Genomic DNA, 56289 nt, shown 5'->3' on the forward strand with positions numbered 1-56289 from the left:
GGGGTCGGCCGGGTCGGAGGCGGAGGCGATGTCGCCGTAGGCCGGTTCGTGGGTGGCGATGGCCTCGGCCTCGACCAGGCCGGCGTCCTCCTCGGGGTGGGCGGCGACGGCACCGAGCGGGACGCGGGCGGCGAGCGCGGCGGTGCGCTGCCAGGCGCCGTAGGTGAGCAGCCCGCCGACCAGGGCGAGGCCCGTGCCGAGGATCGAGGTGAGCAGGGTCGGGGTGAGGTCGCGGCCGTCGAACCAGTCGGGCAGCGAGCGGTAGGCGAGCCCGCCGAAGGCGAGGGAGGGGACCGCCAGGACCCAGAGCACCACGGTCATGGTCAGCGGCTGGCGGCCGTGGTCGGGGGCCTCGGCGCCCCGGCCGCGGAAGGCCAGCAGCCACAGCCGGGCGGCGTACGCGGCGGTGAGCAGGGCGGTGACCAGACCGGCGACGAGGACGATCCAGCCGGCGGCGCCGGGGGCGTGCCCGGTGTGGCCGGAGGTCACGTGCTCGGCGGCGCCGAGGACGGACTCCTTGGAGAAGAAGCCGCTGAAGGGCGGGATCGCGGCGAGCGCGAGCAGCGCCACGGTCATCGTCCAGTAGGCGTCCGGGACGCGGTCGCGCAGGCCGTGCATGCGGGACATGGCGGCCAGCGAGTTGGTGCCGGCGGCGTGGATGATCGCGCCGGCCGCGAGGAACAGCAGCGCCTTGAAGGCGCCGTGCGACAGGAGGTGGAAGACGGCGGCAGCGCGGTCGCCGACGGCGAGGGCGCCGGTCATGTAGCCGAGCTGGCCGATCGTCGAGTAGGCGAGGACGCGCTTGATGTCGTCCTGGGCGAGCGCGGCCAGACCCGAGCCGGTCATGGTCACGGCGGCCATGACGGCGAGGACCACCATCGCGGCCTGGGAGGCCTCGAAGAGCGGGAGGAGACGGGCGGTGAAGTAGACACCGGCGGCGACCATCGTCGCGGCGTGGATCAGCGCCGAGACGGGCGTCGGGCCCGCCATCGCGTCCGGGAGCCAGGTGTGCAGCGGGAACTGCGCCGACTTGCCCGCGACGCCCGCGAGCAGCAGCAGGGCGATCACGGTGGGGTGGCCGATGCCACCGCTCGCGACGGCGGCCAGGACGCGGGTGATGCGGAACGACCCGGCGTCGGCGGCCAGCGCGAACAGGCCGATGAGGAACGGCACGTCACCGAGCTTGGTGACCAGGAAGGCCTTCAGGGAGGCGGCGCGGGCCTCGGGGGTCTCCCAGTAGTGGCCGACCAGGAAGTAGGAGCAGATGCCCATGACTTCCCAGCCGACCAGCAGCACGATCAGGTCGCCGGAGTAGACGACCAGGAGCATCGCGGAGGTGAACAGGGAGACGAGGGCGGCGTACGAGGGGTAGCGGGGATCGTCCCGCAGGTAGCCGGTGGAGTAGATCTGCACGCAGGCCGCGACGAACGCCACCAGGACGGCGACGAGCGCGGCGAAGCCGTCGATGTGCAGGGCCAGCTCGATCGGCACCGACCCGGTGGGCGTCAGCTCGGTGTGGGCGTCGACGGCCGTGCCGCCGCCCTGCCGTACGGCGACCAGCGCGGCCAGCACCAGCGAGGCCAGCGGCGGCAGCACGGCGAGCGGGCGGACGAACCCGGGGGCGGTGCGGCCGAGCAGCAGTCCGGCCGCGGCGCCGAAAAACGGCAGGAGGGGGACGAGGACGGCGAGGGTGGTCGTGGTCACGCGGTGGCCTCAGCCTTCTCGGCCGCGGGGGTGTCGGGGCCTTCGGTCTCGGGGCCCTCGGCGGTGTCGCGGAGCTTGTCGATGTCGGAGGTGCCGCGGTTGCGGTAGACGGCGAGCACGATCGCGAGGCCGATGCCGATCTCGGCGGCGGCGATGGCGATGGTGAACAGGGTCAGGGCCTGGCCGGAGTGCAGGGTCTCCTTCGCGGTACGGCTGAGCCAGACGTCGAAGGCGACCAGGTTGAGGTTGACGGCGTTGAGCATCAGCTCGACCGACATCAGGACCAGGATGGCGTTGCGGCGGGCGAGGACGCCGTACAGGCCGGTGCAGAACAGGAGGGCGGAGAGTACGGCGGGGTAGGCGAGGTGCATCAGCGGGCGCCTTCCTTCCCGGGAACCGCGGGGGCGGCGTCGGCCTTGGCCTTGCGGGACAGGACGATCGCGCCGACCAGGGCGGCGAGGAGCAGCACGGACAGCGCCTCGAAGGGCAGCACCCAGTGCCGGAACAGGCTGGTGCCGGTGACCTCGGTGGTGCCGGCGGCCGGGCCGTCCAGGTCGATCCAGGTGGTCCGGAAGGCGTCGACGACCACCCACACCAGGGCGACCGCGGCGGCGACGGCCACGGCCAGGGCGGCCCGGCGGTTGCCGGAGTCGGCGTCCGGGGAGCGGCCGATGGGGGCCCGGGTGAGCATCAGACCGAACAGCAGGAGGACGACGACGGAACCGACGTAGATCAGGACCTGCACCCAGGCGATGAACTCGGCCGTGAGCAGCAGGTACTCCACGGCGAGGCCGCCGAGCGCGACCACCAGCCACAGGGCGGCGTGCACCAGCTGCCGGGTGGTGACGGTGACGAGGGCGGCGCCGAGGGTGACCAGGCCGACGAGCAGGAAGGCGATCTCGACGCCGGTCGGGGAGAGGAAGCCGTGCGGGTCGGCGGCGGCCACGGTGGCCGTTGCTGCGGTGAGGGTCACGACGCACCCTCCTGCGGATCGGCCGGCTCGGCCTCGGCCGCGGCCAGCTTCTCGGCGGTCTTGCGGGCGGCGGCGATCTCCTTGGGCTCCTCCGCGCCGGGGTCCAGGGCGGGCGGTGCCGGCACGGTCCACATCCACTCGCGGAGCTTGTCCCGCTCGTGGGTGAGGTCGCGGATGTCGGTCTCGGCGTACTCGAATTCCGGGGACCAGAACAGGGCGTCGAAAGGACAGACCTCGATGCAGATACCGCAGTACATGCACAGCGAGAAGTCGATCGCGAACCGGTCGAGGACGTTGCGGCTGCGCTCGCGGCCGCCGGGGGCGGCGGGCGGGACCGTTTCCTTGTGGGAGTCGATGTAGATGCACCAGTCGGGGCACTCACGGGCGCACAGCATGCAGACCGTGCAGTTCTCCTCGAACAGGCCGATCACGCCGCGGGTGCGGGGCGGCAGTTCGGGCAGGACGTCGGGGTACTGCTCGGTGACGTGCTTCCTCGTCATCGTGCGCAGGGTGACGGCCAGGCCCTTGGCGAGGCCACTGCCAGGGAAGGGGGCCATGGTTAGCTGATCACCACCTTGACGATGCCGGTGAGGGCGATCTGGGCGAGGGAGAGGGGGACGAGGAGGGTCCAGGACAGCTTCTGGAGCTGGTCCTCGCGCAGCCGCGGGTAGGTCACGCGGAGCCAGATGACCAGGAACGCGAGGAGCGCGGTCTTCAGCAGGGTCCAGACCCAGCCGAGGCCGTCGGCGCCCCACGGGCCGTGCCAGCCGCCCAGGAACAGGACGGTGGTCAGGCCGCACAGGACGACGATGCCGGCGTACTCCGCCAGCAGGAAGAGGGCGAAGCGCAGGCCGGTGTACTCGGTGTACGCGCCGAAGATGATCTCCGAGTCGGCGACCGGCATGTCGAACGGCGGCCGTTGCAGCTCGGCTAGTCCGGCGACGAAGAAGACGACCGCGCCGACGATCTGCCAGGGCAGCCACCACCAGTGGAAGGCGTGCACGATGCCGGGCAGGGAGACCGTGCCGGCCGCCATCGCGACCGAGGCCGCCGCCAGCAGCATCGGCAGTTCGTAGGCGAGCAGCTGGGCGGCCGTGCGCAGGCCGCCGAGCAGGGAGAACTTGTTGGCGCTGGCCCAGCCGGCCATCAGCGAGCCGAGCACGCCGACGCCCATCACCGCGAGCACGAAGAACACGCCGGCGTCCAGCACCTGGCCGACGGCGCCCTCGCTCGGGCCGATGGGGACGGCGAGCAGGACGAGGAGGTAGGGCAGCAGGGCCACGGCGGGGGCGAGCTGGAAGACGCGGCGGTCGGCGCCCGCCGGGACCACGTCCTCCTTCTGCGCGAACTTCACACCGTCCGCGATGAGCTGGGCCCAGCCGTGGAAGCCACCGGCGTACATCGGGCCGAGGCGGCCCTGCATGTGGGCCATCACCTTGTGCTCGGTCTGGCCCACGATCAGCGGGAAGGTGAGGAAGACGACGAAGACGACCAGGAGTCGCAGGGCGACGTCCAGCGCGCCGTTCACTGCGGGCCTCCTGCGGGGTCGTCGGCGGTGCCCGGGTCTTCGGGGGTGCCGGGGGGCGGCTCGGTGGCGGGTGTCTGTTCCGGTTCCGGCGCCGGCTCCTCGTCCGGCTGCGGCTCCGGCTCCGGCTCGGTGAACGCCGGGCGGGCGTGGTGCCACGGGGCGTCGGAGCTGCGCGGGGCGGGGCTCCGCCGGGCAGGGCGGCCGGCGCCGTCCGCCCCCGCCGACCCCGCAGGCTCCGTCAGCTCCGTCGCCTCCGTCGGGGTCGGTTCCGGCGCCGCCTGCGTCCGCTGGGTGGCCGAGCCCTCCGAGGCGCTGCGGGCGCGGCGCGGCCGGGCGGGTGAGGGCGCCGGACCGGGCTCGTGCGCCACCGAGGCCTCGGCGGCCGGCCCTTCCGTCGGACCCTCCGCTGCCGCCCGGGTGGCCTCACCCTCGGCCGCGGCCTGCTTGCGGACCGCCGCGTCCTCGTCTCGGGCGGCCGCCTGGCTCACCGAACCCTCGCTCGCACTCCGCGCCCGACGCGGCCGACCGGGAGCACCGGCACCGGCACCAGCACCAGCACCAGCACCAGCAGCCTCCCCCGCCTGCGGGGCAGCCTGGCTGGCCGAGCCCTCCGAGGCCGTGCGGGTGCGTCGTACCGGGCGGTCGCCCGCCGTGCGGCCCGCTGCCCTGGCCGGGCGGGCCGGGGCAGGGGGGAGCTGGCCCTTCAGGGGGCCCCACTCGTTGGGGTCCGGTACGCCCGGGGGGAGCATCTGGCGGCGCTTCGGGCCGCCGTGCGCCGCACCCGCCGCAGGCTCCCCGGGTTCCTTGGCGCCCGGCCAGGCCTTGGCGACGCGGGCGGCGAGGACGAAGTCCTTGCGCAGCGGGTGGCCCTCGAAGTTCTCGGGGAGCAGGAGGTGCTCCAGGCCCGGGTGGCCCTCGAAATCGACGCCGAACATCTCGTGGGTCTCGCGCTCGTGCCAGGCGGCGCCCGCGTAGACGCCGACGGCGGAGGGCAGGGAGGGGGCGTCGTGCGGGACCGTCGTACGCACGAGGAGGCGGCGGACCGGGTTCAGGGCGACGACGTGCGCGGCGACCCGGAAGCCGGTGCCCGGTTCGTCGACCGCGCTCAGCCAGTCGAAGTAGGTGCAGGACAGGGTCGTACGGGCCGTCTCCAGGGCGGTGAGCCAGGCGGACGGCGGTACGTCCACGGTCAGCACCTCGTACGACTCCTCGGCCACCGCCTGCGGACCGAAGAGCTCCTCGGCGGGGGCGGGCAGCCAGCCGGCGGCCGTGCTCATCGCGTGCCTCCCTCACCGGCCGGGGCCGGCGGCTGCACCAGTCCGCTCTGCAGCGCGGCGGCGGACGGCCGGGCGGACCCGTTGTCGTACCGCTCCCCCAGCGACTCGCGGGCGATCTTCTCCTGGAGCTTGAGGATGCCCTGGAGCAGCGCCTCGGGGCGGGGCGGGCAGCCGGGGACGTAGACGTCCACCGGGATGATCTGGTCGACGCCCTTGGTGACGGAGTAGGAGTCCCAGTAGGGGCCGCCGCAGTTGGAGCAGGCGCCGAAGGAGATGACGTACTTCGGCTCGGGCATCTGCTCGTACAGGCGCTTGACGGCCGGGGCCATCTTGTCCGTGACCGTGCCCGAGACCACCATCAGGTCGGCCTGGCGGGGGCCCGGTGCGAACGGGATCACGCCGAGCCGGATGAAGTCGTGGCGGGCCATCGACGCGGCGATGAACTCGATCGCGCAGCAGGCGAGGCCGAAGTTGAACACCCAGAGCGAGTAGCGGCGGCCCCAGTTGAGGACCACCTTCATCGGCTCGGGTGCCAGCCGGGCGAGGGCGCCCAGCCTCTTCGGCTCCGGCAGCAGGACGGGCTCGGACACCGGCTCGGGCATCGACTCGGGCACTGAGGGGTTCACGTCCATGCCAGGACGCCCTTCTTGTATGCGTACAGCAGGCCTACGGCGAGGAAGCCGAGGAAGATGAACATCTCCACGAGCGTCGTCGCGCCGTAGCCGGGGGCGGCGAAGACCGTCGCCCAGGGGAACAGGAAGATCGAGTCGACCGCGAAGATCACGTACAGGAAGGCGTAGACGTAGTAGCGGACCTGGGTGTGGGCCCAGCCCTCGCCGACGGGGTCGACACCGCACTCGTAGGTCAGCAGTTTCTCCGGCGTCGGCACGACCGGGCGCAGCAGCCGGCCCGCGCCGAAGGCGACCGCGACGAACAGCACGCCGATGAGGGCGAGCAGCCCGACCACCGAGTAGGACCGGAAGTAGCCGGCCGCAACGACGTTCGCCGCGGCGAACGACGAGTCCCCCAACGTCTCCCGCACGGTCCGTCCCTCGCTCCCTGACCTCGTGACCTCAGTGAATAAGTGAACTCTGTGTCGCAACGCGATTCGAGGATCTGTACGCACCGGAGTCTAGGCCCTCATAAAGAGCGGGTAAGCAGCCCGTCACGCCGTGAGACAGCCGGACCCGCTCGGGGTGGGGTTTTCCCCCGGCAGCGGAGGCAGGCGTACCGCATGGCGTCAGGGGCGCCGCGCACGGCACGCTGATCAGCATGACCGCTCCCCGCCCCGCCGCCGGCCGGCCCGACGGCACCGACGCACGCGACGGATCCGACGGCCCGCACCGGCTGCCTCCGCCCCGGCCCGCCTACGAAGCGCACACCTGGAAGGAGATCGCGCATCTCCTGCTGAACCTGCCGGCGGCGGTGTTCGGGTTCACGTACGCGCTGACCGTGCTGGTGACCGGCGGCGCCCTCACCCTCACCGCGATCGGGCTCCCGCTGCTCGCCCTCAGCCTGCTGGGCGCCCGGCAGCTGGGCAAGCTGGAGCGGGCCCGGGCCCGGAAGCTGCTCGGGGTGCGGGTGGCGGAGCCGTCGCCGCTGCCGATCGCCAAGGGCGGGGGCGCGATGCAGCGGCTGTGGATGGCGCTGAAGGACCCGGTGGGCTGGCGGACCCTGCTGTACGACGCGATCCGGCTGCCCTGGGGCATCCTCACCTTCTGCACCGTGCTGGTCTCGCTGTTCGTGCTGTGGCCGGTGCTGCCGTACCTCGCGCGGGCCTTGGCGAACCTGGACCGGGCGATGGTGCGCGGGCTGCTGTCGCCCTCGGACGAGCTGGAACGCCGTATCGCCGAGCTGGAGTCCGACCGCGGGATCGTGGTCGACACGGCGGCGGCCGACCTGCGCCGGATCGAACGCGACCTGCACGACGGCGCGCAGGCGCGGCTGGTCAACCTGGCCATGGGGCTCGGCCTGGCCAAGGAGAAGCTGCTGGAGGACCCGGACACGGCGGCGGCGATGGTCGAGGAGGCGCACGGCGAGGTGAAGCTGGCCCTCCAGGAGCTGCGCGACCTCGCCCGGGGCATCCACCCGGCCGTGCTGACCGACCGCGGCCTGGACGCGGCTCTGTCGGCCGTCGCCTCCCGCTGCACGGTGCCGGTGAAGGTGACCGTGGACCTGCCGGCCCGGCCCGCCGAGGCCATCGAGGGCATCGCCTACTTCACCGTCTCCGAACTGCTGCAGAACGTCAGCAAGCACAGCGGGGCCCGGACCGCCGCGGTCGACGTGTGGCGGACCGCGGACCGGCTGATCCTCCAGGTCCGGGACGACGGCCGCGGCGGCGCCCGGCTGGACGGGGGCAGCGGCATGCGGGGCCTGGCGGAGCGGCTGGGCGCGGTGGACGGCCTGTTCGTGGTCGACTCCCCGGCCGGCGGCCCGACGGTGGTCACGGCGGAACTGCCGTGGCGGGACCGTACGGCCTGACCCCCGCCAGGACGCGCCGGCCCACCCGGGACGGCGGGGGTGGGGAAAACCCCCCGCTCGAGACGCCGACGGACTCCATGTCGCGCGGACGCGCGGCGGACGACCCTGGAGGTACGGCTGAACCGCCGCCAGGACGACGAGAACGGGACGACACCGATGGCCACGGAGTACGGACAGGGGTACGGACAGGGGTACGCCCACCGGAGCGAGCCGCCCCACCGGCTGCCCGCCGCGCTGCGGGCGCCCGTCGAGGGGCGCAGCCTGCGCGAGTTCGCGTACGTGCTGCTGGGCCTGCCGATCGCGATCGTGCTGTTCACGTGGACCGTGACGATGGTCGCGCTCGGCGCGGGCCTGCTGGTGACCTTCCTCGGCATCCCGGTGCTGGCGGCGGCGCTGGCCGGCTGCCGGGGCTTCGGCGTGCTGGAGCGGGCTCGTGCGCGCGGGCTGCTCGGCCTGGAGGTGGCCGACCCGGAGCCGCTGCGGCCGCGCGCGCCGGGCCCGGCGGCCTGGACGGTCGCGCTGCTCAAGAGCGGCGCCTCCTGGCGGCACGCGCTCTACGCGCTGGTGCAGTTCCCGTGGGCGGTGTTCTCCTTCTCGGTCGCGCTGGCCTTCTGGACCTCCGGCTGGACGCTGCTGACCTATCCGCTGTGGTTCTGGGTGTTCCCGGCGTACGCCGGCGAGGGCGGTCTGCAGCTGTACGGCGACGCCCATCACAGCGTCTATCTCGACAACCCCTTCGAGATCACCGTGACCGCGCTGATCGGGCTGGTGTTCACGCTGGTCACGCCGTGGCTCGTCCGGGCCCTGACCACCGTGGACGGGCTGCTGGTGCGCGGGCTGCTCGGCCCGTCGCCGCTGTCGGCGCGGGTGGTGGAGCTGGAGTCGGACCGCGGGGCCGTGGTCGACACGGCCGCCGCGGATCTGCGGCGCATCGAGCGGGACCTGCACGACGGGGCGCAGGCCCGGCTGGTCGGCCTGGCGATGGACCTGGGGCTGGCCAAGGAGAAGCTGCGGGAGGACCCGGACGCGGCGGCGCGGATGGTGGAGGAGGCGCACGGCGAGGTGAAGACGGCCCTGCAGGAGCTGCGCGACCTCGCCCGGGGCATCCACCCGGCCGTGCTGACCGACCGCGGCCTGGACGCGGCCCTGTCGGCCGTCGCCTCCCGCTGCCCGGTCCCGGTGCGGGTGGAGGTCGACCTGCCGGCCCGGCCGGCGCCGGCCATCGAGGGCATCGCCTACTTCACCGTCTCCGAACTGCTGCAGAACGTCGGCAAGCACAGCCGCGCCCGGTCCGCCGCGGTCGACGTCTGGCGCTCGGCCGACCGGCTGATGCTCCAGGTGACCGACGACGGTGTGGGCGGCGCGGACGTCTCCCAGGGCTCCGGGCTGGCCGGGCTGACCGCGCGCCTGGACGCGGTGGACGGCGTCCTGCTGGTGGACTCCCCGGTGGGCGGCCCCACCCGGGTGATCGCGGAACTGCCCTGGCGCGGCTGAGGGCACCCGCGCTCTGCCCCGGTACGGCGGCGGCCCGGCACGAATCCTGGAATGCTGGTCCTCCGCGGGACGGCACGGACGGATGCCGTCGCGGAGACCGGGGCGCAGGGCAGTGGGGGGCCGGAAGATCGTGGAGGACAGGGTGCGGGTGGTCATCGCCGAGGATTCCGTGCTGCTCAGGGAGGGCCTGACCCGGCTGCTGACCGACCGGGGGCACGAGGTCGTGGCCGGCGTCGGCGACGCGGACGCGCTGGTGAAGACCATTTCGGAGCTGGCCGAGCAGGGCGAGCTGCCCGACGTGGTGGTGGCGGACGTACGGATGCCGCCGACCCACACCGACGAGGGGGTCCGGGCGGCCGTCCTGCTGCGCCGGCTGCACCCGGGGCTCGGGGTGCTGGTGCTGTCGCAGTACGTGGAGGAGCGTTACGCCACCGAACTGCTGGCCGGATCCAGCCGGGGCGTCGGCTATCTGCTCAAGGACCGGGTCGCGGACGTACGGGAGTTCGTGGACGCGGTGGTGCGGGTCGCCGAGGGCGGTACGGCGCTGGACCCGGAGGTGGTCGCGCAACTGCTCGGCCGCAGCCGCAAGCAGGACGTGCTGACGGGGCTGACGCCCCGGGAGCGCGAGGTGCTCGGGCTGATGGCGGAGGGGCGGACCAACTCGGCGATCGCGCGGCAGCTGGTGGTCAGCGACGGTGCCGTGGAGAAGCACGTCAGCAACATCTTCCTGAAGCTGGGCCTGGCCCCGAGCGACGGGGACCACCGGCGGGTTCTGGCCGTTCTCACCTACCTGAACTCCTGAGGCGGGGGTCCGTCCGGGAGCGCGGAGGGATCCGCAGGAGTGGCTCCCGGATGGCGGCCGGAGAAGGGAACCTGCAAACGCGCGGGGAGCGCCTTGACCGGCGCCTCGGCGATGCGGGACATCATGTGAACGCAGCGCGACAGGCCGTCTCGAATTCGTCCAATCCATGGATGACCTCGGGAAGGCGACCCTAACCGACGTAGGGTTGATCCTGGGATGGTCCGTGGGACGACCAGGCCCCGGACAGCCGCCTCGAAGGAGGTCCAGTTCAGTGACCAGCCAGGTCAGCAGCCCAGCGGAGCAGACCGACGGAACCGTCGTGGGAGAGCAGCGCAAACCGGGCGGCGCGAAGGACGTGCGGCGCCTGGACCGGGTGATCATCCGGTTCGCGGGGGACTCGGGTGACGGCATGCAGCTCACCGGGGACCGGTTCACCTCGGAGACCGCTTCGTTCGGCAACGACCTCTCCACCCTGCCGAACTTCCCCGCCGAGATCCGCGCCCCCGCCGGCACCCTGCCGGGTGTCTCGTCCTTCCAGCTCCACTTCGCCGACCACGACATCCTCACCCCGGGTGACGCGCCGAACGTCCTGGTCGCGATGAACCCGGCCGCCCTGAAGGCCAACATCGGCGACCTCCCGCGCGGCGCCGAGATCATCGTGAACACCGACGAGTTCACCAAGCGCGCCCTGCAGAAGGTCGGCTACGCCAGCGACCCGCTCCAGGACGGCTCGCTCGACGGCTACAGCCTCCACCCGGTGCCGCTGACCACGCTGACCGTGGAGGCGCTGAAGGAGTTCGACCTCTCCCGCAAGGAGGCCGAGCGCAGCAAGAACATGTTCGCGCTGGGCCTGCTGAGCTGGATGTACCACCGGCCCACCGAGGGCACCGAGAAGTTTTTGAAGTCGAAGTTCGCCAAGAAGCCGGAGATCGCCGAGGCCAACGTCGCCGCGTTCCGCGCGGGCTGGAACTTCGGCGAGACGACGGAGGACTTCGCGGTCTCCTACGAGGTCGCGCCGGCCGCCAAGGCCTTCCCCGTCGGCACCTACCGGAACATCTCCGGCAACCTCGCCCTGGCCTACGGCCTGATCACGGCGTCCCGGCAGGCGGATCTGCCGCTGTTCCTGGGGTCGTACCCGATCACGCCGGCCTCGGACATCCTGCACGAGCTGAGCCGGCACAAGAACTTCGGCGTGCGCACTTTCCAGGCCGAGGACGAGATCGCGGGCATCGGCGCGGCCTTGGGCGCGGCGTTCGGCGGTTCGCTGGCGGTGACGACGACCTCCGGGCCGGGCGTGGCGCTGAAGTCGGAGACGATCGGTCTCGCGGTGTCGCTGGAGCTGCCCCTGCTGGTGGTGGACATCCAGCGCGGCGGCCCGTCGACGGGTCTGCCGACCAAGACCGAGCAGGCCGACCTGTTGCAGGCGATGTACGGCCGCAACGGCGAGGCACCGGTGCCGGTGGTCGCGCCGAAGACCCCGGCCGACTGCTTCGACGCGGCTCTGGAGGCGGCCCGGATCGCGCTGACGTACCGTACGCCGGTGATGCTGCTGTCGGACGGCTATCTGGCCAACGGCTCCGAGCCGTGGCGGATCCCCGACCTGGACGAGCTGCCCGACCTGCGGGTGCAGTTCGCCTCCGGCCCGAACCACACGCTGGAGGACGGCACCGAGGTCTTCTGGCCGTACAAGCGGGACCCGCAGACGCTGGCCCGGCCGTGGGCGGTCCCGGGCACCCCGGGCCTGGAGCACCGCATCGGCGGCATCGAGAAGCAGGACGGCACGGGCAACATCTCCTACGACCCGGCCAACCACGACTTCATGGTCCGCACCCGGCAGGCCAAGGTCGACGGCATCGACGTCCCCGACGTGGAGGTCGACGACCCGCACGGCGCGAAGACGCTGGTCCTCGGCTGGGGTTCGACCTACGGCCCGATCACGGCGGCGGTACGGCGGCTGCGCGCGGCCGGCGAGTCGATCGCCCAGGCCCACCTGCGCCACCTCAACCCCTTCCCGCGCAACCTCGGCACGGTCCTGAAGGGCTACGAGAAGGTGGTGATCCCCGAGATGAACCTCGGGCAGCTCGCCACCCTCATCCGAGCGAAGTACCTGGTCGACGCCCACTCCTACAACCAGGTCAACGGCATGCCGTTCAAGGCGGAACAGCTCGCCGCGGCGCTGAAGGAGGCCATCGATGACTGACGCCACCAACGGGCTGCTGCAGCTGGTCCCCAAGGCCGAGGCCAAGCAGTCGATGAAGGACTTCAAGTCGGACCAGGAGGTGCGCTGGTGCCCGGGCTGCGGTGACTACGCGATCCTCGCGGCCGTGCAGGGCTTCATGCCGGACCTGGGCCTCGCGCGGGAGAACATCGTCTTCGTCTCCGGCATCGGCTGTTCCTCCCGCTTCCCGTACTACATGAACACCTACGGGATGCACTCCATCCACGGCCGCGCCCCCGCCATCGCGACGGGTCTGGCCTCCTCCCGCCGGGACCTGAGCGTGTGGGTCGTCACCGGTGACGGCGACGCGCTGTCCATCGGCGGTAACCACCTGATCCACGCCCTGCGCCGCAACGTCAACCTGAAGATCCTGCTGTTCAACAACCGGATCTACGGTCTGACCAAGGGCCAGTACTCCCCCACCTCCGAGGTCGGCAAGATCACCAAGTCGACGCCGATGGGCTCGCTGGACGCGCCGTTCAACCCGGTGTCGCTGGCGATCGGCGCGGAGGCGTCCTTCGTGGCGCGCACGATCGACTCCGACCGCAAGCACCTGACCGAGGTGCTGCGCGCCGCCGCCGACCACCCGGGCACGGCGCTGATCGAGATCTACCAGAACTGCAACATCTTCAACGACGGCGCGTTCGACGCCCTGAAGGACAAGCAGCGGTCCGAGGAGGCGCTGATCCGGCTGGAGCACGGGCAGCCGATCCGCTTCGGGGCGGACGGGGCGAGAGGCGTCGTCCGCGACCGGCAGACCGGCGACCTGAAGGTGGTGACCGTGACCCCGGAGAACGAGGCGGACGTCCTGGTGCACGACGCCCACTCCGCGTCCCCGACCACGGCCTTCGCCCTGTCCCGGCTGGCCGACCCGGACACCCTGCACCACACCCCGATCGGGGTGTTCCGTTCGGTCGAGCGGCCGGTGTACGACGCCCAGATGGCCGAGCAGCTCGACACCGCGATCGAGCAGAAGGGCAAGGGCGACCTGGCCGCGCTGCTGGCGGGCGGGGACACCTGGACGGTCGTCGGCTAGCCCGTCCGGCCGCCTGTGATCACGAGGCCCGGGACCGCGCGTCCCGGGCCTCGTCGTATGCCCGGCGGGCACCGAGTACGTCGTCCATGCGCTGCTCGGTCCACCGCGCCAGCGCCCGCACCTGCTCCGCCGCCTCACGGCCCAGCTCGGTCAGGGAGTAGTCGACGCGCGGCGGGATGACGGGCTTGGCGTCCCGGTGGACGAGACCGTCGCGCTCCAGCGTCTGGAGGGTCTGCGTGAGCATCTTCTCGCTGACGCGGCCGATGGCCCGGCGCAGTTCGCTGAAGCGATACGGGCGGTCGAGAAGCTGGATCAGCACCAGCACGCCCCAGCGGCTGGTGACGTGCTCCAGGACCAGGCGGTGGGGGCACATGGCCTCGGCGTCGCCCTTCCATTCACTTACCGACATGCACGTACCTTACTTCAAAGTGGGTACTTACCAGCAGTTAGCGCTCCCCATAGGGTTAGTGGCAGACACGCCCGAGAAGGAGATCGCATCATGAGCATCGTCGTCACCGGAGCCACCGGACACCTCGGCCGCCACGTGGTGGAGCAGCTGCTGGAGAAGGTCCCGGCCGAGCAGATCACCGCCGTCGTGCGCGACGAGGCGAAGGCCGCCGATCTCGCCGCCCGCGGGGTGAGGCTGGCCGTCGCCGACTACAACGCGCCCGAGACCTTCGACGGCGTGTTCGCCGCCGGCGACAAGGTGCTGCTGATCTCCGGCAACGAGTTCGACAAGGGCCGGGTGGGCCAGCACACCGTCGTCATCGAGGCGGCCAAGGCGGCCGGCGTGGCGCTGCTCGCCTACACCAGCGCCCCGGGCAGCCTGACGGCCGCGCTGGCGGACGACCACCGGGCGACCGAGAAGATGCTGCTCGCCTCCGGCCTGCCCTACAGCCTGCTGCGCAACGGCTGGTACCACGAGAACTACACGGAGAACCTGGCGCCGGTGCTGCAGCACAACGCGGTCGTCCAGGCCGCCGGCGACGGCCGGGTCTCCTCGGCCTCCCGCGCCGACTACGCCGCCGCCGCGGTCGCGGTGCTGACCGGCGAGGGCCACGAGAACACCACGTACGAGCTGGGCGGCGACGAAGCGTGGAGCTTCGCCGAGTACGCGGCCGAGCTGAGCCGGCAGACCGGCAGGGAGATCGCCTACAACGCGGTCTCGGTGGAGGCCCTCACCGGCATCCTGACCGGCGCCGGGCTGCCCGCGCCGCTGGCCGGGATCCTGGCCGGCGTGGACGCCTCGATCGCGCGGGGCGAGCTGGTCGTCTCCTCCGGCGACCTGTCCCGGCTGACCGGCCGCCCGACCACGCCGCTGGCGCAGGCCGTCACGGCCGCACTGAAGGGCTGACGCCCGCTCGCGCCCCCGGCTGTCATGACCGTATGGCGATACGGGCATGACGGCCGGCGGCCGGCGGCGCTACCTTCGTTCTCGTGCGTCCAGGGAGGACGCGCGCGCGAAGGAGGGTCCGTGGCCGGGACGTCCGATGGTGAGCACCGCATAGGCCTGCTGAACGGCTTCGCCGCCTACGGGATGTGGGGGCTGGTCCCCCTGTTCTGGCCGCTGCTCAAGCCCGCCGGCGCCCTGGAGATCCTGGCCCACCGCATGATGTGGTCCCTGGTGTTCGTCGCCGTCGCGCTGCTCTTCGTACGGCGCTGGGCCTGGGCCGGAGAGCTGCTGCGCCGGCCCCGGCGGCTCGGCCTCGTCACCGTGGCGGCCGCCGTCATCACCATGAACTGGGGCGTCTACATCTGGGCGGTGAACGCCGGGCACGTCGTCGAGGCCTCGCTCGGCTACTTCATCAACCCGCTGGTCACCATCGCGATGGGCGTGCTGCTCCTGAAGGAGCGGCTGCGGCCCGTGCAGTGGGCGGCGGTCGGGGTCGGCCTCGCCGCCGTCCTGGTGCTGACCGTCGGCTACGGCCACCCGCCGTGGATCTCCCTCTGCCTCGCCTTCTCCTTCGCCGTCTACGGGCTGGTCAAGAAGAAGATCGGCCTCGGCGGCGTCGAGTCGCTGGCCGCCGAGACCGCGATCCAGTTCCTGCCGGCGCTCGCCTATCTGCTGTGGCTGACCGCGCACGGCGAGGCCAGCTTCGTGAACGACGGCACCGGACACGCCGCCCTGCTCGCCTCCACCGGCATCGTCACCGCCCTGCCCCTGGTCTGCTTCGGCGCCGCGGCGATCCGCGTGCCGCTGTCCACGCTGGGCCTGCTGCAGTACCTGGCCCCGCTCTTCCAGTTCGTGCTCGGCGTCTTCTACTTCCACGAGGCCATGCCGCCCGAGCGGTGGGCCGGGTTCGCGCTGGTCTGGCTGGCGCTGATCCTGCTCACGTGCGACGCACTGCGCGCCGCACGACGACCGGCACCGCTCGCGGTACCGGCGGCCCGGGCTGTCGAGACACCCGCGTCGACGCGGGCGGACGTCTGACGGGGCGGAGCGGCCGGAATGGGCCCTTCCGCCGGGGATCCGGCTATAAGTGGGACGCATGACCACACAGGCACCCGCCCCGCTGCACTGGAAGCTCGTCATCGACGCCGCCGACCCGCACGCACAGGCCGACTTCTGGGCCGCGGCGCTGCACTACACGGCCGAGGACAACAGCGCCCTCGTCGAACGGCTGCTGTCCGTCGGCGCGCTGTCCGGGGAGGCCACCGTCGAGTACCACGGGCGGGCCGCCTTCCGTGACCTGATCGCCGTACGGCACCCCGACGACCCGTACGACCCCGAGACCGGCACCGGACTCGGACGGCGGCTGCTGTTCCAGCGGGTGCCGGAGCCGAAGACCGGGAAGAACCGGCTCCACCTCGACCTCCATGCCGGCCCGGAGCGGCGCGCGGACGAGGTGACGCGCCTTCAGGCGCTGGGCGCGCGGGTGCTGCGCGAAGTGAAGGAGCCCGCGGGTCAGTGGGTGCTGATGGCCGACCCGGAGGACAACGAGTTCTGCGTGCAGTAGGCCCGCCTCCCGCGCGCGGGGACGGTCACGCCTGCGCCGCCGCCTTGGCCGCGCGGTCGGTCAGGCGGACCATGCGGGCACGGGCGGACTCCAGCGGGCGCGGGTCGTCCGCGGCGGGGCCCGGCTCGGCGCTCAGGTCCGTCCACAGGTCGATCAGGTCGCGGCCGAGCCGCAGGCCCTCCTCGGGGTCGCGCACCGCACGCCACGCGGTGGCCGCGCTCTGCACGTTGCCGTAGGCGGCCTCCCCGTCCCTGGCCTGGCGGCGCAGCCGGGCGAGGTCCAGGGACAGCCGGAAGGCGCGGACCGGCTCACCGGCCAGGTAGGCGATGTAGGCGGACAGTTCCCGCAGGTGGAGCACCTCCGCGTGGCCCGGGCCGAACACGGCGGACGCCTCGGCGAGGGTCCGGTCGGCCAGTTCCGCCGCCGCGTCGATACGGCCCGCCCGCACGGCCTCGTTGATACGGCCCATCGGCTCGCTCAGCAGCTCCGCACCCTCGGCGGTCTCGGTCAGCGGCCCGTCCCCGAGCACCTCCTCGGCGACCGCGTCGAACCCGCGGGCGGGGGTGGGGCTGGCGGTGGTGACGGGGGCGGCCAGGTCCGCCGGTACGGCGGTGAGCGGCGCCGGCGGTACGGCCGTGGCCGGGGCGGGAGCCGGGGTGGCGGGAGCCTGCTCGGCGGGGGCCTGCGTGCTCGTGGCGGGCTCGGTCATCACGGGCGCCGGTCCGAACTGCCCGGTCGGGGCCTGCACGGTGCCCGGCGGGACGGCCCCCGGCCGCTGGTCCGGCGCGGCCAGCCGCACCGGCTCCCCCGTCATCCGGCTGGAGCCGTCCGCCGCGACCTCCAGGGGGACGACCCAGCCCGCGCGGTCGTCGTGGATGGTCGCTCGTATGGGCGTACCGAGACTGATGGCCAGGCGCTGGAGGTGGTTCAGCACGGCCTGCTGGATCTCCTCGCCCTGCGCCGCCACGACCGGCGTCCCGCCCACCGACGCGGAGCCCGCGCCGAACACCCGGACGGGCACCGCCGTCGGGTGCTCCACGGGCTGCGGTGCCCGCTTCTTCTCGAAGCTGAGTCCAGCCATCGGTGTCCCTCACTCCCCCGGCGTCGCGATCCGGTCGTACGCGTCCTGCCCACCAGTGTGTCGCCTCGCCCACGGCTTCCGCGTCACCGCGACGTCACAGCCTCGCACCAGCCGTACCCTGAACCCCCTGGCGCAATTTGCTTGCGCATGCATAAAATGCATGCGCCTTTAGTGGTCGACAACACGCACCTGGGGGACCCATGAACCGCCGCTTCCTCTTCGTCCTGGGCAGCGCCCGCCCGGACGGCAACACCGAGCTGCTGGCCCGCGCGGCCGCCGAGCAGCTGCCCGCGGAGGCCGAGCAGCAGTGGATCCGCCTCGCCGACCACCCACTGCCCGATTTCGTGGACCTGCGCCACGACAGGCAGCACGTACGGCCGCCGTCGGACACGACCACCGGCCTGCTGCTGGACGCCACGCTCGCGGCGACGGACATCGTGATCGCCTCGCCGCTGTACTGGTACTCGGTGTCCAGCCTCACCAAGCGCTACCTGGACTACTGGTCGGCCTGGCTGCGCACCCCGGGCATCGACTTCAAGGCGACGATGGCCGGCCGCACCCTGTGGGGCGTCGCCGCGCTGGCGGACCACGAGCCGTCCGTCGCCGATCCGTACGCGGGCACCCTCAACAACTCGGCCGCCTACCTGAAGATGCGCTTCGGCGGGGTCCTGCTGGGCAACGGCAGCGGGCCCGGCGACGTACGCGAGGACACCGAGGCGCTGACCCGCGCGAAGACGTTCTTCGCCCGGGAGGCGCCACTCGCGCGCTTCCCGCACCAGACCGCGTAGGCAGGTCTAGGCGCTGATGTCCTTCGCCGTGAACCGCGCCCAGGCCGCCGAGCCGAACACGGCCGCGTACAGCGCCTGGAGGCCGAGGTTCTTCACCAGGTCGTCCCAGTAGACGGGGTCGCGCATCAGGTCGGCGAAGGACAGCCAGTAGTGCGGGAACAGGTAGGGCTGCACCGCGTGCAACTGGGGTATCTGGTCGACGATCTGCACCGTGATGAGCAGCCCGACCGTGGTCGCCATCGCCGCGATGCCGCTGTTGGTGAGGGTCGACACGAACAGGCCGAGGGCCGCCACACCGACCAGTGAGGCCGCGACGACCAGGGCGATCAGCAGGGCGCGGCCGAGTCCCTCGGCGAAACCGATCCGGGTGCCGGAGATCGTCGTCAGCTCCCCCATGGGGAAGAGGAGGGCGCCGACGAGCAGCGCCGAGACCGTGACGACCAGGGTGGCCAGCAGACAGAAGGCCAGCACGGTCGCGTACTTGGTGAGCAGCAGCCGGGTGCGGCCTGCCGGAGCGACCAGCAGATAGCGCAGGGTGCCCGCGCCCGCCTCCCCGGCGATCGCGTCTCCCGCGACGACCCCGACCGCCATCGGCAGGAAGAACGGCAGGGTCGCGGCGAGCGCGGTGAACACCAGGAACAGCCCGTTGTTGGTGATCTGCGTGATGAACGCCGGCCCCTCGCCGTTCCCGCCGCCGACCGTCCCGCCGCCCCGCGTCTCGATTCGCACCGCGACCCCGACGAGCACCGGCACCGCGGCGAGCACCCCGAGCAGGGCGAGCGTGCGCCAGCGGCGGACGGTGGTGACCAGCTCGCTGCGCAGCAGTCCGAGGCTCCACAGGGGGTTCGGCCGGCGCACGGCACCCGGCTGGAGCACGTCAGCCCGCGACATCGAAGCCCTCCCCCGTCAGTGCTACGAACGCGTCTTCCAGCGAGGCCCGTTCGAGTGTCAGGCCGCGGACGCGTACGCCCGCGGCGACCAGGGCCGCGGTCAACTCGGCGAGGTCCCGCTCGGGTGGTTCGCCGGTGACACGGTCGCCGCCGGCGGTCACGTCCCCGACTCCCAGTTCCTTCAGCACGCGGGCCGCTTCGGCCCCGTCCGGGGTGGTGACCACCAGCCGGCCGCGCGCCCCGGCCGCAAGCTCGGCCACCGCGCCCTGGACGACGAGCCGGCCCTGTGCCATGACCGCCGCATGGGTGCAGACCTGCTCGATCTCGTCCAGGAGGTGGGAGGAGAGGAAGACGGTCGTACCGTCCGCGGCCAGCTCCCTGATCAGGGTGCGGATCTCCCGCATGCCCTGCGGGTCGAGGCCGTTGGTGGGCTCGTCCAGGACGAGCAGTCTGCGCGGCTGGAGCAGCGCGGCGGCCAGCCCCAGACGCTGCTTCATGCCGAGCGAGTACGCCCTCGCCTTCTTGCCCGCGGCGGCCGCGAGGCCGACCCGGTCCAGTGCCGTGGCGACCCGGGCCGGCCGGGTGCGCGGGTCGGCGGTCGGGTCGGCGGCGTCGTAGCGCAGCAGGTTGTCCCGGCCGGAGAGGAAGCCGTACAGGGCGGGGCCCTCGATGAGCGCGCCGACCTGTGGAAGGACCGTACGGGCCGCCCGGGGCATGGGCCGGCCGAGCACCCGGGCCGTGCCCGCGGTCGGCTCGATCAGGCCCATCAGCATGCGGATCGTGGTGGTCTTGCCCGAGCCGTTCGGGCCGAGGAAGCCGAAGACGCTGCCCGCCGGGACGGTCAGGTCGAGACCGTCCACGGCGAGCTGTCCGCCGCGGTAGCGCTTGGTGAGTCCGCGCGTGTCGATCACGGGCACTTCGTCCATCGGCTCCCCCTCGATTCGAGCTCCCGTGAAGGGTCAACGTACGGTCACGCTGCGTAGTGCCCGGAAGCGGTCACTTCTCCGCGTCGGCCGCCTTCACCAGGGCATCCTTGGTCACCGCACCGGCGTACACCTTGCCGTCGTCGGTGATCAGCGCGTTGACCAGGCGGGTGGAGAAGACCGTTCCCTTGCCGAACTTCCCGGAGACCTTCTCGCCGAGCGAGCCGAGGAAGCCGCCGAGGTCGCCGCCGCGGGAGCCGGTGGGCAGGCCGCCCTCGGCGCCGGTGTCGAAGGTGGCGACAGACGTCCAGCCCTTGCCGAGGACCTTCGGCCCGTCCTTGCCCTCCAGGCCCCCGGCGAGGCCCTCGCCGTGCTTCGGGGCGTGCTCGGGGGCCTTCGCCCCGTCCTTCTCCTCGGTGACCTTCGCGCCCTTGGGCGGGGTGAAGTCGAAGGTGGAGGCGGCCGGCTTGGCGAAGGAGACCTGGGTGAAGCCGGCGTCGAGCACGGCGGCGCCGCCGCTCTTCGGGGTCAGCGTGAACTTCAGCGGCAGGCCCGTCTTCGCGTCGACGGCGATGCTGATCGCGCCGACCGTGGTGCCGGACTGCCTGGGCTGGATGAGCAGCTTGTAGGCGTCGCGCCCGGCCACCTGCGCGGTGCCGTCGACGGTGACGGACGTGGTGTCGTCCACCGACTTCAAGGCCTCGTCGGCGAAGTCCTTGGGGGTGGCCGGCGGCTCGGCCCGGCGGTCCTTGCCGGAGCCGGCCGCGGTGGAGTGGTGGACCTGGTTGCTCTTGCTGTCGTAGCCCCAGACGTCCTTGCCGTCGTGGATCAGGCTGTATTCGGCGCCGCTCTCCAGGAGGGACAGTTTCTGCCGGTCGGGGCCGTCGGCGGCGACGCGCAGGGTGTGCGTGCCGGAGACCAGCTCGGTCAGCTTGGCCTGCGGGTCGGCGGCGGAGTCGTCACCGGAGCCGCCCCGGCCCGCGCCGGAGAGCAGGCTGTCCTCGAAGCCGCCGAGGTCGGGCAGGCCGAGGTCGGTGCTGACCTTCACGGTGCCGGACAACTGCTGCACGTCCGACTTGGCGATCTTGTTGATGAGCTGCTGTGCGCTGATCTTCGGCAGGTCGGGGTCGCCGGAGTCGGCGAGCGCCGGGACCAGCCCGATCGTGGCCGCCGCCACCCCCACCACCGCGACCGGGACGGCGTACCGGGCGGCCTTGCGGCGGCCGGAACGCGGGTTCTCGTCCCGCGCGGCGCCCACTGCGTCGTCGGATTCGTACGGTGCCATGTGTGCCTTACCTCCGTCGTCGGCGGCGGCTGTCCTCACGCTGGTCCGCTGGTCCACCTGAGCCGCCATTCTCACCCGAATCGGTGAGGAGTGGTGATTTCCGTGGTTACCATCTGACCAAATCGGCCGTGAGGAAGCGTCAGACCTCGGAGCCAACTCCGTGTACGCCTGCGGTATGACACGCGACGGCGGTGTCTCCACCCGACCCCTAGGGGTCGCGCAGGGCGCCGTCGGCCGTACGGGTTCCGGCCGGGTCAGCCGGCGCGGTGCACGACCGCGTCGCACAGCTCCATCAGCGCCGCCTTGGCGTCGCACTCGCGCAGCGGGGCCAGCGCGGCCCGCGCCTCCTCCGCGTACCGCACGGTGTCCCGGCGGGCCTGCTCCAGTGCGGGGTGCGCGCGCAGTGCGGCCAGCGCCTCGGCGTGCCGGGCGTCGTCGCTGAGGTCGGAGTCGAGCAGCTCGCACAGCGCGATGTCCTCGGGCCGGCCCAGCCGGGCGGCGCGCTCGCGCAGCCGGAGCACCGGCAGGGTGGCGATGCCCTCGCGCAGGTCGGTGCCCGGGGTCTTGCCGGACTCGTGGGAGTCGGAGGCGATGTCCAGGACGTCGTCCGCGAGCTGGAAGGCGACCCCGAGCCGTTCGCCGTACTGGGTGAGCACGTCGACGACCGTCTCGTCCGCGCCGGACATCATCGCGCCGAACCGGCACGACACGGCCACCAGGGAGCCCGTCTTGCCGCCGAGCACGTCCAGGTAGTGCTCGACCGGGTCGCGCCCGTCCGAGGGACCCGCGGTCTCCAGGATCTGACCGGTGACCAGCCGCTCGAACGCCAGGGCCTGCACCCGGACCGCCTCGGGGCCGAGGTCGGCGAGGATCTGGGAGGCACGGGCGAACAGGAAGTCGCCGGTGAGGACCGCGACGGAGTTGCCCCAGCGGGTGTTGGCGCTGTCCACACCCCGCCGTACGGCCGCCTCGTCCATGACGTCGTCGTGGTACAGCGTGGCCAGGTGGGTCAGCTCCACGACCACGGCCGACGGCACGATGCCGGGCGCGTACGGGTCGCCGAACTGGGCCGCGAGCATCACGAGGAGTGGCCGGAAACGCTTCCCTCCGGCGCGGACGAGGTGCTGCGCGGCCTCCGTGATGAACGGGACCTCGCTCTTGGTGGCCTCGAGCAAGCCTTCCTCGACAGCCGCCAATCCGGCCTGGACATCGGCTTCCAGAGCCTGGTCCCGCACGCTCAGCCCGAACGGCCCGACGACGGTCACGAGGGGTCTCCTGTCTGCTGGTGTCTGCTGGCGATTACACGGTTTGTCGATAGGTCGCTGCCATCACTCAAGTCAGCGTATCCGGTCCCTGTTCGATCACCGATAGCGCCCACCGGTCCACCCTGGGCGGTATCGGATCATGACAGACATAGCGGCGATCACATGATAAGAACGGACATTCATTGACTTAATAGCAATCCGGGCACTCTGCCGCGACCTCTCCATCCCTTTTTCGCCACCCCCTACCGCGTCGGCCACTACGACAACGACGCGCACCGCACCCCGGGTTCCACCACCACCCCGACTTCCCGCCTTAATCCCCCTAATCCCCCATGTCTGATTTGAAGCAGTTTGCTATTTCGTGAATTGGCTCACGCTCCCCGTCTGCCCGACCCACCCTCAGAAACCCTGCAAGCCCTTGCCCTGTCGGCGAGTTGAGGGTTGGCAACCGCAAAGGATCAAGCACCCCATACGGCGTCGATCAAGGTCAAAACGCACGTTGTGTGAATCCAGTACTTGTTCCCGACATGTGCTCTCGCATACGTTCCGGGCCGTCGGGCGGACGCCTAATCCTGCCGCCGCCCGCATAACCCATCGACGAACTCATTCGTACGGCAGGAGCGGGGGACCCAGGTAAGCCGCCAGGCCGGACGGCACACGCCGCACCGGCACGGCTCGGGGTGAAGCCGTGCCTCTTCCAGGGCACGGCCGGGCACCTCCCCGCCCGAACCCGACAGCTCACCTCGCAGGCGACGGAGAGGAACACCCCCATGCTCGCTGCCGCTCAGCCCCGCCACACCCGCCTCGTCCGCGCCCTCGCCGCCGTCGGCACCGGCGTCGCCGTCCTCGCCCTGCCGCTCATCGGCGCGACCAGCGCCTCCGCGGCCACCAGCACCACCACGACGGCCTCCACCACCACCGCCGGATACCCGAACAACCTGGACGGCTGGATCCGCGAGTCGCTCGCGATCATGGCCGAGAAGCACATTCCGGGCACCTACAACGGCATCTACCGCAACATCATCCGCGAGTCCTCGGGCAACCCGAACGCCATCAACCTCTGGGACTCCAACGCCGCCAAGGGCATCCCGTCCAAGGGCCTGCTCCAGGTGATCGACCCGACGTTCAACGCGTACCACGTCGCCGGAACGTCGTTCAACATCTACGACCCGGTCGCGAACATCACCGCCGCCTGCAACTACGCGGCCGCCCGGTACGGGTCGATCGACAACGTGTTCGGCGCGTACTGACCGGCTCCGGGCCACGTCCGGCGCTACTGATATCCCGGTCAGTCGGTCGGGAAGAGTCTTTCGAGGACGACGGCGACGCCGTCGTCCTCGTTCGACAAGGTGATCTCGTCGGCCACCGCCTTCAGTTCGGGGTGCGCGTCGGCCATGGCGACACCGCGCGCGGCCCAGTCGAACATCGGGATGTCGTTGGGCATGTCGCCGAAGGCGAGGGCCCGGTCGGCGCAGATGCCCAGCCTCTCGGCTGCCAGCGCCAGCCCGGTCGCCTTCGTCACCCCGCTCGGCTGGAGCTCCACGGTGCCCGGCCCGGACATGGTGACCGTCGCCAGCGAGCCCACCGCCGCGCGCGCCACCGCCGCCAACTCGTCGTCGGAGAGCGTGGCGTGCCGCAGCAGCACCTTGCTGATGGGCTCCGTCCACAGGTCGTCGCGCCGGCCGACGCGCACCGCGGGCAGCGTCGGGTGGGGCATCCGGTAGCCGGGCTCGATGAGCGTGAGTCCGTCGACGCCGTCCTGGTCGACCGCCGCGTAGACCTGCCCCACCTCCGCCTCGATCTTGCCGAGCGCGGTCTCGGCCAGCTCCCGGTCCAGCCGGACCGACCACAGCAGACGGTCGGTGCCGGCGTCGTAGACCTGTGCCCCCTGCCCGCACACCGCGAGGCCCGCGCAGCCGAGGTCCGCGAGCAGCGGCCGTACCCGCGGGGCCGGGCGGCCCGTCACCACCAGGTGCCGGGCACCGGCCTTCGCCACCCGCGCGAGCGCGGCGAGCGACCGGTCGGAGACGGTGTCGTCGCCGCGCAGCAGCGTCCCGTCCAGGTCGGTGGCGATCAGTGCATATGCCGGGGTGGGTGCCATGATCAGAGAATACGGACACCGCGCCCCGCCGACTCACCCCTCGATCCGCGCACTTACGTGCTGCTGCGCCCCAAGTCGCGCGCGCCGACGCCCTGATGGTGGTCCCGTCGCGGCTCCCCGGCTCAACCGTGGGCCGCGGCCAGGTGCTTCGCCAGGCGCGGGGAGGCGAACTCCGTACCGCACACGAAGCGCATCACCGGGCCGTACGACGCCGCCGCCGGCAGACCGGTGAAGTACAGGCCGGGCACGGAGGAGACGTAGCCGGGGCCGAGCCTCGGGGTGCCGCGGCTCACCGCGAGCCCGGTGCGCAGCTCGTGGCCGAGGAAGTCCATCGCCGCGATGTCGACGCGGTAGCCGGTGGCGGCGATGACGTGGTCGGCAGTGAGCTGCTCGGTGCGGCCGCCATGGGTGCGGACGGTGAGCACGGGACTGCCGTCCTGCGCCTCGGCGCCCACCACCCACGCGACCTCCCGCACCTGCACGGCGCTCTCGAAGCGTTCGCGCAGCCACCAGGCGCCGAGCGGGCCGAGGACCCGGCGGACCAGGTGGTGCCGCGTGGCCTCGGGCAGGAACCGGTAGGGGTGCGGGTAGTAGGTGAGCGCCCACAGCGACCAGGCCCGGCCGAACGGGGACTCGGGGCGGAACCTCGGCTGCGCCCAGGGCGGGGCGCCGAAGGCGACCCGGCCGCGTCCGCGCGCGACCACGCGCACCCGTGCACCCGCCTCCGCCGCGAGGGCCGCCGTCTCCAGCGCGGACTGGCCGGCGCCGATCACGATCAGCTCCTTGCCGGCGAACCGGCCGAGGTCGTGGTGCTGGGCGCTGTGCGAGACCGGGCCGGTGGGGGCGGGGCCGTCGGCTGCCGCCCCCGCCAGCTCGGCCGGCAGGTGGGCGAGCCCGGACAGGCCGGTGGCCACGACGACCGCGCGCGCGGTGAACAGTTCTCCGGAGTCCAGTTTGAGTTCGAAGCCGCCCCCGCTGCCGCGGTCGACGGAGACGACCCGCACCTGCTCCAGGTCGGGGACCAGCTTGCGCTGGAACCACTCCCCGTAGGCGATGAAGGTCTCCACCGGGATGATGTCCTCGTCGGTCACCAGGGGGCGGATGCCGGCCGCTTCGCAGTAGTCGGCGAGGGTGTGGCCGGGCTGGGGGCAGTCGAGGTTCGAGGCGGCGGGCGTCGACTTCAGGAGCATGCCCTCGGGCATGTGGTCGCGCCAGCTCACCATGGGGTCGCCGAAGACCCGCACAGGGATGCCGCGCGCCCGCAGGTGGGCGGCGGTGGACAGGCCGAACGGCCCGGCCCCGATGACTGCAACCGGTCGGATCACGAAGTCCCTCCCCAGGACGCGGTGCGCCACGCTGTCGTGGCCTTGCCTACTTCGTGGATGTGCTGCCGCGGCGGCTGGTCCGCCACAGCTGATACAGGTGCTTCGCGCCCGGGCGCACGAACCGGGCGAGCATCGTGAGGAACGGCAGCGGGTCGTCACCCGCGAACCAGGCCAGCTCCGTCCCGCTCGCCCGGGCCGGCGCATGCGGTGTCGTGTAGCCGCTGCGTCGGTAGGCGAGGAGGGCGGGCAGGTCGATGTTCTCCACGATGTAGCGATGGCCTGCGCGCTGTTCCCCCTCCGGTACAGGGCGGCCGGTCAGGTGCAGGTGCAGCGCACGGACGACGTCCACGCCCGACTCGCTCTCGAAGAGGCGGAACTGGGCTCCCACGCGCGGGTTGAAGTCGAGGAGCTTGTACCGTCCGTCGCGCCGGTCGAAGCGCAGGTCGAGGTCGATGATGCCGCTGAAGCCGATCTGCTTGATGAAACGGGCGGCGAGGTCGGCGAGTTCCGGGTTGTCGACGACGTACGCGTTCGCCGTCATGCCGGCATGTGGCGGCCAGGAGCGGACCTTGACGCCGGTGAACAGCGCGAGCGGGCTGGAGTCCTGGTCGAAGCAGGCGTGCACGATCCAGTCCTCGGCCTCCTCGCGCGGCAGGTACTCCTGGAGGATCACGCCGGGCTCCTCGCCCCAGTCCCGGGCCAGGCTGAGCAGTCCCGCGCGCGTGCCGATCCGGGTGGTGCCGTGCACGGCGGGCCGGCGGCGCCGGACGAACGCCTCGCGGTTCTTGGCCACCAGCGGGAAGCGGGCCGTGTCGGCGAAGGCCACGATCTCGTCGTACGACCGCGGGAACGCGGCCGTGGGGCTCGCGACACCGTGCTCCGCGCACAGTTCGTGCAGCCCCTGCTTGCTGGCCAGGCGGCGGGGCAGTGCGGGGTCCACGCGCGGGAAGAGGAAGGGCCCGGCCAGGTCGCCCTGGTGCTCGGCGATCAGGACGGCGGCCTCCTCGTCCGTCGGTATCAGGACGGCCGGGCGGCCGATCCGGCGTCCGATGCGCAGCAGGCCCTCGACCAGCCGGCCCGGGTCCTCCGCACCGGTCGTCGGCCACACGAACGCCTTCGTCAGGTAGCGCGAGGAGGCCGCCGGTGTGTACGGGTCCTCGGTGATGGCGTACATGGGCACGCCGAGGCGGCCCAGGCTGCGGATCGCGCCGACTCCGCCGTGGTGCAGCGGGTAGTCGCCGAACTTGACGATCAGTCCCGGCACGTCGCGGTCGGCCTGCACGGGCACGCTGACGGCACTTGCGGCCACGGGTCCCCCCACGTGTCCCCCCAACGGAACGGACCCACCCCGTCCGTGTCCCAAAGGACGCTAAGCCGGAATTGCCCGCTCCAGCAAGGCTTATCCGGACATTAAGAACTCTTTAGACACTGTGCGAGCAACCTTTCGAGCACCGAGTGAGGCACTGCCCAAGACACGCGGGTGGGCCGTAACGTGTGGCCCGACCACATGGAACGCAGTGCCATGCATGGCCCGGATGAGAGCGAGGCAGCACCCCATGCCCCCCTTCGACGTCCCCGAGGGCGACCCCTTCGGTCCGCACAACCTCCCCTATGGCGTGTTCTCGCCCTCCGGCAGCACGGAGCGGAGGATCGGCGTCCGGCTCGGGAACCACGTCCTGGACGCGGGCGCCGCGGCCGCCGCGCTCGGCTCGCCCCACCAGGCGCTGCTCGCCCGGCCCACCCTCAACCCGCTGCTGGCCGCCGGCCGCGCCACCTGGTCCGACGTGCGGCGTGCCGTCATCTCCTGGGTCACGGACCCGGCACACCGCGAGGCCGTCGAGCCGCTGTTCCACCCCCTGTCCGAGGTGACCCTGCGCCTGCCCTTCGAGGTCGCGGACTACGTCGACTTCTACGCCTCGGAGAATCACGCCCGCAACGTCGGCCAGATCTTCCGCCCGGACGCCGAGGACTCCCTCACCCCCAACTGGAAGCACCTGCCGATCGGTTACCACGGCCGCTCCGGCACGGTGGTCGTCTCCGGCACGGACGTCGTACGGCCGTCCGGGCAGCGCAAGGGCCCGGGCGATCCCGCACCCGTCTTCGGTCCGTCGGTCCGGCTCGACATCGAGGCCGAGGTCGGCTTCGTCGTGGGCGTGCCGTCACGGCTGGGCAGCCCCGTGGCGCTCGGCGACTTCCGGGAGCACGTCTTCGGACTGTGCCTGCTGAACGACTGGTCCGCGCGGGACATCCAGGCCTGGGAGTACGTCCCGCTCGGCCCGTTCCTCGGCAAGTCCTTCGCGACCTCGGTGTCGGCGTGGATCACCCCGCTGGAAGCGCTGGAGCACGCGCGCGTGGCACCCCCCGAGCGCACCCACCCGCTGCTGCCCTACCTGGACGACTCGGCACCCGGCGCCGAGCCCGACGGCTATGACCTGCGCATCTCCGTCGCGATCAACGGCCATGTGGTCTCCGAGCCGCCGTTCTCCACCATGTACTGGACCGCCGCCCAGCAGCTCGCCCACATGACGGTGAACGGCGCCTCGCTGCGCACGGGCGACCTGTACGGCTCGGGCACGGTCAGCGGTCCGGCCGAAGACCAGCGCGGCTCGCTGCTGGAGCTGACCTGGAACGGCCGCGAGCCCCTCGAACTCCCCGACGGCAAGCGGACGTTCCTGGAGGACGGGGACGTGGTGACGCTGTCGGCGTGGGCGCCCGGCGCGGACGGGCGCCGGGTGGGGCTGGGCGAGGTGAGCGGGCGGGTCGTGGCGGGGTGACCCGCGGTCCGGCGGTGACGGCACCACCGGACGACTTGTAGCAAGCAGTTGACACAAGCCTGCCGCAGCGGCCATCTTGTACTCACCACTTGATACAAGTGGTGAGTACAAGAGCGTGCTTTCACGGGGGCTTGTCATGAGTGAGACCGAACTGAGCACCACCGTTCCGGCGTCCCGCGCACCGGTCGACCGGTACGCCCGCTGGACCGGGCTGCTCGTCGGCGCGCTGGCCGCACGCTGGCTGACACCGCTGGAGGGCGGCGACGGAATCCTGTACGCCATCCCCGCCTTCGGCCTGTGCACGGTGGCCGGCGTCCTGGCGGGCGACGCCCTGACCCCACAGGCCCGCGGCGCCGTCCGCACCGCGGGCCTCGCCCCGCGCCGCGTCCGCGACTACGTCCCGCCCCGGCTGACCGCGCTGCTCCTCGCCCTGGCGGGCGCGCTGGTGCTGCTGCTCGCCGTCGCGGGCGCGGTCGCCTCGCCGGACGACCTGGGGCGCGCGGGCCGGTCCCTGACCGTGCACTGCGCGCAGGCGGCCCACGCGGGCGGCCCGCGGCTGCTGTCCCAGTCCGCCGGCCCCTGGCCGGGCCTGCACTACGGCCTGCCGATGCTGGGCTCCCTCGCGGTCGCCACGGCCGCCTGCGGCTGGTCCCTGCGGCGGATCGCCACCCGCCCCGGCGACGAACAGTCCCGCCGCGACCGCAGCCTGGCCGTGGTCGCCGCCTGGGGGCTGATCGTGTCCGCCTCCCTGCTGGGCGCCGCCTCCACGGCGTCCGGCGCGCTGATGAGCGTCACCTGCGACGGGACGGCGGGGACCTTGGCCAACGGGGTGCTGTGGCCGCTGGCGGTGGTGGCCCTGGTGACCGTGCCGTGGACGCTGGTCACCGTGTGCTCGCCGCGGGCCTCCTCGGCCCCGCGCGCCGCAGGCACGGGCCACGCCGGGCGGACGCGCCGGCCGGCCCAGGGGGAGGACCGGTGAGCGGCGCCGCCGTACGGGTCGACACCACCAGCCCGGTACCGCCCTACGAACAGATCCGCGCCCAGCTCGCCGCCCTCATCGGCACCGGCCGGCTGCGGGAGGGCGAACGCCTGCCGACGGTACGGCAGCTGGCCGCCGACCTCGGCCTGGCGGCGGGCACGGTCGCCCGCGCCTACCGCGAACTGGAGGCGGCCTCCCTGATCCGCACCCGGCGCGGCGCGGGCACGCGCGTGGCGGCCCCGCCGACCGGCACGCACCGCCCCGACCCCGCCGAACTCGCGGCGCTGGCCAGGACCTTCGTCGCCCAGGCACGGGCCCTGGGAGCGACCGAGGAGGAGGCGCTCGGGGCGGTGCGCGGGGCCCTGCGGGAGTGACCCCGGGGCCAGGGCCCCTGGGCGTCGGGCGCTGGGGCCGGTACGCGCGCGGGGTACTGCGGGAATCGGCCACACGCGCGTGCCGGTGCGGGCCGGCACCGTCGGGCACTCGGTCTGCGCCGGTTCGCCCACCCGCGCGTGCCGCGGTGCGGCGGGATCGTCGCCGACACCTGACTCGGGGCGCCGGTCTTCGTCATACTGACGGGGACACGCACCACGCGCGAGCCGCCGCCGCGTGACGCGTGCCCGGCACCACCGACACCGCACACCTCTCCGACCAGGAACCGGAGCCCCGGCATGACCGTCTGCCTGCTCCTGCTGAGCGTCGTCGCGCTGACGGCCGCCGTACCGGCGCCGCGCGCGCTGACCCGTGCCGCCTGGCCCGAGCGGGACCCCGTGGTGGCGCTGTGGGTGTGGCAGTGCCTGGTCGCCACCGTCCTGCTGTGCTGCCTGACCGCACTCGTATTGGGCGCGGCGGCCGTCTTCCACACCGTCCGCGACCGCGTGTTCGCACCCGCGCCGCCCGCCGTCACCGCCGCCTACGACCTGTCCACCGCGCCGGTATGGGCCGTGGTGCTCACCCTGCTGCTGGCCTGCGGGGCCGCCTGGACGACGGCGATGCTGGCCCGGGAACTCGTCGAGGCCCGCCGCAGCCGCGGCCAGGCCCGGGCGCACCTGCGCGAACGCGCCCCTGAGCTGCCGCCCGGGCTGCCCGCGGCACGCGGGCCGATGCTGGTACTGGAGGACGAGTACCCGGACGCCTGGTGGATGCCGGGACACCCCCCGCAACTGGTCGTCACCACAGGGGCGCTGCACCGCCTGACCGACCTCCAGCTGGACGCCGTCCTCACCCACGAGCGCGGACACGCCCGCGCCCACCACGACTGGCTGCTGCACCTGTCCACCGCGCTCGCCACGGGCTTCCCGCACGTGCCGCTCTTCGCCCACTTCTGCGACCAGACGCACCGCCTGGTCGAGCTGGCCGCCGACGACACGGCGTCCCGGCGCTGCGGGCACCTCACCACGGCCCTCGCCCTGATCGAGCTGAACCAGCACCGGGGCGTCCTCTCCTGCGACTCCAGCCGCCGCCTCCTGGGGGAGCGGGTCGACCGCCTGCTGGAGCCGCCGCCGCGGCTGCTGCGCCGACACCGGGCCCTGACGACGACGGTGGCCGCGCTGGTGCCGCTGCTACCCCTGCTGATCACCTTCGCTCCGGGGCTGACGGCACTGTCCTGACCGTCCCCGCGGGGTGGCAGATCTTGCCCTGTGGAACGGAAAGGCCCAGCTCAGCGGCTCGCTCCCGAGGGCCGCAGCTGGCGCAACACTCCAGCAACACGCCATTTCCTATCGCCTAGGTATGGTTCCAGCCATGCCACCCACCGACCGCCCCCGAGACCATGCCGGGCAGGGCGCCGCGAGCACCGTCGCCGCCCACCGCGCACGGCGCCGGCTGCGTGCGGACCGGGCCCGGCAGCTCGCCGACCTGCTGCGCCGCCAGATCCTCACAAGCGCATTCCAGGACGGCACCCTCCCACACGAGTCCACCCTCGCCACCGACTACCGCGCCTCCCGCAACACCGTCCGCCAAGCCCTGGACCTGCTCCGGGCCGAAGGCCTGGTGGACCGGCTGCCCGGAGTCGGGACCGTCGTCGTCGCCCGGAAATACCCGCACGGGCTCGACCGTCTGATGGGCCTCGCGGAAACCCTCCGCGAACACGGCCGCGTCACCAACGAGGTCCGCACCATGGGCCCCGCCCCCGCACCCGTCCCCGTGGCCGAACGTCTCCGCGTCCCGGCCGGCGCCGACGTCCTCTACATCGAACGCCTGCGCCGCCTGAACGGCCTCCCGCTCTCCCTCGACCTCACCTACATCCCGCTCGACATCGGCACCGCCCTGCTCGGCGCCGACCTGGAGAACACCGATGTCTTCCGCCTCCTGGAAGCCATCACCGGCCAGCGTCTCGGCCACGCCGAGATCACCCTGGAGGCGGTGAACGCGGACGCCCACTCCGCAGCCGTGCTCCAGGCCCCGCGCGGCGCCGCCGTACTGATGCTGGAGCGCCTCACCCACCTCGCCGACGGCCGACCCGTCGACCTGGAGTTCATCCGCTTCCGCGGCGACCGCATCACGATGAGCGGCCTGCTGCACCGGTCGTAACCGCCCCGCCTGCACATTTCCTGGAGACAGCCATGCCCTTGGCGCCCCAGCGGGCCGACGTGCCCGTGACCATCGACGAGTCGAAGTGCATCGACGGCTGCACCCTCTGCGTGGACATGTGCCCGCTGGACTCCCTCGCCATCGACGAGAGCAGCGGCAAGGCGTACATGCACGTCGACGAGTGCTGGTACTGCGGCCCCTGCGCGGCCCGCTGCCCCACCGGAGCCGTCACGGTCAACATGCCCTACCTGCTGCGGTGAGAGGTACACCCATCATGAAACGCACGACAGTCGCCCTGTCCGCCGCCGCACTCCTGCTGCCCCTGTCCGCCTGCGGCGGCAGCGCCGAGGCGGGCAGCGGCTCCACGGTCACCGTCACCGTCGGCTACCAGTCCAAGACCATCAACACCGTCACGGCCGGGACCCTGCTGCGCTCCCTCGGATACTTCGAGAAGCAGCTCAACTCCCTGCACGACGGCCACACCTACAAGGTCGACTGGCAGGACTACGCCACCGGCGCCCCGATCACCGCACAGATGACCGCCGGGAAGATCGACATCGGCTCGATGGGCGACTTTCCGCTGCTGCTCAACGCGGCCCGCGGCAAGCAGCTCGGCCGGCCGACCCACCTGGTCTCCGCCACCGGCTACAACCTGCGCGGCGGTCTCAACACCATCGTCACCGCGCCGGACTCCACGCTCACCTCCCTGAAGGACCTGAAGGGCAAGAAGGTCTCCACGAGCGTCGGCTCGGCCGCCGACGGCACCCTCGTACGGGCCCTGCAGCGAGCCGGTATCGACCCGGACAAGGGGATCTCCAAGCTCAACCAGCAGCCCGCCGTGGGCGCTTCGGCGCTGTCGGCCGGCAGCGTGGACGCGCTGTCCCAGTTCGTCGCCTGGCCGGGCCTGCTCGCCTTCCAGGGCAAGGCCAAGGCCCTGTACGACGGCGCCCAGCTGAATCTGCCCACGTTCCACGGCGTCACCGCCCGCGAGGACTTCGCCCGCCGGCACCCGGCCGTCCTGGAAGCGTTCCTCAAGGCGCAGGCCCAGGCGACGGACTACCTCAACGGCCACCCCGTCACCGCGGCAGAGAAGGTCGCCGAGGCCACCGGTCTGCCTGCCGAGGTCGTCTACCTGTACAACGGCGCTCACGGCATCGCCACGTTCAACCCGGCGCTCACCCCACAGCTCGTCTCCGCCCTGAAACAGGACGTGTCCGTGCTGAAGTCCGCCAAGCTGACCGGCGACATCGACGTGGACTCCTTCGTCGACGACCAGTACGTGAAGAAGGCCCTCGGCACGTCGTACACCAAGCGGCTCACCGCGTCGCCCCCGCCGGCCGCGAGCGAGGTGTGGCCCAAGGGCAGCGAGAAGACCCTCTCCTACAAGTCCCCGAAGCAACTGCTGGCCTACCTGGCCGCGCACCAGAACGGCATCCGCGCCGCCTACGTGCCCGATGCCACCACCGGCACTCTCTGGTTCGCCGACAAGGCCGTCTGGGTGGCCGACGGCGACCGGCTGCTGCCCTTCGTCACCCCGGCCACCGCGCAGGACTACCTCACCGCGCACGACGGCGCGCGCACGCTGTCGTACCGCGAAGCTCTGGAGCGGGCCTCATGACCCGGCGGCCCCTGGCCCGGTATGCGCTGCGCGCGGTGTCCCTGGCCGTCGCACTCGGCATATGGCAGCTGCTGACCAGCCTGAACGTCGACCTGTGGCTGCGATTCTCGCAGTTCCCGACGGTCACCGACGTAGCCCGCGCCTTCGCCGACCGGCTTTCCGGCGACGACTACTGGACCGACCTCACCGACAGCCTCACCCGCATCCTGACCGGCTTCGCGCTGGCGGCCGTCCTCGGCGTGGCCACCGGCGTGCTCGTGGCCCGCTCCCGCCTGGCCGAGGACCTGCTCGGCCCGGTGCTGGAGGTCGTCCGGCCGATCCCGGCGATCGCCCTCGTCCCGGTCGCGATCCTGCTGTTCCCCTCGAACGAGCAGGGCATCGTCTTCATCACCTGCACCGCCGCCTTCTTCCCCGTACTGGTCTCCACCCGGCACGCGGTCCGCGCGCTGACCCCGGTCTGGGAGGAGGCGGTGCGCACCATGGGCGCCGGCCGGCTCCGGATCCTCGGCTCGGTCGTGCTGCCGGGAGCCCTGCCCGGCATCTTCGGCGGGCTGTCGGTGGGCATCGGCGTGTCGTGGATCTGCGTGATCTCCGCCGAGATGATCTCCGGCCAGTACGGGGTCGGCTACCGCACCTGGCAGGACTACACGGTGGTGAACTACCCCGGCGTCTTCGTCGGCATGGTCACGATCGGCGTGCTCGGCTGGATCACCTCCACGGCCGTGGAACTCCTCGGCCGCCGGCTGACCCGCTGGCTGCCCCGCACCTCGTACGTCCCCGGCGGGCGTCCCCGCGCGGCCCGGCCGCTCGCCGCCCCAGCCCGCCCCGACGGCGAGCCCGAGCAGCAGGCCAAGTCCGAGCAGCAGGGCGAGAACGACACCGAGGAGGCCCGTGATGAGCACCTCGTCTGAGACCGTCACCGCTCCCGCCGCACCGGCACCGGAAGGCGTACGCGGGACCCGGCTCGCCTTCCGCTCCGCCGTCCTCGGCCGCCCGGACGCGCCGGTCCTGTCAGGCGTCGACCTGGAGGTCGCCCCCGGCGAGATCCTCACCGTCGTCGGCCCCTCCGGCTGCGGCAAGTCCACGCTGCTGCGGACGCTCGCCGGGCTGCTGGCACCGCTGGGCGGCACGGCCGAGGCGGACGGCAGCCCGCTGACCGGGCCGTCGGCCGACCGCGCGCTGGTCTTCCAGGAGGACGCGCTGCTGCCCTGGCGCAGCTTGCGCGGAAACGTCGAACTCCCGCTGGCCATCAGGGGCGTCCCGCGCGCGGAGCGGCGCTCCCGGGCCGAGTCGTGGCTCGCGCGGGTCGGACTGAGCGAGCAGGCCGGGCAGTTGCCGCACCGGGTGTCCGGCGGGCAGCGCCAGCGCGCCCAGTTGGCCCGGGCCTTGGCGGACAGTCCGCGCGCGGTCCTCATGGACGAGCCCTTCGGCGCCCTCGACGCGCAGACCCGGTCCGGCATGCAGGACCTGCTGGTAGAGGTATTGCGGGGCACGGGCGCGACCGTCGTGTTCGTCACGCACGACGTGGACGAGGCCCTCTTCCTCGGTGACCGTGTGGCCCTGCTCGGTTCGGGGCGGGTGTCCGCCGTACGCGAGGTGCCGCGCCCCCGTGACCGTGCGGCCTTCGACGATCCGGCCCGCGTGGCACTGCGCCGCGCCGTCCTCAGCTCGCTCGGCTCCTGAAAGGCATCCCGGTGACCACCCCCGCGACCAGCCCCCTGCAGATTCCCGCCGTCACCGATGCCGAGGAGCTGACCTGCGACGTCCTCGTCGTCGGCGGCGGCACCGCCGGCACCATGGCCGCCCTGACCGCCGCCGAGCGCGGCGCGAACGTCCTGCTGCTGGAGAAGGCCCACGTCCGGCACTCCGGCGCGCTCGCCATGGGCATGGACGGCGTCAACAACGCGGTCATCCCCGGCCGGGCCGAACCCGACGACTACGTCGCCGAGATCACCCGCGCCAACGACGGCATCGTCGACCAGTCCACCGTCCGCCAGACCGCCACGCGCGGCTTCGCGATGGTGCAGCGGCTGGAGTCGTACGGGGTCAAGTTCGAGAAGGACGAGCACGGCGAGTACGCGGTCCGCCAGGTCCATCGCTCCGGCTCGTACGTACTGCCGATGCCAGAGGGCAAGGACGTCAAAAAGGTCCTGTACCGGCAGTTGCGGCGGCGCGAGATGCGGGAGCGGATCCGGATCGAGAACCGGGTGATGCCGGTCCGGGTCCTCACCGCCGGCGGGCGGGCCGTGGGTGCGGTCGGGTTCCACACCCGTACCGGCGCGTTCGTCACCATCCGCGCGGGCGCGGTGATCCTCGCGACCGGTGCCTGCGGCCGGCTCGGCCTGCCCGCCTCCGGTTACCTCTACGGCACCTACGAGAACCCCACCAACGCCGGTGACGGGTACGCCATGGCCTACCACGCGGGCGCCGAGCTGACCGGTATCGAGTGCTTCCAGATCAATCCGTTGATCAAGGACTACAACGGCCCGGCCTGCGCCTACGTCGCCAACCCGTTCGGCGGCTACCAGGTCAACCGGCACGGCGAGCGCTTCGTCGACTCCGACTACTGGTCGGGGCAGATGATGGCCGAGTTCGCCGCCGAGGTCGCCGGCGACCGGGGTCCGGTCTACCTCAAGCTCAGCCATCTGCCCGAGGAGTCGATCTCCGCCCTGGAGTCCATCCTGCACTCCACCGAGCGGCCCACCCGCGGCACCTTCCACGCCGGTCGCGGGCACGACTACCGCACCCACGACGTCGAGATGCACATCTCCGAGATCGGCCTGTGCGGAGGCCACTCCGCCTCGGGTGTCCGCGTCGACGACCACGCGCGTACGACCGTCCCCCGCCTGTACGCCGCCGGCGACCTCGCCTGTGTCCCGCACAACTACATGATCGGCGCGTTCGTCTTCGGCGACCTCGCGGGTGCGGACGCCGCCCGGTACAGGGCGTACGACGGTGAGCTTCCCGCGGACCAGGTGCGCGAGGCCCACGAGTTGATCTACCGCCCGCTGCGCAACCCGGACGGCCCGCCGCAGCCCCAGGTCGAGTACAAGCTGCGCCGCTTCGTGAACGACTACGTGGCACCGCCGAAGTCCGGCGCACGGCTCTCCCTCGCGCTGGAGGCGTTCGAGCGGATGCGCGCCGACATCGCCTCGATGGGTGCCCGCACCCCGCATGAGCTGATGCGCTGTGCCGAGGTCACCTTCATACGCGACTGCGCGGAGATGGCCGCCCGGGCTTCCCTGGCCCGTACCGAGTCCCGCTGGGGCCTCTACCATGATCGTCTCGACCATCCCGGGCGCGACGACGTCTCCTGGTTCCACCATCTCGATCTGCACAAGTCCCCCTCTGGTGCGATGGAGTTCACGGCCCGTCCCGTGGCTCCCTATCTGGTGCCGGTGGAGGAGTTCACACCTGTCGGCGGTCCGTCCCGGCATCTGGGCGAGGTCCGCCCCGAGCATGTGGCCACGGCCGGGCCCCGCGAGGTGGCACCGGTGGCCGTGCGGCCCGCGTCCGCGCGTGCCGCCGATGCCGGTCCCGTGGACCGGGCGAACGCGCGGGACGCCGCCTCTCCCCGGCTGCTGGAGCTGCTGGGCCTGGCCGAGGAGGAGCCCGAACTCGTGGCGGTCGAGCCGTACTTGACCGACGCGGATCCCGCTGTGCGCCGTACGGCCGTCGCGGTGCTCACGGAGACCGTGCCGCCGGGGACCGGTCAGGCCCTCGCCGGTGCGCTCGCCGACCCCGCTGCCGAGGTCCGCGCAGCCGCCGCGGCCTCACTGCGGGAACTCGTCGAGACACTGCCGCCCGAACCTGCCTTGGGCGCCGCCCTCACCGATGCGCTCGTCCAGGCCGACCCCGTGGTCCGGGCCGCTGCCCTCGATGTGCTGCGGGCCCTGCGGCTGGGCGAGGCCAAGGTGTTCGCTGCGGCGCTGGACGATCCCGACATCGCCGTCCGGACAGAGGCCGTGCGGGCGCTCGTCTCGGTGGACGCGGTCCGGCCCCTGGCGGGCGCGGCGGACGATCCCTCCCGGGAGGTCCGGGTCACCGTGGCGAAGGCCCTGGCCACCGTCGGCTCGGCTGGCCTCGCCCCGGCCGACCGGAACCTGCTCACCGCCGCCCTGGACCGGCTCACCGAGGACGGCGACCCGCTGGTGCGCGGCGCCGCGCTCGGCGCGCTGGCCGCCACCGGCTGCCCGCCGCCGCTGGCCGCACGCGCCGTGGCCGCCCTGTCGGACCCGGCCTGGCAGGTACGGTCCGGCGCCGTGACCGCGCTGTCGGCCGCGCCCGCCGACCCGGCCGTCCCCGCCCTCGCCAAGGCGCTCGCCGACCCGAACGCCGACGTCCGTAAGGCGGCGGTCCTGGCCCTGAGCCGGCACCGAACCTCGGCAGAGGCCCGCGCGGCCCTCGCCACGGCCACGGCCGACTCGGACGCGGACGTCCGGGCCTACGCGGCGCGGGGGCTGTGAGGCCCGCACCGCGCGGGGCCGCAGCAGGCTATATCCAGTCGTCCGGCTCCGGCTCGTCCGCCGGCTCGGGCCAGTCGTCGTCCGGCCTGTCGTCGGCGGCCGGGGCTTCGCCGGCGGCCTTGGCCGACCCGTTCAGGGAGCCCAGCACCTCGAGCACCCCTTCGCCGTACGTGGCCAGCTTCTTCTCGCCGACGCCGCCCACCGTGCCCAGTTCCCGCACCGAACCGGGCCACCGGGTCACGATCTCCCGGAGGGTGGCGTCGTGGAAGATGACGTACGCCGGGACGCCCTGCTCCCGAGCCTGCTCGGCGCGCCAGGCCCGCAGGGCCTCGAAGGCGGGGAGCAGCGCGTCGGGCAGCTCGGCCGCGGCGGCCTTGGCCTTGCGGTCGCCCCCGGAGGCGCCCGCGGACCGGGACCGGGAGGCGGCCGGCTTCTTCGGCTCCTTGCGCAGCGGCACCTCACGCTCCCGCCGCAGCACCGAGCCGCTCGCCTCGGTGAGGACCAGCGTGCCGTACTCCCCTTCGACCGCGAGGAGCCCCTGGGCCAGCAGCTGCCGGACGACACCGCGCCACTCGCCTTCGGTGAGGTCCTGGCCGATACCGAAGACGGACAGCTGGTCGTGGTCGAACTGGATCACCTTGCCGGTGCGCTTGCCGAGCAGGATGTCGACGATCTGCATCGCGCCGAACTTCTGCCCACGCTCCCGCTGCAGCCGTACCACCGTGGACAGCACCTTCTGCGCGGCGATCGTGCCGTCCCAGGTCTCGGGCGGGGTGAGGCACGTGTCGCAGTTGCCGCAGCCGGCGGCGTCGGGGTCCTGGCCGAAGTAGGCGAGCAGCTGGCCGCGGCGGCACTGGGCGGTCTCGCACAGCGCGAGCATGGCGTCGAGGTGGGCCGCGGCCCGCCGGCGGAACGCCTCGTCGCCCTCGCCGGACTGGATCAGCTTGCGCTGCTGTATGACGTCATTCAGGCCGTACGTCATCCAGGCCGTGGACGGCAGGCCGTCGCGGCCCGCCCGGCCGGTCTCCTGGTAGTAGCCCTCGATCGACTTGGGGAGGTCCAGGTGGGCGACGAAGCGTACGTCCGGCTTGTCGATGCCCATGCCGAACGCGATGGTCGCCACCACGACCAGGCCGTCCTCGCGCAGGAACCGGGACTGGTGCGCCGCGCGCGTGGCCGCGTCCAGGCCCGCGTGGTAGGGCACCGCCTGGATGCCGTTGGCGGTCAGGAACTCCGCCGTACGGTCCACCGAGTTCCGCGAGAGGCAGTACACGATGCCGGCGTCGCCCGGGTGCTCCTCCCGGAGGAAGGCGAGCAGCTGCTTCCTGGGGTCGGCCTTGGGCACGATCCGGTACTGGATGTTGGGGCGGTCGAAGCTGGCGACGAAGTGCCGTGCCGTCGGCAGGTTCAGCCGCTGGGTGATCTCCTGGTGGGTGGCGCGGGTGGCCGTGGCGGTCAGGGCGATCCGCGGGACGTCCGGCCAGCGCTCGCCGAGCAGGGACAGGGAGAGGTAGTCGGGGCGGAAGTCGTGGCCCCACTGGGACACGCAGTGCGCCTCGTCGATCGCGAAGACGGAGATCTTCCCGCGGGAGAGCAGGTCCAGCGTGGCGTCCAGGCGCAGCCGCTCCGGCGCGAGATACAGCAGGTCCAGCTCACCGGCCAGGAACTCGGCCTCGACCACGCGCCGCTCGTCGAAGTCCTGCGTGGAGTTCATGAAGCCGGCACGGACCCCGAGGGCCCGCAGGGCGTCCACCTGGTCCTGCATGAGGGCGATCAGAGGAGAGACCACCACACCGGTGCCGGGCCTGACCAGGGCCGGGATCTGGTAGCAGAGCGACTTTCCGCCGCCGGTCGGCATGAGGACGACGGCGTCGCCGCCCGCCACCACATGCTCGATGACCGCCTGCTGCTCACCTCGGAAGGCGTCGTATCCGAAGACCCGGTGCAGTGTGGCGAGCGCCTCGCTGTCGGCCGCGCCCGGCCCCTCGGTCACCTGTGTCATCTCGCTGATACCGCCCGTCACGCCCATCGTCCTGTCCCCCGCCGGTCCCCCGTGTGTCGTCTCTCGACCGCTGCCTCCACGATAGGGGTCCGGACCGACAGCGCCGGAGTTATCCACAGGTCGCCCGGAGAACCGCACGTCAAGGACACGACTGTCGTTCATACGTTCGTGGGAGACCCGCCCGTTTCCGGCCGATTGTCTGAATGCACCGGCGAGACTCCGTCCCGTGGGAGCACTGAGGAGCGTCGCACCGAAGGCGTCCGCGCCCAGCTGGCCGACCCCGCCGGAAGGCGGCTGGACCGCCCGACGACCTGGACCGCCTCCCGAATCTTCCTCCCCACACGGCATTGATCGACGGAAGCCTCGTCTTCGTGAGTCCGCAGACGCTTTTTCACGCCCGTGCTGTCGACTTCTTCAATTGGCAGCTCCGGTCGCTGGCTCCTGAGTAGTTCGAGGTCATCCGCAAGCTCACGATCGACGTCGACCGCCAGAACCGGCCCGAGCCGGACGTGGTGGTGGTGCGGGCCGACGTGGTGGAGGACCCGTACCAGACCCGCTTCCCGGCGGAGTCCGTCGTCCTGGCCATCGAGGTGGTCTCCGAGGACTCCGCCTCCCGCGACCGCGAGACCACGCCGCTGAAGAAAGGGCCGGGCCGCGGTGCACTCTTCGAGCTGGAGCCGACGACCGGCACCTACACGAGCACCGGCATCTTCCGTGAGCGCATGAAGCTGGACGTGCCCTTCCCCGTGGACCTCACCCAGATCAAGACGCGCCGCGACAGGAGTCGGTAGCCCCGGAAACGGACCGCTGCCCGGCACCCGTGTGAACGCGGGTGCCGGGCAGCGGTATGTGAGGGTGAAGGTCAGCGCACGAACACTCCCGCCTGGTTCGCCAGGTCCAGGAAGTACTGCGGTGCCACACCGAGGACCAGCGTCACCGCCACACCCAGGCCGATCGCGACCATGGTCAGCGGTGACGGGACGGCGACGGTCGGGCCTTCCGGCCTCGGCTCGCTGAAGAACATCAGCACGATCACCCGGATGTAGAAGAACGCGGCGATGGCCGAGGAGATCACACCGATCACGACCAGCGGTGCCGCGCCACCGTCCGCCGCCGCCTTGAACACGGCGAACTTTCCGGCGAAACCGGAGGTCAGCGGGATGCCGGCGAAGGCCAGCAGGAACACCGCGAACACGGCCGCCACCAGCGGCGATCGGCGGCCCAGGCCCGCCCACTTTGACAGGTGGGTGGCCTCGCCGCCCGCGTCACGGACCAGCGTGACCACGGCGAAGGCGCCGATCGTGACGAAGGAGTAGCCCGCCAGGTAGAAGAGGACGGACGACACGCCGTCCTTCGACGTGGCGATGACACCCGCGAGGATGAATCCTGCGTGCGCGATGGACGAGTACGCCAGCAGCCGCTTGATGTCGGTCTGGGTGATGGCGACGATCGCACCGCCCAGCATGGTGATGATCGCCACGGCCCACATGACCGGCCGCCAGTCCCAGCGCAGCCCGGGCAGGACGACGTAGAGCAGGCGCAGCAGCGCACCGAACGCGGCCACCTTGGTCGCCGCCGCCATGAAGCCGGTCACCGGGGTGGGCGCGCCCTGGTAGACGTCGGGCGTCCACATGTGGAACGGCACCGCGCCGACCTTGAACAGCAGGCCCATCACGAGCATGGCGCCGCCGATCAGCAGCAGCGCGTCGTTGCCCATGGTGTTGGCGAGTGCCGGGTCGACGTCGGTGGCCGTGCCGTCGACGACCTGGGCGATGCGGGCGTACGACATCGAGCCCGCGTAGCCGTACAGCAGCGCGATGCCGAACAGGGTGAACGCGGAGGCGAACGCCCCGAGCAGGAAGTACTTGACCGCGGCCTCCTGTGACATCAGGCGCTTGCGGCGGGCCAGCGCGCACAGCAGGTACAGCGGGAGGGAGAAGACCTCCAGGGCCACGAACAGGGTCAGCAGGTCGTTCGCCGCGGGGAAGATCAGCATGCCGCCGATGGCGAAGAGGAGCAGCGGGAAGACCTCGGTGGTGGTGAAGCCGGCCTTCACGGCCGCCTTTTCGCTGTCGCTGCCGGGTACGGAGGCGGCCTGCGCGGCGAAGGAGTCGACCCGGTTGCCGTGCGCCACCGGGTCCAGGCGCCGCTCGGCGAAGGTGAACAGGCCCACCAGGCCGGCCAGCACGATGGTGCCCTGCAGGAAGAGGGCGGGGCCGTCGACCGCGATCGCGCCCATGGCCGCGATGTGTGCCTTGGTGGTGCCGTACCCGTCGGCCGCCAGCGCGACGACCGCGGCGAACGCGGCGCACAGGGCTACGACGGACATGAACACCTGCGCGTAGTAGCGGGACCTGCGCGGCACGAAGGCCTCGATGAGCACCCCGACCAGCGCCGCACCGATGACGATCAGGGTGGGCGACAATTGCGCGTATTCGATCTTCGGCGCGTCGATCTTCGAGATCGGATCGGCCGCGGTTGTCCACAGGCTGTGGACGGCTGGTGCGCTCACTTTGCCGCCTCCACTGCGGGCTTGGGGTCCTTCTTGTGTACGTCGGACATGGTCTGCTTGACCGCCGGGTTGACGATGTCCGTGACCGGCTTCGGGTAGACGCCCAGGAAGATCAGCAGCACGATCAGCGGGGCGACGACGACCAGCTCGCGCGCGCGGAGGTCGGGCATCGCCGAGACCTCCGGTTTCACCGGGCCGGTCATCGTCCGCTGGTACAGCACGAGGGTGTACAGCGCGGCGAGGACGATGCCGAGGGTGGCGATGATCCCGATCACCGGGTAGCGCGCGAACGTGCCGACCAGGACCAGGAACTCACTGACGAACGGCGCCAGTCCGGGAAGCGACAGGGTGGCCAGGCCGCCGATCAGGAAGGTGCCGGCGAGCACCGGGGCGACCTTCTGCACGCCTCCGTAGTCGGCGATGAGCCGCGAGCCGCGCCGGGAGATGAGGAAGCCGGCGACCAGCATCAGCGCGGCGGTGGAGATGCCGTGGTTGACCATGTAGAGCGTGGCGCCGGACTGGCCCTGGCTGGTCATCGCGAAGACGCCCATGATGATGAAGCCGAAGTGCGAGATCGATGCGTACGCCACCAGGCGTTTGATGTCCCGCTGGCCGACGGCGAGCAGCGCGCCGTAGACGATGCTGATGAGCGCCAGGACGAGAATGACGGGCGTCGCCCACTTGCTGGCCTCCGGGAACAGCTGGAGGCAGAAGCGGAGCATCGCGAAGGTGCCGACCTTGTCGACGACCGCGGTGATGAGCACGGCGACCGGGGCGGTGGCCTCCTGCATGGCGTTGGGCAGCCAGGTGTGCAGCGGCCACAGCGGCGCCTTGACCGCGAAGGCGAAGAAGAAGCCGAGGAACAGCCAGCGTTCGGTGCTGGTCGCCATGTGCAGCGAGCCGCTGGCGCGGGCCTCGGCGATCTCGGTGAGCGAGAAGTTCCCGGCGACCACGTAGAGGCCGATCACCGCGGCCAGCATGATGAGGCCGCCGACCAGGTTGTAGAGCAGGAACTTCACCGCGGCGTACGACCGCTGGGTGGCGGCCGTCTCCTCGCCGTGCTCGTGCGCGTGGTCCCCGAAGCCGCCGATGAGGAAGTACATCGGGATGAGCATGGCTTCGAAGAAGATGTAGAAGAGGAAGACGTCGGTGGCCTCGAACGAGATGACCACCATCGCCTCGACCGCCAGGATCAGCGCGAAGAAGCCCTGGGTGGGCCGCCAGCGGCGGCTGCCGGTCTCCAGCGGGTCGGCGTCGTGCCAGCCCGCGAGGATGATGAACGGGATGAGTACGGCGGTCAGCGCGATCAGTGCGACCGCGATGCCGTCGACGCCCAGCTCGTACCTGACCCCGAAGTCCTTGATCCAGGCGTGGGACTCGGTGAGCTGGTAGCGGGCGCCGCCCGGATCGAAGCGGACCAGGACGGTGATCGCCAGGGCGAGCGTGGCGAGCGAGACGACCAGGGCCAGCCATTTCGCGGCGGTGCGCCGGGCGGCCGGTACGGCGGCCGTGGCGACGGCCCCGAGGGCCGGGAGCGCCGCCGTCGCTGTCAGCAGAGGAAAGGACATCGGTATCAGACCGCCCTCATCAGCAGGGTCGCGGCGACCAGGAGTGCCGCGCCGCCGAACATCGAGACCGCGTAGGAGCGGGCGAAGCCGTTCTGGAGCCGGCGCAGCCGTCCGGACAGGCCGCCGAAGCCGGCTGCCGTGCCGTTGACGACGCCGTCGACCAGGGTGTGGTCGACGTACACCAGGGAGCGCGTCAGGTGCTCGCCGCCGCGCACCAGGACCACGTGGTTGAAGTCGTCCTGGAGCAGGTCGCGGCGGGCCGCGCGGGTGAGCAGCGAGCCGCGCGGGGCGACCGCCGGGACGGGCTTGCGGCCGTACTGGGCCCAGGCGATGGCGACGCCGATGACCAGGCACACCATGGTGGCGCCGGTGACCGTGGCCGCGCTGAGCGGGGAGTCGCCCTCGCTGTGGCCCGTGACGGGCTCCAGCCAGTGCAGGAAGCGGTCGCCGATGCTGAAGAAGCCACCGCCGAAGACCGAGCCGACGGCCAGCACGATCATCGGGATCGTCATGACCTTCGGGGACTCGTGCGGGTGCGGCTCGGCGTGCTCGCCGCGGGTTTCGGCGGCGGGCTCCACGCTGGGCTCGGCCGGGGACGGGGTCGGGGCGTTGCGCCACCGTTCTTCTCCGAAGAACGTCATCAGCATCACGCGCGTCATGTAGAAGGCGGTGATGGCCGCGCCGAGCAGGGCCGCGCCGCCGAGGATCCAGCCCTCGGTGCCGCCCTTGGCGAAGGCCGCCTCGATGATCTTGTCCTTGGAGAAGAAGCCGGACAGGCCCGGGAAGCCGATGATGGCGAGGTAGCCGAGGCCGAAGGTGATGAAGGTGACCGGCATGTACGTACGCAGGCCGCCGTAGCGGCGCATGTCGACCTCGTCGTTCATGCCGTGCATCACGGAACCGGCGCCGAGGAACAGGCCGGCCTTGAAGAAGCCGTGCGTCACCAGGTGCATGATCGCGAAGACGTAGCCGATGGGGCCGAGTCCGGCGGCGAGGACCATGTAGCCGATCTGCGACATGGTGGAGCCGGCCAGCGCCTTCTTGATGTCGTCCTTGGCGCAACCGACGATCGCACCGAACAGGAGCGTCACCGCGCCGACGACGGTGACGGCCAGCTGGGCGTCGGGGGCGGCGTTGAAGATGGCGCCGGAGCGGACGATCAGGTACACACCCGCGGTCACCATCGTCGCCGCGTGGATGAGGGCGGAGACCGGGGTCGGGCCCTCCATGGCGTCCCCGAGCCAGGACTGCAGCGGCACCTGGGCGGACTTGCCGCAGGCGGCGAGCAGCAGCATCAGGCCGATCGCGGTGAGCTTGCCCTCGGAGGTGTCACCGGTGTGACCGAGGACCGGGCCGAAGGCGAAGCTGCCGAAGGTGGTGAACATCAGCATGATCGCGATCGACAGGCCCATGTCGCCGACCCGGTTGACCAGGAAGGCCTTCTTCGCGGCCGTGGCGGCGCTGGGCTTGTGCTGCCAGAAGCCGATCAGCAGGTACGAGGCGAGGCCGACGCCCTCCCAGCCGACGTACAGCAGCAGGTAGTTGTCGGCGAGGACGAGCAGCAGCATCGCCGCGAGGAACAGGTTCAGGTAGCCGAAGAAGCGGCGGCGCCGCTCGTCGTGCTCCATGTACCCGACCGAGTACAGGTGGATCAGCGAGCCGACGCCCGTGATGAGCAGTACGAACGTCATGGACAGCTGGTCGAGGCGGAAGGTGACGTCCGCCTGGAAGCCGGCCACCGGGACCCAGCTGAACAGGTGCTGCGTCAGGGTGCGGTGCTCCGCGCCCTTGCCGAGGAGGTCGGCGAAGAGGATGAGACCGAACACGAAGGAAGCGGCCGACAGGAGCGTGCCGATCCAGTGGCCGACGCGGTCCAGGCGCCGGCCGCCGGTCAGCAGGACGGCCGCTCCGAGCAGGGGCGCCGCGATGAGCAGCGCGATCAGGTTCTCCACGATTCTTCCGACCCCTTACAGCTTCATCAGGCTGGCGTCGTCGACCGAGGCCGAGTGGCGGGTACGGAACAGCGACACGATGATCGCGAGGCCCACCACGACCTCCGCTGCGGCGACGACCATCGTGAAGAAGGCGATGATCTGGCCGTCGAGGTTGCCGTGCATCCGGGAGAAGGTGACGAACGCGAGGTTGCAGGCGTTCAGCATCAGCTCGATGCACATGAAGACCACGATGGCGTTGCGCCGGATCAGTACGCCGGTCGCGCCGATCGTGAACAACAGGGCGGCGAGGTAGAGGTAGTTGACCGGGTTCACTTCGACGCCTCCTCGGGCCGCTTGAACGTCTCCGGCTCGATCGCCCTGCGCTCCAGGCGCTCCTCCGCGCGCTGCTCCAGCGCCCGCAGGTCGTTGAGCGCCTCCGCGGACACGTCACGGATCTGGCCGCGTTCGCGCAGCGTCTTGCTGACGGTCAGCTCGGACGGGGTGCCGTCGGGCAGCAGGCCCGCGATGTCCACGGCGTTGTGCCGGGCGTAGACACCGGGGGCGGGCAGCGGCGGGATGTGCGCGCCCTCACGGATGCGCTGTTCGGACAGCTCGCGCTGGGTCCGGGCGCGCTCGGTGCGCTCCCGGTGGGTGAGCACCATGGCTCCGACGGCGGCCGTGATGAGCAGCGCGCCGGTGATTTCGAAGGCGAAGACGTACTTGGTGAAGATGAGGGTGGCGAGGCCCCCCACGTTGCCGTTCGCGTTCGCCTGGCCGGTGCCGTTGAACTCCTTCAGTGAGGCGTTGCCGATACCGGCGAACAGCAGGAGACCGAAGCCGACGCCGCACAGAAGGGCCAGCCAGCGCTGGCCCTTGATGGTCTCCTTCAGGGAGTCCGCGGCGGTGACGCCGACGAGCATCACCACGAACAGGAACAGCATCATGATCGCGCCGGTGTAGACGACGATCTGCACGATCCCGAGGAAGTAGGCGCCGTTGGCGAGGTAGAACACCGCCAGGACGATCATGGTGCCGGCGAGGCAGAGCGCGCTGTGCACGGCCTTCTTCATGAAGACGGTGCACAGGGCGCCGAGCACCGCGATCGTGCCGAGGACCCAGAACTGGAAGGCCTCACCGGTGGAGGTGGTGTAGGCGGCGAGGAGGTGCGCGCTCATCGGCCGATCACCTTCTCCGAGGCCGGCTCGTCCTCGCCGAAGGTGGACGCGGCCTCCTGCGGGACCTCTCCCTTGGAGACGGCGACCTGGCGGACGGTGCCGGGCGCGGCCTGCGTGACCAGGCCGCGGTAGTAGTCCTGTTCGTCCGTCCCCGGGAAGATCGCGTGCGGCGTGTCGACCATGCCTTCTTCGAGGCCGGCGAGCAGCTGTTCCTTGGTGTAGATGAGGTTGGCGCGACTGGAGTCGGCCAGCTCGAACTCGTTGGTCATCGTCAACGCGCGCGTGGGGCACGCTTCGATGCACAGGCCGCACAGGATGCAGCGGGCGTAGTTGATCTGGTAGACGCGGCCGTACCGCTCGCCCGGCGAGTAGCGTTCCTCGTCGGTGTTGTCGGCGCCCTCCACGTAGATGGCATCGGCGGGGCAGGCCCAGGCGCACAGCTCGCAGCCGACGCACTTCTCCAGGCCGTCCGGATGGCGGTTGAGCTGGTGCCGTCCGTGGAACCGCGGAGCCGTGGTCTTCTTCTGCTCCGGGTACTGCTCGGTCAGCCGCTTCTTGAACATGGCCTTGAAGGTCACGCCGAAGCCGGCCACGGGGTTCTGGAAGCCGGGCTTGGTCTGCCCGGTCTCCTGAGGCTCCTCAGCCATCGGACGCCTCCTTTCCATCCGAAGATCCGTCACTGACAGTGTCCGGTCCACCACTGACAATCAGCTCCCGCTCGCGGCGCGAGCGGCGCCTGGGCACCGGTGGCAGCTGCTGTCCCGGCAGCGGCGGTACGGGGAAGCCGCCCGCCATCGGGTCGAAGGCCGGCTCTTGGGCGGCGGGCTGCTCGGCCGTCCTCCCCTTCTCGCGGAACATGTCGGCGACGAAGGAGATCAACAGCAGGGCGAGGACACCGCCGCCGACGTAGAGCGCGATGTCGGCGAAGTCGTAGTTCTCGTTGCGCAGGGCGCGGACGGTCGCCACCAGCATCAGCCAGGTCACCGAGACCGGGATGAGGACCTTCCAGCCGAGCTTCATCAGCTGGTCGTAGCGGACCCGCGGGAGCGTGCCGCGCAGCCAGATGAAGAAGAACAGCAGCAGCTGCACCTTGATGACGAACCAGAGCAGCGGCCACCAGCCGTGGTTCGCGCCCTCCCAGAAGCTGCTGACCGGCCAGGGGGCGCGCCAGCCGCCGAGGAACAGGGTGGTCGAGACGGCCGAGACGGTCACCATGTTCACGTACTCCGCGAGCATGAACATCGCGAACTTGATCGAGGAGTACTCGGTGTTGAAGCCGCCGACCAGGTCGCCCTCGGACTCCGGCATGTCGAAGGGGGCGCGGTTGGTCTCGCCGACCATCGTGACGATGTACAGGATGAAGGAGACCGGCAGCAGCAGGATGTACCAGCGGTCGTGCTGCTGCTCGACGATCGTGGACGTCGACATCGATCCCGAGTAGAGGAACACGGAGGCGAACGCGGCGCCCATGGCGATCTCGTACGAGATCATCTGCGCGCAGGAGCGCAGGCCGCCGAGGAGCGGATAGGTGGATCCGGAGCTCCAGCCCGCGAGCACGATGCCGTAGATGCCGACCGAGGCCACCGCGAGGATGTAGAGCATCGCGATCGGCAGGTCGGTGAGCTGCATCGTGGTGCGGTGGCCGAAGATCGAGATCTCGTTGCCGGCCGGCCCGAAGGGGATCACCGCGATCGCCATGAAGGCCGGGATGGCCGCGACGATCGGCGCGAGGACGTACACCACCTTGTCCGCACGCTTGACGATGACGTCTTCCTTGAGCATCAGCTTGATGCCGTCGGCGAGCGACTGGAGCATGCCCCAGGGGCCGTGCCGGTTGGGACCGATGCGCAGCTGCATCCAGGCGACGACCTTGCGCTCCCAGACGATGGAGAACAGCACGGTCACCATCAGGAAGGCGAAGCAGAACACCGCCTTGACGACGACCAGCCACCAGGGGTCGCGGCCGAACATCGAGAGGTCTTCAGCGGCGAGGTACGGGCTCATGCCTCCACCTCCTTGGGGGCCTCTCCGGCGGCAGCCGCCGGGCCGATACGGACGAGGGAGCCGGGCCGCGCCCCGGTGTCGGAGGCGACACCTGAGCCGACGGAGTTCAGCGGGAGCCAGACCACCCGGTCGGGCATGTCGGTGATCTGGAGGGGCAGTTCGACCGTGCCTGCGGGGCCGGTGACGGCCAGCGGTGCGCCGTCCGCGAGGCCCGTCTCGGCGGCGGTCGCGGCGGACACGCGCGCGCGTGCGGCGTGCCGGGTACCGGCGAGCGCCTCGTCGCCCTCCTGGAGGACGCCCTGGTCGAGCAGCAGCCGGTGTCCGGCGAGTACGGCCTCGCCGATGGCCGGACGGGGCAGGACGCCCGCGGACTCCGTGGGTTCGCCGGCGCGGGGGCCGTCCCAGGGGCCGAGCCGGTCGATCTCCGCGCGCGTGGTGCGCAGATCCGGCAGGCCCAGGTGGACGTCCATGGCGTCGGCGAGCATCTGCAGCACGCGCGTGTCGGTCGGCGCCAGCCGGCGGGTCATCTGGTCGGGCTTGAGCGCGGCCTCGAAGAAGCGCACGCGGCCTTCCCAGTTGAGGAAGGTGCCCGCCTTCTCGGCGACCGCGGCGACGGGCAGGACGACGTCGGCGTGCTCGGTGACCTCGCTGGGCCGCAGCTCCAGCGAGACCACGAAGCCGACGCTGTGCAGCGCCTCACGCGCGCGTGCCGGGTCGGGCAGGTCGGCGACCTCCACCCCGGCGACCACCAGCGCGGACAGCTCGCCGCTGGCGGCGGCCTCGATGATCTGGCGGGTGTCGCGTCCGTAGCGCAGCGGGAGTTCGGCGATCCCCCAGACGGCGGCGACCTCCTCCCGCGCGCGCGGGTCGGTCGCCGGGCGGCCGCCCGGCAGCAGCGAGGGCAGCGCGCCCGCCTCCACCGCGCCGCGCTCGCCGGCCCGGCGCGGGATCCACACCAGCTCGGCGCCGGTCGCGGTGGCGGCGCGCAGGGCGGCGGTGAGGCCGCCCGCGACCCCGGCCAGCCGCTCTCCTACGACGATGACGGCGCCCCCGGCGCGCAGGGCCTCTGCGGCACGTGTGCCGGGCTCCTCCAGGCCGACGCCGCTCGCGAGGGCGTCCAGCCACTCCGTCTCGGTGCCCGGTGCGGCCGGCAGCAGCGTGCCGCCGGCCTTCTCCAGGCCCCGGGTGGCGTGCGTGGCCAGGGCGAACACCTGCTGCTTGCGCTTGCGCCAGGCCTTGCGCAGTCGCAGGAAGACGCCGGGTGCCTCCTCCTCCGACTCGAAGCCGACCAGCAGCACGGCGGGCGCCTTCTCCAGGGAGGTGTACGTGACGCCCGTACCGTCGAGGTCACGGCCGCGGCCGGCGACGTATGCGGCCAGGAAGTCGGCTTCCTCGCCGCTGTGCACGCGCGCGCGGAAGTCGATGTCGTTGGTGTCGAGCGCCACGCGCGCGAACTTGCTGTACGCGTAGGCGTCCTCGACGGTCAGCCGGCCCCCGGTGAGGACGCCGGCCCGGGAGCGGGCGGCGGTCAGACCGCGCGCCGCCGCCTCCAGCGCCTCGGGCCAGGAGGCGGGCTCCAGAACACCGTCGGCGCCCCGGACGAGCGGGGTGTCGAGGCGGTCCTTCTGCTGCGCGTACCGGAACGCGAAGCGTCCCTTGTCGCAGATCCACTCCTCGTTGACCTCGGGGTCGTTGGCGGCGAGCCGCCGCATGACCTTGCCGCGCCGGTGGTCGGTGCGGGTGGCGCAGCCGCCGGCACAGTGCTCGCAGACCGACGGCGAGGAAACGAGGTCGAAGGGGCGCGAGCGGAATCGGTAGGCGGCCGAGGTGAGCGCGCCGACCGGGCAGATCTGGATGGTGTTGCCCGAGAAGTACGACTCGAACGGGTCGCCCTCGCCGGTGCCGACCTGCTGGAGCGCGCCCCGCTCGACCAGTTCGATCATGGGGTCGCCCGCGATCTGGTTGGAGAAACGGGTGCAGCGGGCGCACAGCACGCACCGCTCGCGGTCGAGCAGCACCTGGGTGGAGATCGGTACGGGCTTCTCGTAGGTCCGCTTCTTGCCGTCGAAGCGGGACTCGGCGTTGCCGTGCGACATCGCCTGGTTCTGCAGCGGGCACTCGCCGCCCTTGTCGCAGACCGGGCAGTCGAGCGGGTGGTTGATGAGCAGCAGCTCCATCACGCCGTGCTGGGCCTTCTCGGCGACCGGCGAGGTCAGGTGGGTCTTCACCACCATCCCGTCGGTGCAGGTGATGGTGCAGGACGCCATCGGCTTGCGCTGGCCCTCGACCTCGACGATGCACTGGCGGCAGGCACCGGCCGGGTCCAGGAGGGGGTGGTCGCAGAAGCGCGGGATCTCGATGCCGAGCTGCTCGGCGGCCCGGATGACCAGGGTGCCCTTGGGCACGCTGATCTCGATGCCGTCGATCGTCAGCGTGACGAGGTCCTCCGGCGGGACCGCCGCCTCTCCGCCACCCGCGGGAGCGTTGGTGGTCACGGTCATGCGTTCACCTCCGGGCGGTCCGCCCAGGCCGTCGACTTGGCCGGGTCGAAGGGGCAGCCCCGGCCGGTGATGTGCTGCTCGTACTCCTCACGGAAGTACTTCAGCGAGGAGAAGATGGGTGATGCGGCACCGTCACCGAGGGCGCAGAAGGACTTGCCGTTGATGTTGTCGGCGATGTCGGCGAGCTTGTCGAGGTCGGACATGACGCCCTTGCCGGCCTCGATGTCCCGCAGCAACTGCACCAGCCAGTACGTTCCTTCGCGGCAGGGCGTGCACTTGCCGCAGGACTCGTGGGCGTAGAACTCGGTCCAGCGGGTCACGGCCCGCACCACGCAGGTCGTCTCGTCGAAGCACTGCAGCGCCTTGGTGCCGAGCATGGAGCCGGCGGCGCCGACGCCCTCGTAGTCGAGGGGGACGTCGAGGTGCTCGTCGGTGAACATCGGCGTCGAGGAGCCGCCCGGTGTCCAGAACTTCAGGCGGTGGCCCGGCCGCATGCCGCCGCTCATGTCGAGGAGCTGGCGCAGGGTGATGCCGAGCGGGGCCTCGTACTGGCCGGGGCTCGCGACGTGGCCGCTGAGCGAGTAGAGCGTGAAGCCCGGGGACTTCTCGCTGCCCATCGACCTGAACCATTCTTTCCCGTTTTTCAGGATGGCGGGAACTGAAGCGATCGACTCGACGTTGTTCACCACAGTCGGACAGGCGTAGAGGCCTTCCACCGCAGGGAAGGGGGGACGGAGCCGCGGTTGACCACGGCGGCCTTCGAGCGAGTCGAGCAGTGCGGTCTCCTCGCCGCAGATGTACGCGCCCGCACCCGCGTGCACGGTGAGCTGGAGGTCGAGTCCGCTGCCCAGGATGTTCTCGCCGAGGTAGCCCGCCGCGTAGGCCTCGCGCACGGCCTCGTGCAGCCGCCGCAGAACAGGGACGACTTCACCACGCAGATAGATGAAGGCATGCGACGACCTGATGGCATAGCACGCGATCACAATGCCCTCGATGAGGCTGTGCGGGTTCGCGAAGAGGAGCGGGATGTCCTTGCAGGTGCCCGGCTCCGACTCGTCGGCGTTGACAACTAGATAGTGCGGTTTCCCATCACCCTGAGGAATGAACTGCCACTTCATTCCGGTCGGGAATCCCGCGCCGCCGCGGCCTCTCAGCCCGGAGTCCTTGACGTACGCGATCAGGTCGTCCGGCGACATGGCGAGGGCCTTGCCGAGCCCCTCGTACCCCTCGTGCCTCCGGTAGACGTCCAGGGACCAGGACCGGTCCTCGTCCCAGAAGGCCGACAGCACGGGTGCGAGCAGCTTCTCGGGGCTCATGTCCTTCAGCTCGGATGCCACGGTCATCACTCCCCCTCCTCGGCGGTAGGCCCTGCCGGGTGGGCCGGGTCGGAGGCCGATGTCTCCTGCGGCGCGTCATGGGAACTGAGGTGCTGGGCCGGCGACGGCTCGTGCACCCGGTCCTGCGGTTCCCCGTGCGGACCTCCGCGCGGATGGACCACGCGTGCGGATGCGGCCTCTCCCCTTGCCAGGCGAAGGCCCACCAGCGACGCGGGTCCCGCACTGCCGCCCTCCTCGACGGCCCCGGGCCGCTCGTCGGGGAAGCCGGCCAGAATCCGCGCGGTCTCCTTGAAGGTGCACAGCCGCGCCCCGCGCGTGGGCTGTACGGGGCGCCCCGCGCGCAGGTCGTCGACCAGGCGCTTGGCGCTCGCCGGGGTCTGGTTGTCGAAGAACTCCCAGTTGACCATCACCACCGGCGCGAAGTCGCAGGCCGCGTTGCACTCGATGTGCTCCAGGGTGACCTTGCCGTCGTCGGTGGTCTCGCCGTTGCCGAGGCCCAGGTGTTCCTGGAGGGTCTCGAAGATCGCGTCGCCGCCCATCACCGCGCACAGCGTGTTGGTGCACACGCCGACCTGGTAGTCACCGGAGGGCCGGCGCCGGTACATGGTGTAGAAGGTGGCGACGGCGGTGACCTCGGCTGTGGTCAGGCCCAGCATGTCCGCACAGAACCGCATTCCGGTGCGCGTGACATGGCCCTCCTCCGACTGCACGAGGTGGAGCAGCGGCAGCAGGGCGGACCGCGAGTCCGGGTAGCGCGCGATGACCTCGCGCGCGTCCGCCTCCAGCCGGGCCCTGACGTCGTCCGGGTAGGCGGGCGCGGGCAGTTCGGGCATGCCCAGGCTGACGCCCCGCTCCGAAGAAGAGGTGGTCACCGGTCGACGCCTCCCATCACGGGGTCGATGGACGCGACGGCGACGATGACGTCGGCGACCTGGCCGCCCTCGCACATCGCCGCCATGGCCTGCAGGTTGGTGAAGGACGGGTCACGGAAGTGGACCCGGTAGGGGCGGGTGCCGCCGTCGGAGACGGCATGCACCCCGAGTTCGCCCTTGGGCGACTCGACGGCCGCGTACGCCTGTCCCGGCGGGACGCGGAAGCCCTCGGTGACCAGCTTGAAGTGGTGGATCAGGGCTTCCATGGAGGTGCCCATGATCTTCTTGATGTGGTCGAGGGAGTTGCCGAGTCCGTCCGGGCCCAGGGCGAGCTGGGCCGGCCAGGCGATCTTCTTGTCGGCGACCATGACCGGGCCGGGCTGGAGCCGGTCCAGGCACTGCTCGACGATCCTGAGCGACTGGCGCATCTCCTCCAGGCGGATGAGGAAGCGGCCGTAGGCGTCGCAGGAGTCGGCGGTCGGGACGTCGAAGTCGTACGTCTCGTAGTCGCAGTACGGCTGCGCCTTGCGCAGGTCGTGCGGGAGGCCGGTGGCGCGCAGGATCGGGCCGGTCGCGCCGAGGGCCATGCAGCCGGCCAGGTCGAGGTAGCCGATGTTCTGCATGCGGGCCTTGAAGATGGGGTTCCCGGTGGCGAGCTTGTCGTACTCCGGGAGGTTCTTGTGCATCTTCTTCACGAACTCGCGGATCTGGTCCACCGCGCCGGGCGGCAGGTCCTGGGCGAGTCCGCCGGGCCGGATGTACGCGTGGTTCATGCGCAGGCCCGTGATGAGCTCGTAGAGGTCGAGAATCATTTCACGATCACGGAATCCGTAGATCATGATCGTGGTGGCGCCCAGCTCCATGCCGCCGGTGGCGATGCACACCAGGTGCGAGGAGAGTCGGTTCAGCTCCATCAGGAGCACCCGGATGATCTTGGCACGCTCGGTGATCTGGTCCTCGATGCCGAGCAGTTTCTCGACGGCGAGGCAGTAGGCGGTCTCGTTGAAGAAGGACGTCAGGTAGTCCATGCGCGTGACGAAGGTGGTGCCCTGCGTCCACGTGCGGTACTCGAGGTTCTTCTCGATGCCGGTGTGGAGGTAGCCGATGCCGCAGCGGGCCTCGGTGACCGTCTCGCCCTCGATCTCCAGGATCAGGCGGAGCACTCCGTGGGTGGACGGGTGCTGGGGACCCATGTTGACGACGATGCGTTCGTCGTCGGCGCGCGCCGCGGACTGGACGACCTCGTCCCAGTCGCCACCGGTGACCGTATATACGGTGCCCTCGGTGGTCTCGCGCGCGGACGCGGCCGACGCGGCGGATGCTGACTGCGTGCTCACGAGTACGACCTCCGCTGGTCCGGAGCCGGGATCTGGGCGCCCTTGTACTCGACGGGGATGCCGCCGAGGGGGTAGTCCTTGCGCTGCGGGTGGCCCTGCCAGTCGTCGGGCATCATGATCCGTGTCAGGGCCGGGTGACCGTCGAAGACGATCCCGAAGAAGTCGTAGGTCTCGCGCTCGTGCCAGTCGTTGGTCGGGTAGACGGAGACCAGCGACGGGATGTGCGGGTCGCTGTCGGGGGCGCTGACCTCGAGTCGGAGCAACCGGTTGTGGGTGATCGAGCGCAGGTGGTAGACGGCGTGCAGCTCGCGGCCCTTGTCGTTCGGGTAGTGGACACCGCTGACGCCGGTGCACAGCTCGAAGCGCAGGGCCGGGTCGTCGCGCAGGGTGCGGGCGACGCGGACCAGGTGCTCGCGTTCGATGTGGAAGGTCAGCTCACCGCGGTCGACGACCGTCCTCTCGATGGCGTTGCCGGGCAGGAGGCCCTGCTCCTCCAGGGCGCCCTCCAGCTCGTCGGCGACCTCGTCGAACCAGCCGCCGTAGGGCCGGG

At 71.6% G+C, this 56289-nt stretch carries 50 protein-coding genes, 1 pseudogene and 1 riboswitch (2 of these 52 cut by a window edge); of the genes and pseudogenes, 21 read left to right on the plus strand and 30 right to left on the minus strand.

The window, feature by feature from the left end:
• The 8 genes in view from ACIP4Y_RS17020 to ACIP4Y_RS17055 are tightly spaced (at most 2 nt apart) and all read right to left on the minus strand, a layout consistent with a single transcriptional unit that may run on beyond the window.
• Positions 1-1704: the 5' portion of an NADH-quinone oxidoreductase subunit L gene (locus ACIP4Y_RS17020; RefSeq protein WP_401393579.1), read on the minus strand. It extends 291 nt beyond the left edge of the window; 1704 of the gene's 1995 nt are visible here — the first part of the coding sequence; it begins with the start codon at positions 1702-1704; the stop codon falls past the left edge of the window.
• A complete protein-coding gene (nuoK, locus tag ACIP4Y_RS17025; RefSeq protein WP_208033724.1) occupies positions 1701-2075 on the minus strand; it encodes an NADH-quinone oxidoreductase subunit NuoK in 375 nt (124 codons plus the stop codon). Before nuoK (ACIP4Y_RS17025) ends, ACIP4Y_RS17020 begins: the two co-directional genes overlap by 4 nt.
• A complete protein-coding gene (locus tag ACIP4Y_RS17030; protein WP_401393583.1) occupies positions 2075-2677 on the minus strand; it encodes an NADH-quinone oxidoreductase subunit J in 603 nt (200 codons plus the stop codon). Before ACIP4Y_RS17030 ends, nuoK (ACIP4Y_RS17025) begins: the two co-directional genes overlap by 1 nt.
• A complete protein-coding gene (locus ACIP4Y_RS17035; protein WP_358637955.1) occupies positions 2674-3234 on the minus strand; it encodes an NADH-quinone oxidoreductase subunit I in 561 nt (186 codons plus the stop codon). Before ACIP4Y_RS17035 ends, ACIP4Y_RS17030 begins: the two co-directional genes overlap by 4 nt.
• Positions 3235-3236: 2 nt before the next feature.
• Positions 3237-4205, minus strand: coding sequence for a complex I subunit 1 family protein (locus tag ACIP4Y_RS17040; RefSeq protein WP_358637957.1), 969 nt, complete (start codon positions 4203-4205; stop codon positions 3237-3239).
• Positions 4202-5482, minus strand: a complete 1281-nt coding sequence (locus ACIP4Y_RS17045) for an NADH-quinone oxidoreductase subunit C (protein ID WP_401393586.1) — start codon at positions 5480-5482, stop codon at positions 4202-4204. The genes ACIP4Y_RS17040 and ACIP4Y_RS17045 overlap by 4 nt, the downstream gene beginning before the upstream one ends.
• Positions 5479-6114: an NADH-quinone oxidoreductase subunit B gene (locus ACIP4Y_RS17050; RefSeq protein WP_401393589.1), complete on the minus strand. Its 636-nt coding sequence runs from the start codon at positions 6112-6114 to the stop codon at positions 5479-5481. The genes ACIP4Y_RS17045 and ACIP4Y_RS17050 overlap by 4 nt, the downstream gene beginning before the upstream one ends.
• A complete protein-coding gene (locus tag ACIP4Y_RS17055) occupies positions 6105-6524 on the minus strand; it encodes an NADH-quinone oxidoreductase subunit A (protein WP_356147249.1) in 420 nt (139 codons plus the stop codon). The genes ACIP4Y_RS17050 and ACIP4Y_RS17055 overlap by 10 nt, the downstream gene beginning before the upstream one ends.
• A 230-nt stretch (positions 6525-6754) precedes the next feature.
• On the opposite strand from ACIP4Y_RS17055, the gene ACIP4Y_RS17060 reads away from it, so the two are divergent.
• From ACIP4Y_RS17060 to ACIP4Y_RS17080, 5 genes are all read left to right on the plus strand, one after another.
• Positions 6755-7963, plus strand: a complete 1209-nt coding sequence (locus tag ACIP4Y_RS17060; protein ID WP_401393592.1) for a sensor histidine kinase — start codon at positions 6755-6757, stop codon at positions 7961-7963.
• 156 nt (positions 7964-8119) lie between these two features.
• Positions 8120-9457 carry a sensor histidine kinase gene (locus ACIP4Y_RS17065; RefSeq protein ID WP_401393595.1) on the plus strand — a complete coding sequence of 446 codons (1338 nt, stop codon included), beginning with the start codon at positions 8120-8122 and terminating at the stop codon, positions 9455-9457.
• 142 nt (positions 9458-9599) lie between these two features.
• Positions 9600-10259, plus strand: coding sequence for a response regulator transcription factor (locus ACIP4Y_RS17070; RefSeq protein WP_358638228.1), 660 nt, complete (start codon positions 9600-9602; stop codon positions 10257-10259).
• Between the two features lie 271 nt (positions 10260-10530).
• Positions 10531-12459 carry a 2-oxoacid:acceptor oxidoreductase subunit alpha gene (locus tag ACIP4Y_RS17075; protein ID WP_401393597.1) on the plus strand — a complete coding sequence of 643 codons (1929 nt, stop codon included), beginning with the start codon at positions 10531-10533 and terminating at the stop codon, positions 12457-12459.
• A complete protein-coding gene (locus tag ACIP4Y_RS17080) occupies positions 12452-13513 on the plus strand; it encodes a 2-oxoacid:ferredoxin oxidoreductase subunit beta (RefSeq protein ID WP_401393600.1) in 1062 nt (353 codons plus the stop codon). Before ACIP4Y_RS17075 ends, ACIP4Y_RS17080 begins: the two co-directional genes overlap by 8 nt.
• A 19-nt stretch (positions 13514-13532) precedes the next feature.
• Here the strand turns inward: ACIP4Y_RS17080 and ACIP4Y_RS17085 are convergent, their stop codons facing one another.
• On the minus strand, positions 13533-13922 hold the full coding sequence (locus tag ACIP4Y_RS17085; RefSeq protein ID WP_358637973.1) for a helix-turn-helix domain-containing protein: 390 nt from the start codon (positions 13920-13922) through the stop codon (positions 13533-13535).
• Between the two features lie 90 nt (positions 13923-14012).
• On the opposite strand from ACIP4Y_RS17085, the gene ACIP4Y_RS17090 reads away from it, so the two are divergent.
• The 3 genes from ACIP4Y_RS17090 (at position 14013) to ACIP4Y_RS17100 (ending at position 16470) form a co-directional block, all read left to right on the plus strand.
• Positions 14013-14867 carry an SDR family oxidoreductase gene (locus ACIP4Y_RS17090; protein WP_401393603.1) on the plus strand — a complete coding sequence of 285 codons (855 nt, stop codon included), beginning with the start codon at positions 14013-14015 and terminating at the stop codon, positions 14865-14867.
• 120 nt (positions 14868-14987) lie between these two features.
• Positions 14988-15944: an EamA family transporter RarD gene (rarD, locus tag ACIP4Y_RS17095; RefSeq protein ID WP_401393606.1), complete on the plus strand. Its 957-nt coding sequence runs from the start codon at positions 14988-14990 to the stop codon at positions 15942-15944.
• A 58-nt stretch (positions 15945-16002) separates the two neighbouring features.
• Positions 16003-16470 (plus strand): VOC family protein, encoded by a 468-nt coding sequence (locus tag ACIP4Y_RS17100; RefSeq protein ID WP_358637980.1) that lies wholly within the window; start codon positions 16003-16005, stop codon positions 16468-16470.
• Between the two features lie 25 nt (positions 16471-16495).
• On the opposite strand, the gene ACIP4Y_RS17105 is transcribed toward ACIP4Y_RS17100, so the two are convergent.
• Positions 16496-17551, minus strand: a complete 1056-nt coding sequence (locus ACIP4Y_RS17105) for a hypothetical protein (RefSeq protein ID WP_401393609.1) — start codon at positions 17549-17551, stop codon at positions 16496-16498.
• A 200-nt stretch (positions 17552-17751) separates the two neighbouring features.
• Here ACIP4Y_RS17105 and ACIP4Y_RS17110 point away from each other — a divergent pair, with 200 nt between their 5' ends.
• A complete protein-coding gene (locus ACIP4Y_RS17110) occupies positions 17752-18339 on the plus strand; it encodes a flavodoxin family protein (RefSeq protein ID WP_401393612.1) in 588 nt (195 codons plus the stop codon).
• Positions 18340-18345: 6 nt separating this feature from the next.
• Here ACIP4Y_RS17110 and ACIP4Y_RS17115 read toward each other — a convergent pair whose 3' ends face one another.
• From ACIP4Y_RS17115 to ACIP4Y_RS17130, 4 genes are all read right to left on the minus strand, one after another.
• Positions 18346-19230, minus strand: coding sequence for an ABC transporter permease (locus ACIP4Y_RS17115; protein ID WP_401393615.1), 885 nt, complete (start codon positions 19228-19230; stop codon positions 18346-18348).
• Complete coding sequence (locus ACIP4Y_RS17120) at positions 19217-20155, minus strand: ABC transporter ATP-binding protein (RefSeq protein WP_401393618.1); 939 nt, start codon at positions 20153-20155, stop codon at positions 19217-19219. Before ACIP4Y_RS17120 ends, ACIP4Y_RS17115 begins: the two co-directional genes overlap by 14 nt.
• Positions 20156-20225: 70 nt before the next feature.
• Entirely contained in the window at positions 20226-21437 is a 1212-nt protein-coding gene (locus tag ACIP4Y_RS17125; RefSeq protein ID WP_401393621.1) for an outer membrane lipoprotein carrier protein LolA, read from the minus strand.
• 254 nt (positions 21438-21691) lie between these two features.
• Entirely contained in the window at positions 21692-22702 is a 1011-nt protein-coding gene (locus ACIP4Y_RS17130; RefSeq protein ID WP_401393624.1) for a polyprenyl synthetase family protein, read from the minus strand.
• 585 nt (positions 22703-23287) lie between these two features.
• Positions 23288-23467, plus strand: a riboswitch (cyclic di-AMP (ydaO/yuaA leader).
• Positions 23468-23472: 5 nt separating this feature from the next.
• Here ACIP4Y_RS17130 and ACIP4Y_RS17135 point away from each other — a divergent pair.
• Entirely contained in the window at positions 23473-23952 is a 480-nt protein-coding gene (locus ACIP4Y_RS17135; protein WP_401393627.1) for a transglycosylase SLT domain-containing protein, read from the plus strand.
• Positions 23953-23990: 38 nt separating this feature from the next.
• On the opposite strand, the gene ACIP4Y_RS17140 is transcribed toward ACIP4Y_RS17135, so the two are convergent.
• The 3 genes from ACIP4Y_RS17140 to ACIP4Y_RS17150 all read right to left on the minus strand — a co-directional run bounded on the left by ACIP4Y_RS17140 (position 23991) and on the right by ACIP4Y_RS17150 (position 27416).
• Positions 23991-24803 carry an HAD family hydrolase gene (locus ACIP4Y_RS17140; RefSeq protein WP_401393630.1) on the minus strand — a complete coding sequence of 271 codons (813 nt, stop codon included), beginning with the start codon at positions 24801-24803 and terminating at the stop codon, positions 23991-23993.
• Between the two features lie 122 nt (positions 24804-24925).
• Positions 24926-26128 carry an FAD-dependent oxidoreductase gene (locus tag ACIP4Y_RS17145; RefSeq protein ID WP_358637998.1) on the minus strand — a complete coding sequence of 401 codons (1203 nt, stop codon included), beginning with the start codon at positions 26126-26128 and terminating at the stop codon, positions 24926-24928.
• Positions 26129-26174: 46 nt separating this feature from the next.
• Entirely contained in the window at positions 26175-27416 is a 1242-nt protein-coding gene (locus ACIP4Y_RS17150) for an ATP-grasp domain-containing protein (RefSeq protein WP_401393963.1), read from the minus strand.
• A 268-nt stretch (positions 27417-27684) separates the two neighbouring features.
• Here ACIP4Y_RS17150 and fahA point away from each other — a divergent pair, with 268 nt between their 5' ends.
• The 10 genes from fahA to ACIP4Y_RS17200 all read left to right on the plus strand — a co-directional run bounded on the left by fahA (position 27685) and on the right by ACIP4Y_RS17200 (position 38497).
• On the plus strand, positions 27685-28902 hold the full coding sequence (fahA, locus tag ACIP4Y_RS17155) for a fumarylacetoacetase (RefSeq protein WP_401393634.1): 1218 nt from the start codon (positions 27685-27687) through the stop codon (positions 28900-28902).
• A gap of 136 nt (positions 28903-29038) precedes the next feature.
• A complete protein-coding gene (locus tag ACIP4Y_RS17160; protein WP_401393637.1) occupies positions 29039-29881 on the plus strand; it encodes a hypothetical protein in 843 nt (280 codons plus the stop codon).
• Complete coding sequence (locus ACIP4Y_RS17165; RefSeq protein ID WP_401393640.1) at positions 29878-30255, plus strand: GntR family transcriptional regulator; 378 nt, start codon at positions 29878-29880, stop codon at positions 30253-30255. Before ACIP4Y_RS17160 ends, ACIP4Y_RS17165 begins: the two co-directional genes overlap by 4 nt.
• Positions 30256-30552: 297 nt before the next feature.
• The gene (locus tag ACIP4Y_RS17170) at positions 30553-31491 is read left to right on the plus strand and encodes a M56 family metallopeptidase (RefSeq protein ID WP_401393643.1); all 939 of its coding nucleotides are present in this window, start codon (positions 30553-30555) and stop codon (positions 31489-31491) included.
• Positions 31492-31624: 133 nt separating this feature from the next.
• The gene (locus ACIP4Y_RS17175) at positions 31625-32413 is read left to right on the plus strand and encodes a GntR family transcriptional regulator (RefSeq protein ID WP_358638008.1); all 789 of its coding nucleotides are present in this window, start codon (positions 31625-31627) and stop codon (positions 32411-32413) included.
• 32 nt (positions 32414-32445) lie between these two features.
• Positions 32446-32673, plus strand: a complete 228-nt coding sequence (locus ACIP4Y_RS17180) for a ferredoxin family protein (RefSeq protein WP_030347217.1) — start codon at positions 32446-32448, stop codon at positions 32671-32673.
• Positions 32674-32687: 14 nt separating this feature from the next.
• Positions 32688-34031, plus strand: coding sequence for an ABC transporter substrate-binding protein (locus ACIP4Y_RS17185; RefSeq protein WP_401393647.1), 1344 nt, complete (start codon positions 32688-32690; stop codon positions 34029-34031).
• A complete protein-coding gene (locus tag ACIP4Y_RS17190) occupies positions 34028-34942 on the plus strand; it encodes an ABC transporter permease (protein WP_401393649.1) in 915 nt (304 codons plus the stop codon). Before ACIP4Y_RS17185 ends, ACIP4Y_RS17190 begins: the two co-directional genes overlap by 4 nt.
• Positions 34926-35714: an ABC transporter ATP-binding protein gene (locus tag ACIP4Y_RS17195; protein WP_401393652.1), complete on the plus strand. Its 789-nt coding sequence runs from the start codon at positions 34926-34928 to the stop codon at positions 35712-35714. Before ACIP4Y_RS17190 ends, ACIP4Y_RS17195 begins: the two co-directional genes overlap by 17 nt.
• Before the next feature lie 11 nt (positions 35715-35725).
• Entirely contained in the window at positions 35726-38497 is a 2772-nt protein-coding gene (locus tag ACIP4Y_RS17200) for a fumarate reductase/succinate dehydrogenase flavoprotein subunit (RefSeq protein WP_401393655.1), read from the plus strand.
• Between the two features lie 28 nt (positions 38498-38525).
• Here ACIP4Y_RS17200 and recQ read toward each other — a convergent pair whose 3' ends face one another.
• Complete coding sequence (gene recQ / locus ACIP4Y_RS17205) at positions 38526-40526, minus strand: DNA helicase RecQ (RefSeq protein ID WP_401393657.1); 2001 nt, start codon at positions 40524-40526, stop codon at positions 38526-38528.
• A 199-nt stretch (positions 40527-40725) separates the two neighbouring features.
• On the opposite strand from recQ, the pseudogene ACIP4Y_RS17210 reads away from it, so the two are divergent.
• Positions 40726-41290 (plus strand): annotated as a pseudogene (locus tag ACIP4Y_RS17210) (Uma2 family endonuclease).
• A gap of 71 nt (positions 41291-41361) precedes the next feature.
• On the opposite strand, the gene nuoN reads toward ACIP4Y_RS17210, so the two are convergent.
• The 12 genes in view from nuoN to ACIP4Y_RS17270 are tightly spaced (at most 15 nt apart) and all read right to left on the minus strand, a layout consistent with a single transcriptional unit that may run on beyond the window.
• Entirely contained in the window at positions 41362-43011 is a 1650-nt protein-coding gene (nuoN, locus tag ACIP4Y_RS17215) for an NADH-quinone oxidoreductase subunit NuoN (protein ID WP_401393660.1), read from the minus strand.
• Positions 43008-44579 carry an NADH-quinone oxidoreductase subunit M gene (locus tag ACIP4Y_RS17220; protein WP_401393663.1) on the minus strand — a complete coding sequence of 524 codons (1572 nt, stop codon included), beginning with the start codon at positions 44577-44579 and terminating at the stop codon, positions 43008-43010. Before ACIP4Y_RS17220 ends, nuoN begins: the two co-directional genes overlap by 4 nt.
• A 5-nt stretch (positions 44580-44584) precedes the next feature.
• Positions 44585-46531 (minus strand): NADH-quinone oxidoreductase subunit L, encoded by a 1947-nt coding sequence (gene nuoL, locus ACIP4Y_RS17225; protein WP_401393666.1) that lies wholly within the window; start codon positions 46529-46531, stop codon positions 44585-44587.
• 15 nt (positions 46532-46546) lie between these two features.
• Positions 46547-46846 carry an NADH-quinone oxidoreductase subunit NuoK gene (gene nuoK, locus ACIP4Y_RS17230; protein ID WP_023547474.1) on the minus strand — a complete coding sequence of 100 codons (300 nt, stop codon included), beginning with the start codon at positions 46844-46846 and terminating at the stop codon, positions 46547-46549.
• Complete coding sequence (locus ACIP4Y_RS17235) at positions 46843-47688, minus strand: NADH-quinone oxidoreductase subunit J (RefSeq protein ID WP_401393670.1); 846 nt, start codon at positions 47686-47688, stop codon at positions 46843-46845. The genes nuoK (ACIP4Y_RS17230) and ACIP4Y_RS17235 overlap by 4 nt, the downstream gene beginning before the upstream one ends.
• On the minus strand, positions 47685-48335 hold the full coding sequence (gene nuoI, locus ACIP4Y_RS17240; protein ID WP_361466324.1) for an NADH-quinone oxidoreductase subunit NuoI: 651 nt from the start codon (positions 48333-48335) through the stop codon (positions 47685-47687). Before nuoI ends, ACIP4Y_RS17235 begins: the two co-directional genes overlap by 4 nt.
• Positions 48328-49692, minus strand: coding sequence for an NADH-quinone oxidoreductase subunit NuoH (gene nuoH / locus ACIP4Y_RS17245; RefSeq protein ID WP_358638036.1), 1365 nt, complete (start codon positions 49690-49692; stop codon positions 48328-48330). The genes nuoI and nuoH overlap by 8 nt, the downstream gene beginning before the upstream one ends.
• Positions 49689-52193, minus strand: a complete 2505-nt coding sequence (locus ACIP4Y_RS17250; RefSeq protein ID WP_401393675.1) for an NADH-quinone oxidoreductase subunit G — start codon at positions 52191-52193, stop codon at positions 49689-49691. Before ACIP4Y_RS17250 ends, nuoH begins: the two co-directional genes overlap by 4 nt.
• Entirely contained in the window at positions 52190-53539 is a 1350-nt protein-coding gene (gene nuoF, locus ACIP4Y_RS17255; RefSeq protein WP_401393679.1) for an NADH-quinone oxidoreductase subunit NuoF, read from the minus strand. Before nuoF ends, ACIP4Y_RS17250 begins: the two co-directional genes overlap by 4 nt.
• On the minus strand, positions 53536-54402 hold the full coding sequence (nuoE, locus tag ACIP4Y_RS17260) for an NADH-quinone oxidoreductase subunit NuoE (RefSeq protein WP_401393681.1): 867 nt from the start codon (positions 54400-54402) through the stop codon (positions 53536-53538). Before nuoE ends, nuoF begins: the two co-directional genes overlap by 4 nt.
• Positions 54399-55739: an NADH-quinone oxidoreductase subunit D gene (locus ACIP4Y_RS17265; RefSeq protein ID WP_358638045.1), complete on the minus strand. Its 1341-nt coding sequence runs from the start codon at positions 55737-55739 to the stop codon at positions 54399-54401. The genes nuoE and ACIP4Y_RS17265 overlap by 4 nt, the downstream gene beginning before the upstream one ends.
• Positions 55736-56289, minus strand: partial view of an NADH-quinone oxidoreductase subunit C gene (locus ACIP4Y_RS17270; protein ID WP_401393685.1) — the 3' portion only. The gene runs 220 nt beyond the window's last position; 554 of the gene's 774 nt are visible here — the last part of the coding sequence; its start codon lies beyond the right edge, outside the window — the gene reads right to left on this strand; its stop codon occupies positions 55736-55738. Before ACIP4Y_RS17270 ends, ACIP4Y_RS17265 begins: the two co-directional genes overlap by 4 nt.

Origin of the sequence: Streptomyces sp. NPDC088810 (genome assembly GCF_044750305.1) — a bacterium.
GTDB lineage: Bacteria > Actinomycetota > Actinomycetes > Streptomycetales > Streptomycetaceae > Streptomyces.

What these genes read in the sequence shown, in the direction of transcription:
- nuoH (WP_358638036.1), bottom strand. Translation starts at nt 49,692, where the DNA reads ATGAGCCCGTACCTCGCCGCTGAAGACCTCTCGATGTTCGGCCGCGAC.
- ACIP4Y_RS17195 (WP_401393652.1), top strand. Translation starts at nt 34,926, where the DNA reads ATGAGCACCTCGTCTGAGACCGTCACCGCTCCCGCCGCACCGGCACCG.
- ACIP4Y_RS17170 (WP_401393643.1), top strand. Translation starts at nt 30,553, where the DNA reads ATGACCGTCTGCCTGCTCCTGCTGAGCGTCGTCGCGCTGACGGCCGCC.
- ACIP4Y_RS17115 (WP_401393615.1), bottom strand. Translation starts at nt 19,230, where the DNA reads ATGTCGCGGGCTGACGTGCTCCAGCCGGGTGCCGTGCGCCGGCCGAAC.
- recQ (WP_401393657.1), bottom strand. Translation starts at nt 40,526, where the DNA reads ATGGGCGTGACGGGCGGTATCAGCGAGATGACACAGGTGACCGAGGGG.
- ACIP4Y_RS17045 (WP_401393586.1), bottom strand. Translation starts at nt 5,482, where the DNA reads ATGAGCACGGCCGCCGGCTGGCTGCCCGCCCCCGCCGAGGAGCTCTTC.
- ACIP4Y_RS17065 (WP_401393595.1), top strand. Translation starts at nt 8,120, where the DNA reads ATGGCCACGGAGTACGGACAGGGGTACGGACAGGGGTACGCCCACCGG.
- ACIP4Y_RS17180 (WP_030347217.1), top strand. Translation starts at nt 32,446, where the DNA reads ATGCCCTTGGCGCCCCAGCGGGCCGACGTGCCCGTGACCATCGACGAG.
- fahA (WP_401393634.1), top strand. Translation starts at nt 27,685, where the DNA reads ATGCCCCCCTTCGACGTCCCCGAGGGCGACCCCTTCGGTCCGCACAAC.
- ACIP4Y_RS17110 (WP_401393612.1), top strand. Translation starts at nt 17,752, where the DNA reads ATGAACCGCCGCTTCCTCTTCGTCCTGGGCAGCGCCCGCCCGGACGGC.
- nuoK (WP_208033724.1), bottom strand. Translation starts at nt 2,075, where the DNA reads ATGCACCTCGCCTACCCCGCCGTACTCTCCGCCCTCCTGTTCTGCACC.
- ACIP4Y_RS17190 (WP_401393649.1), top strand. Translation starts at nt 34,028, where the DNA reads ATGACCCGGCGGCCCCTGGCCCGGTATGCGCTGCGCGCGGTGTCCCTG.
- nuoI (WP_361466324.1), bottom strand. Translation starts at nt 48,335, where the DNA reads ATGGCTGAGGAGCCTCAGGAGACCGGGCAGACCAAGCCCGGCTTCCAG.
- ACIP4Y_RS17220 (WP_401393663.1), bottom strand. Translation starts at nt 44,579, where the DNA reads ATGTCCTTTCCTCTGCTGACAGCGACGGCGGCGCTCCCGGCCCTCGGG.
- ACIP4Y_RS17235 (WP_401393670.1), bottom strand. Translation starts at nt 47,688, where the DNA reads ATGAGCGCGCACCTCCTCGCCGCCTACACCACCTCCACCGGTGAGGCC.
- ACIP4Y_RS17175 (WP_358638008.1), top strand. Translation starts at nt 31,625, where the DNA reads ATGCCACCCACCGACCGCCCCCGAGACCATGCCGGGCAGGGCGCCGCG.
- ACIP4Y_RS17085 (WP_358637973.1), bottom strand. Translation starts at nt 13,922, where the DNA reads ATGTCGGTAAGTGAATGGAAGGGCGACGCCGAGGCCATGTGCCCCCAC.
- ACIP4Y_RS17120 (WP_401393618.1), bottom strand. Translation starts at nt 20,155, where the DNA reads ATGGACGAAGTGCCCGTGATCGACACGCGCGGACTCACCAAGCGCTAC.
- ACIP4Y_RS17160 (WP_401393637.1), top strand. Translation starts at nt 29,039, where the DNA reads ATGAGTGAGACCGAACTGAGCACCACCGTTCCGGCGTCCCGCGCACCG.
- ACIP4Y_RS17105 (WP_401393609.1), bottom strand. Translation starts at nt 17,551, where the DNA reads ATGGCTGGACTCAGCTTCGAGAAGAAGCGGGCACCGCAGCCCGTGGAG.
- ACIP4Y_RS17060 (WP_401393592.1), top strand. Translation starts at nt 6,755, where the DNA reads ATGACCGCTCCCCGCCCCGCCGCCGGCCGGCCCGACGGCACCGACGCA.
- ACIP4Y_RS17135 (WP_401393627.1), top strand. Translation starts at nt 23,473, where the DNA reads ATGCTCGCTGCCGCTCAGCCCCGCCACACCCGCCTCGTCCGCGCCCTC.
- ACIP4Y_RS17080 (WP_401393600.1), top strand. Translation starts at nt 12,452, where the DNA reads ATGACTGACGCCACCAACGGGCTGCTGCAGCTGGTCCCCAAGGCCGAG.
- ACIP4Y_RS17125 (WP_401393621.1), bottom strand. Translation starts at nt 21,437, where the DNA reads ATGGCACCGTACGAATCCGACGACGCAGTGGGCGCCGCGCGGGACGAG.
- ACIP4Y_RS17185 (WP_401393647.1), top strand. Translation starts at nt 32,688, where the DNA reads ATGAAACGCACGACAGTCGCCCTGTCCGCCGCCGCACTCCTGCTGCCC.
- ACIP4Y_RS17140 (WP_401393630.1), bottom strand. Translation starts at nt 24,803, where the DNA reads ATGGCACCCACCCCGGCATATGCACTGATCGCCACCGACCTGGACGGG.
- ACIP4Y_RS17100 (WP_358637980.1), top strand. Translation starts at nt 16,003, where the DNA reads ATGACCACACAGGCACCCGCCCCGCTGCACTGGAAGCTCGTCATCGAC.
- ACIP4Y_RS17050 (WP_401393589.1), bottom strand. Translation starts at nt 6,114, where the DNA reads ATGGACGTGAACCCCTCAGTGCCCGAGTCGATGCCCGAGCCGGTGTCC.
- ACIP4Y_RS17035 (WP_358637955.1), bottom strand. Translation starts at nt 3,234, where the DNA reads ATGGCCCCCTTCCCTGGCAGTGGCCTCGCCAAGGGCCTGGCCGTCACC.
- ACIP4Y_RS17090 (WP_401393603.1), top strand. Translation starts at nt 14,013, where the DNA reads ATGAGCATCGTCGTCACCGGAGCCACCGGACACCTCGGCCGCCACGTG.
- ACIP4Y_RS17250 (WP_401393675.1), bottom strand. Translation starts at nt 52,193, where the DNA reads ATGACCGTGACCACCAACGCTCCCGCGGGTGGCGGAGAGGCGGCGGTC.